45 protein-coding genes and 1 riboswitch (1 of these 46 running past the window's edge) are annotated in these 57,671 nt (G+C 42.9%); of the genes, 35 read left to right on the forward strand and 10 right to left on the reverse strand.

What is annotated here, in order from left to right; all coding sequences use genetic code 11:
- The 7 genes from MKY44_RS14430 to MKY44_RS14460 all read left to right on the forward strand — a co-directional run.
- Window positions 1–1,107: the 3' portion of a sensor histidine kinase gene (locus tag MKY44_RS14430; RefSeq protein WP_341007612.1), read on the forward strand. It extends 606 nt beyond the left edge of the window; only the last 1,107 of its 1,713 coding nucleotides appear in the window; the start codon falls outside the window, past its left edge; its stop codon occupies window positions 1,105–1,107.
- On the forward strand, window positions 1,104–2,510 hold the full coding sequence (locus MKY44_RS14435; RefSeq protein WP_341007613.1) for a response regulator transcription factor: 1,407 nt from the start codon (window positions 1,104–1,106) through the stop codon (window positions 2,508–2,510). The genes MKY44_RS14430 and MKY44_RS14435 overlap by 4 nt, the downstream gene beginning before the upstream one ends.
- 249 nt (window positions 2,511–2,759) lie before the next feature.
- Window positions 2,760–4,496 carry a sugar ABC transporter substrate-binding protein gene (locus MKY44_RS14440; RefSeq protein WP_341007614.1) on the forward strand — a complete coding sequence of 579 codons (1,737 nt, stop codon included), beginning with the start codon at window positions 2,760–2,762 and terminating at the stop codon, window positions 4,494–4,496.
- Window positions 4,497–4,557: 61 nt separating this feature from the next.
- Window positions 4,558–5,472, forward strand: coding sequence for an ABC transporter permease (locus MKY44_RS14445; protein ID WP_036615441.1), 915 nt, complete (start codon window positions 4,558–4,560; stop codon window positions 5,470–5,472).
- A gap of 13 nt (window positions 5,473–5,485) precedes the next feature.
- Complete coding sequence (locus tag MKY44_RS14450; protein ID WP_341007615.1) at window positions 5,486–6,379, forward strand: carbohydrate ABC transporter permease; 894 nt, start codon at window positions 5,486–5,488, stop codon at window positions 6,377–6,379.
- A gap of 22 nt (window positions 6,380–6,401) precedes the next feature.
- The gene (locus tag MKY44_RS14455) at window positions 6,402–8,030 is read left to right on the forward strand and encodes a glycoside hydrolase family 13 protein (protein ID WP_341007616.1); all 1,629 of its coding nucleotides are present in this window, start codon (window positions 6,402–6,404) and stop codon (window positions 8,028–8,030) included.
- 59 nt (window positions 8,031–8,089) lie between these two features.
- Window positions 8,090–9,757 carry a glycoside hydrolase family 13 protein gene (locus MKY44_RS14460; RefSeq protein WP_341007617.1) on the forward strand — a complete coding sequence of 556 codons (1,668 nt, stop codon included), beginning with the start codon at window positions 8,090–8,092 and terminating at the stop codon, window positions 9,755–9,757.
- A 96-nt stretch (window positions 9,758–9,853) separates the two neighbouring features.
- Here MKY44_RS14460 and MKY44_RS14465 read toward each other — a convergent pair whose 3' ends face one another.
- From MKY44_RS14465 to MKY44_RS14480, 4 genes are all read right to left on the reverse strand, one after another.
- Window positions 9,854–10,135, reverse strand: a complete 282-nt coding sequence (locus MKY44_RS14465) for a GNAT family N-acetyltransferase (RefSeq protein WP_036615433.1) — start codon at window positions 10,133–10,135, stop codon at window positions 9,854–9,856.
- The gene (locus tag MKY44_RS14470) at window positions 10,128–10,379 is read right to left on the reverse strand and encodes a (4Fe-4S)-binding protein (RefSeq protein WP_036616061.1); all 252 of its coding nucleotides are present in this window, start codon (window positions 10,377–10,379) and stop codon (window positions 10,128–10,130) included. The genes MKY44_RS14465 and MKY44_RS14470 overlap by 8 nt, the downstream gene beginning before the upstream one ends.
- A 268-nt stretch (window positions 10,380–10,647) precedes the next feature.
- Entirely contained in the window at window positions 10,648–12,402 is a 1,755-nt protein-coding gene (locus MKY44_RS14475) for a methyl-accepting chemotaxis protein (RefSeq protein WP_341007618.1), read from the reverse strand.
- A 267-nt stretch (window positions 12,403–12,669) separates the two neighbouring features.
- Window positions 12,670–13,509 (reverse strand): alpha/beta fold hydrolase, encoded by an 840-nt coding sequence (locus MKY44_RS14480; protein ID WP_341007619.1) that lies wholly within the window; start codon window positions 13,507–13,509, stop codon window positions 12,670–12,672.
- 151 nt (window positions 13,510–13,660) lie between these two features.
- Here MKY44_RS14480 and MKY44_RS14485 point away from each other — a divergent pair, with 151 nt between their 5' ends.
- Window positions 13,661–14,524 (forward strand): LysR family transcriptional regulator, encoded by an 864-nt coding sequence (locus MKY44_RS14485; protein ID WP_341007620.1) that lies wholly within the window; start codon window positions 13,661–13,663, stop codon window positions 14,522–14,524.
- Between the two features lie 149 nt (window positions 14,525–14,673).
- On the opposite strand, the gene MKY44_RS14490 is transcribed toward MKY44_RS14485, so the two are convergent.
- Window positions 14,674–15,078, reverse strand: coding sequence for a VOC family protein (locus MKY44_RS14490; protein ID WP_341007621.1), 405 nt, complete (start codon window positions 15,076–15,078; stop codon window positions 14,674–14,676).
- Between the two features lie 416 nt (window positions 15,079–15,494).
- Between MKY44_RS14490 and MKY44_RS14495 the strand changes: the two genes are divergently transcribed.
- From MKY44_RS14495 to MKY44_RS14510, 4 genes are all read left to right on the forward strand, one after another.
- On the forward strand, window positions 15,495–15,869 hold the full coding sequence (locus MKY44_RS14495) for a GntR family transcriptional regulator (protein WP_062834670.1): 375 nt from the start codon (window positions 15,495–15,497) through the stop codon (window positions 15,867–15,869).
- Between the two features lie 5 nt (window positions 15,870–15,874).
- Window positions 15,875–16,735, forward strand: a complete 861-nt coding sequence (locus MKY44_RS14500; RefSeq protein ID WP_341007622.1) for an ABC transporter ATP-binding protein — start codon at window positions 15,875–15,877, stop codon at window positions 16,733–16,735.
- On the forward strand, window positions 16,732–17,358 hold the full coding sequence (locus MKY44_RS14505) for an ABC-2 transporter permease (protein WP_341007623.1): 627 nt from the start codon (window positions 16,732–16,734) through the stop codon (window positions 17,356–17,358). Before MKY44_RS14500 ends, MKY44_RS14505 begins: the two co-directional genes overlap by 4 nt.
- Window positions 17,359–17,654: 296 nt before the next feature.
- The gene (locus MKY44_RS14510; protein WP_341007624.1) at window positions 17,655–19,394 is read left to right on the forward strand and encodes an ABC-F family ATP-binding cassette domain-containing protein; all 1,740 of its coding nucleotides are present in this window, start codon (window positions 17,655–17,657) and stop codon (window positions 19,392–19,394) included.
- Between the two features lie 70 nt (window positions 19,395–19,464).
- On the opposite strand, the gene MKY44_RS14515 is transcribed toward MKY44_RS14510, so the two are convergent.
- Window positions 19,465–19,857 carry a hypothetical protein gene (locus tag MKY44_RS14515; RefSeq protein ID WP_036671465.1) on the reverse strand — a complete coding sequence of 131 codons (393 nt, stop codon included), beginning with the start codon at window positions 19,855–19,857 and terminating at the stop codon, window positions 19,465–19,467.
- A 335-nt stretch (window positions 19,858–20,192) separates the two neighbouring features.
- Here MKY44_RS14515 and MKY44_RS14520 point away from each other — a divergent pair, with 335 nt between their 5' ends.
- The 10 genes from MKY44_RS14520 (at window position 20,193) to MKY44_RS14565 (ending at window position 36,029) form a co-directional block, all read left to right on the forward strand.
- Window positions 20,193–22,151 (forward strand): beta-glucoside-specific PTS transporter subunit IIABC, encoded by a 1,959-nt coding sequence (locus tag MKY44_RS14520; protein ID WP_341007625.1) that lies wholly within the window; start codon window positions 20,193–20,195, stop codon window positions 22,149–22,151.
- A gap of 60 nt (window positions 22,152–22,211) precedes the next feature.
- The gene (locus MKY44_RS14525; protein WP_341007626.1) at window positions 22,212–23,654 is read left to right on the forward strand and encodes a glycoside hydrolase family 1 protein; all 1,443 of its coding nucleotides are present in this window, start codon (window positions 22,212–22,214) and stop codon (window positions 23,652–23,654) included.
- A 17-nt stretch (window positions 23,655–23,671) separates the two neighbouring features.
- The gene (licT, locus tag MKY44_RS14530) at window positions 23,672–24,523 is read left to right on the forward strand and encodes a BglG family transcription antiterminator LicT (protein WP_341007627.1); all 852 of its coding nucleotides are present in this window, start codon (window positions 23,672–23,674) and stop codon (window positions 24,521–24,523) included.
- Between the two features lie 295 nt (window positions 24,524–24,818).
- Window positions 24,819–27,491, forward strand: a complete 2,673-nt coding sequence (locus MKY44_RS14535) for an endo-1,4-beta-xylanase (protein WP_341007628.1) — start codon at window positions 24,819–24,821, stop codon at window positions 27,489–27,491.
- A gap of 207 nt (window positions 27,492–27,698) precedes the next feature.
- A riboswitch (TPP riboswitch) is annotated at window positions 27,699–27,796 on the forward strand.
- A gap of 113 nt (window positions 27,797–27,909) precedes the next feature.
- Window positions 27,910–28,572 (forward strand): thiaminase II, encoded by a 663-nt coding sequence (gene tenA / locus MKY44_RS14540; protein ID WP_341007629.1) that lies wholly within the window; start codon window positions 27,910–27,912, stop codon window positions 28,570–28,572.
- A 124-nt stretch (window positions 28,573–28,696) separates the two neighbouring features.
- On the forward strand, window positions 28,697–30,382 hold the full coding sequence (locus tag MKY44_RS14545; RefSeq protein ID WP_341007630.1) for a CotH kinase family protein: 1,686 nt from the start codon (window positions 28,697–28,699) through the stop codon (window positions 30,380–30,382).
- A gap of 250 nt (window positions 30,383–30,632) precedes the next feature.
- Window positions 30,633–31,727, forward strand: a complete 1,095-nt coding sequence (locus tag MKY44_RS14550; RefSeq protein WP_341009858.1) for an L-dopachrome tautomerase-related protein — start codon at window positions 30,633–30,635, stop codon at window positions 31,725–31,727.
- Between the two features lie 632 nt (window positions 31,728–32,359).
- Window positions 32,360–33,820, forward strand: a complete 1,461-nt coding sequence (locus MKY44_RS14555) for a spore germination protein (RefSeq protein ID WP_341007631.1) — start codon at window positions 32,360–32,362, stop codon at window positions 33,818–33,820.
- The gene (locus MKY44_RS14560) at window positions 33,817–34,932 is read left to right on the forward strand and encodes a GerAB/ArcD/ProY family transporter (RefSeq protein WP_341007633.1); all 1,116 of its coding nucleotides are present in this window, start codon (window positions 33,817–33,819) and stop codon (window positions 34,930–34,932) included. The genes MKY44_RS14555 and MKY44_RS14560 overlap by 4 nt, the downstream gene beginning before the upstream one ends.
- A gap of 2 nt (window positions 34,933–34,934) precedes the next feature.
- Window positions 34,935–36,029, forward strand: coding sequence for a Ger(x)C family spore germination protein (locus tag MKY44_RS14565; RefSeq protein WP_076327497.1), 1,095 nt, complete (start codon window positions 34,935–34,937; stop codon window positions 36,027–36,029).
- Window positions 36,030–36,146: 117 nt separating this feature from the next.
- On the opposite strand, the gene MKY44_RS14570 is transcribed toward MKY44_RS14565, so the two are convergent.
- Both MKY44_RS14570 and MKY44_RS14575 read right to left on the reverse strand, forming a co-directional pair.
- Window positions 36,147–36,488 carry a nuclear transport factor 2 family protein gene (locus MKY44_RS14570; RefSeq protein ID WP_076327496.1) on the reverse strand — a complete coding sequence of 114 codons (342 nt, stop codon included), beginning with the start codon at window positions 36,486–36,488 and terminating at the stop codon, window positions 36,147–36,149.
- Between the two features lie 28 nt (window positions 36,489–36,516).
- Window positions 36,517–37,311 (reverse strand): SDR family oxidoreductase, encoded by a 795-nt coding sequence (locus MKY44_RS14575; protein WP_076327495.1) that lies wholly within the window; start codon window positions 37,309–37,311, stop codon window positions 36,517–36,519.
- Window positions 37,312–37,487: 176 nt separating this feature from the next.
- Between MKY44_RS14575 and MKY44_RS14580 the strand changes: the two genes are divergently transcribed.
- The 7 genes from MKY44_RS14580 to MKY44_RS14610 all read left to right on the forward strand — a co-directional run bounded on the left by MKY44_RS14580 (window position 37,488) and on the right by MKY44_RS14610 (window position 47,533).
- Window positions 37,488–38,363 carry a LysR family transcriptional regulator gene (locus MKY44_RS14580; RefSeq protein ID WP_341007634.1) on the forward strand — a complete coding sequence of 292 codons (876 nt, stop codon included), beginning with the start codon at window positions 37,488–37,490 and terminating at the stop codon, window positions 38,361–38,363.
- 165 nt (window positions 38,364–38,528) lie between these two features.
- Window positions 38,529–38,678 (forward strand): hypothetical protein, encoded by a 150-nt coding sequence (locus MKY44_RS14585; RefSeq protein WP_341007635.1) that lies wholly within the window; start codon window positions 38,529–38,531, stop codon window positions 38,676–38,678.
- A 396-nt stretch (window positions 38,679–39,074) separates the two neighbouring features.
- Complete coding sequence (locus MKY44_RS14590; protein ID WP_341007636.1) at window positions 39,075–40,667, forward strand: glycoside hydrolase family 32 protein; 1,593 nt, start codon at window positions 39,075–39,077, stop codon at window positions 40,665–40,667.
- A gap of 125 nt (window positions 40,668–40,792) precedes the next feature.
- Entirely contained in the window at window positions 40,793–44,596 is a 3,804-nt protein-coding gene (locus tag MKY44_RS14595; RefSeq protein WP_341007637.1) for a GH32 C-terminal domain-containing protein, read from the forward strand.
- 456 nt (window positions 44,597–45,052) lie between these two features.
- Window positions 45,053–46,180 (forward strand): NtaA/DmoA family FMN-dependent monooxygenase, encoded by a 1,128-nt coding sequence (locus MKY44_RS14600; protein ID WP_341007638.1) that lies wholly within the window; start codon window positions 45,053–45,055, stop codon window positions 46,178–46,180.
- Window positions 46,181–46,218: 38 nt separating this feature from the next.
- The gene (locus tag MKY44_RS14605; protein ID WP_341007639.1) at window positions 46,219–47,178 is read left to right on the forward strand and encodes an NAD(P)H-dependent flavin oxidoreductase; all 960 of its coding nucleotides are present in this window, start codon (window positions 46,219–46,221) and stop codon (window positions 47,176–47,178) included.
- A 208-nt stretch (window positions 47,179–47,386) separates the two neighbouring features.
- The gene (locus tag MKY44_RS14610) at window positions 47,387–47,533 is read left to right on the forward strand and encodes a hypothetical protein (protein WP_165980179.1); all 147 of its coding nucleotides are present in this window, start codon (window positions 47,387–47,389) and stop codon (window positions 47,531–47,533) included.
- A gap of 437 nt (window positions 47,534–47,970) precedes the next feature.
- Here the strand turns inward: MKY44_RS14610 and MKY44_RS14615 are convergent, their stop codons facing one another.
- Window positions 47,971–49,629: a PucR family transcriptional regulator gene (locus MKY44_RS14615; protein WP_341007640.1), complete on the reverse strand. Its 1,659-nt coding sequence runs from the start codon at window positions 49,627–49,629 to the stop codon at window positions 47,971–47,973.
- Between the two features lie 202 nt (window positions 49,630–49,831).
- Between MKY44_RS14615 and MKY44_RS14620 the strand changes: the two genes are divergently transcribed.
- The 6 genes from MKY44_RS14620 to MKY44_RS14645 all read left to right on the forward strand — a co-directional run bounded on the left by MKY44_RS14620 (window position 49,832) and on the right by MKY44_RS14645 (window position 57,028).
- Window positions 49,832–51,064: an amidohydrolase family protein gene (locus MKY44_RS14620; protein ID WP_341007641.1), complete on the forward strand. Its 1,233-nt coding sequence runs from the start codon at window positions 49,832–49,834 to the stop codon at window positions 51,062–51,064.
- 50 nt (window positions 51,065–51,114) lie between these two features.
- Complete coding sequence (locus MKY44_RS14625) at window positions 51,115–52,335, forward strand: amidohydrolase family protein (RefSeq protein ID WP_341007642.1); 1,221 nt, start codon at window positions 51,115–51,117, stop codon at window positions 52,333–52,335.
- A 332-nt stretch (window positions 52,336–52,667) separates the two neighbouring features.
- Window positions 52,668–53,600, forward strand: coding sequence for an ABC transporter permease (locus MKY44_RS14630; protein ID WP_036615375.1), 933 nt, complete (start codon window positions 52,668–52,670; stop codon window positions 53,598–53,600).
- Between the two features lie 17 nt (window positions 53,601–53,617).
- On the forward strand, window positions 53,618–54,499 hold the full coding sequence (locus MKY44_RS14635) for a carbohydrate ABC transporter permease (RefSeq protein WP_338586959.1): 882 nt from the start codon (window positions 53,618–53,620) through the stop codon (window positions 54,497–54,499).
- A gap of 56 nt (window positions 54,500–54,555) precedes the next feature.
- The gene (locus MKY44_RS14640) at window positions 54,556–56,049 is read left to right on the forward strand and encodes an ABC transporter substrate-binding protein (protein ID WP_341007643.1); all 1,494 of its coding nucleotides are present in this window, start codon (window positions 54,556–54,558) and stop codon (window positions 56,047–56,049) included.
- Between the two features lie 16 nt (window positions 56,050–56,065).
- Window positions 56,066–57,028, forward strand: coding sequence for an amidohydrolase family protein (locus tag MKY44_RS14645; protein ID WP_341007644.1), 963 nt, complete (start codon window positions 56,066–56,068; stop codon window positions 57,026–57,028).
- A gap of 19 nt (window positions 57,029–57,047) precedes the next feature.
- Here MKY44_RS14645 and arr read toward each other — a convergent pair whose 3' ends face one another.
- Complete coding sequence (gene arr / locus MKY44_RS14650; protein ID WP_341007645.1) at window positions 57,048–57,464, reverse strand: NAD(+)--rifampin ADP-ribosyltransferase; 417 nt, start codon at window positions 57,462–57,464, stop codon at window positions 57,048–57,050.
- Window positions 57,465–57,671 lie beyond the last annotated feature (207 nt).

Raw genomic sequence — 57,671 nt, forward strand, 5'->3', positions numbered from 1 at the left:
GGCGCATTATCTCATCTCATTCTGGATGGTACAGGAAACATTGTGTACAGTGAAATACCGGAGGCCATGAAGGTCGGGGAGAACTTCTCCAACTTAACGGTCGATCCTGCCAAGGATGGAATATCCCGTGGGTATCACTGGTTCAAGGAGGATTCCTCACAGAAATGGAGCGTCGTATCTGTCATTTCGCAGGCTCAGTATCAACAGGAGAAAAACCAGTGGTTGCTTCAAATATTGCTGGTCGCTTTATTTTTCCTCGGCTTTACCGTTTTTCTTGCTTGGCTTCTGTGGAAGATGGTGTACAAACCACTCGGTTTGTTTCATTCGGAGATCAATGGGATGTCCAAAAATCCACAAACGAAAGGAAGCCGAGCTCGCACTCAGATCCCCGAATTTGATTTTCTGTTGGGTGAATTTTCGAATATGCAGCATCAAATTGGTGACCTCTTCAGGGAAGTGCAGCAGAAAGAGAAGATACGTGCAGACCTGGAAGTGGAAAAGCTGCTCTATCAGATCAACCCGCACTTTCTAATGAATACGCTGGATACAGTGCACTGGCTGGCCGTCATGAACGGACAAGGGGAGATCGACAAGCTGGTGCAATCATTGAACAAGCTACTCTATTACAATCTAGGCAAATTAGGGCAAGTATCCACAATGGAAGAAGAGATTGATGCGCTAAGGCAGTATCTGATTTTGCAGCAAATTCGCTATGATTTTGAATTTGACGTCCGCATTATTGCAGATGAACAAGTACTTCAAATTCCTGTGCCTCGCTTTATTCTGCAACCGCTGGTTGAAAATTCGCTATATCATGGATTGAGTGACGAAGGTTTTATTCAAATTGAAGTGACATGCACTGCAACGCTGAACATTATGATTCAAGATAATGGAGCAGGTATGACCGAGGAAACCATTCATAATCTGCTGAACAATCGTGTAGCTGAGCATCAAAAAGTAGGAATGGGTATCGGACTCAATTACGTTCACCGCATGTTAAAGGCGCAGTACGGGGATCAAGCACAACTGGTGATCGAGAGTGAATTGGGAACAGGGACAAGCATACTGCTTGTATTGCCTATTAAAGGAGAAGATATCTCGTCATGATTAAGGTATTGATTGTAGATGATGATAAGCTGGTACGCAAAGGGATTAGCTCTGCGATGCCATGGAACGAGTTCAACATGGAGGTTGTAGGAGAGGCCAGCAACGGGGCGAAAGCGCTGGATTTCCTACAAACCCAACCGGTCGATCTGATGTTAACGGATCTTGCGATGCCCGTCATGTCAGGAATTGAACTGATGCGAGCTGCGAGGCAGCTCTATCCAGAACTTCATATCGTTGTGTTAACACTGCATCAGGATTTCGATTATATCCAGGAAGCGCTAAGACTCGGAGCCATCGATTATATAGCCAAAGTCCAGCTGGAGAAAGAGCAATTTGAACATGTTCTGCAACGGATACATACCCGAATTAACGGGTTGACAAGCACGATAAGAAAGATGCCTTCGCAGAATGAAGTCAATTTCCATTATCAAAATGTGTATGCCCTTGTTTCACAGGATCGCAAATCAGAGCATAAGTGGCCAATGGAGCTAACTGCGCATGAAGATGAGATAAGATGGGAGGTTGAGCGTAATAGCTGCATGTGGGCTGCACCCCCGTCCGAAGAAGATCAACTATTTTATCAATTGAAGGAAGGCCTGCATCAAGTTCCCCAGAGTACGTTGTTGGTTTTGTCTGATGTACAAGAGCGAACATGGTCGCACATCAAAAACTGGATTAGGAATTATACAGAGACGTCTTTATTCTATGTTTACAACCCCAATAACCAAGTCATTGCCGTTTCGATAAATGAGGAAGACACATGTTCAAAAGAACCGCAGGATGAGGACCTTGACCGGATTAAACATCGTTGGTTCCAAACCCCATGGACCCACCATGACAGTTACTACAATCAACTCATTGACCAGTTTATATCCTTACGATTACATAAAGGTCAGTTGATGGGATTGCTGTACTCGATCGTGATGGAATGGAACCACCTTTTTGGTCAAACTACGCTTGGAAAAATCTCGATGATCCATTCTTTCGAGTCTTGGTACGAGGTTGAAGAATGGATCAAACAGACTGCTGTAAGCATTCGAAAGGCTGATGAACAGACTTCGTATTCGCAGGAAATCATCGATGCCGTGAAAAAAGCAGTGATGATCGTGCAGCATGATTTGGAACAGGCCTATACAGCTTCAGGTCTCTCCCAACAACTCAACATCAGCCGAAGTTATTTCAGTCAATGTTTCAAAGTTCTGATGGGGAAAACCTTTAATGAGTACTCCCGCTTCATCCGGGTAGAGAAATCCAAAGAGTACTTGCTCAATACGAATAATACGATTTTCTGGATTGCGGAGCGAGTGGGTTATACGGATGAGAAATATTTCAGCCGGATTTTCCGCGAACTGACAGGTCTTCTGCCAAGCGAATATCGGCAGCTAGGTAAAGGAAATAAATAGCCGCCAGCTTCCTAATTAGGAGCTGCCGGCTTTTGTTTTTAATCAAAAATAAGAGTGGTTAGACGAATGTAGTTCAGTAGGTAGGGTAAATGTTCACAAACTAAACCGTGCTTTATAATACTGACTGAAACTGTAATCATTTCTCTATCCAAACGGACGTGTAATCCCTATCTCGATGGGTCTTCACTTCATTTTATAATGAAAGCGCAAACAAATATTGAACATCAGAATAAAGGGGAATCGAACTAGATGAGAACAAAATGGTCTATGAAAAGCAACCGGTTGACGAAGCGTCTCGCCGTGCTGTCCATGTCTGCCTTGATGGTTGCAACCCTCGCGGCATGTGGAGACTCTTCCACTCCTCCTACTGCAGAGGAAGCAGGCAAATATGAGGTAACACCGGGAGATCCGTTCAGTGCCTATAAAGACGAAATTACCGTAACCATGGGAAGGGTAACCACAGCCAATCCAAAACTGCCGGCTGGTGATACCTATGAGAACAACGCATATACTCGGCTGGTCAAAGACACGTTTAACGCTCAGATTACAGATCAATTTGAAGCCAATGGCGAAGATTATAGCCGTCAAGTTTCGCTCGCTATCGCATCCGGGGAATTGCCCGACATGATGCGTGTTGATTCCAAAGATGAACTGAAAGAACTGGTGGATAACGATCTGATTGAGGATCTGACCGCCATTTATGATCAATATGCCACGGATAATATCAAGCAGATGTACGATTCCTATGATGGCCGTGCATTAGACAATGCAACGATTGATGGACGTTTGATGGGACTTCCGGCGACTTCTCTGGATTCCGCACCAACGATGGTTTGGGTCCGTCAAGATTGGCTGGATCTGCTGGGGATTCAACTTGATGCAGATGGTGACGGCGCCATTTCACTGGATGAAGTGGAGAAGACCACACAGGAATTCCTGAAAAGAGATCCTGGCCAATCCGGGAACCCGGTAGGTATTCCATTTGTGAACACGATGAATACAACAGATTACAATGGCTCTGCTTATACGATGCTGGGTGTAGCCTCAACCGAGGGAGCCTTCCCGCAATATTGGATGAATGGTGAAGACGGCAAAATCGTGTATGGTTCTACGACAGAAGAAACGAAAAAAATGCTGGGCACCATGGCGGATTGGTTCAAGAATGGCATCATTGACCCGCAATTTGGAACCCGCACGTTTGACGATATTACCGCACTCTACGCCAATGGCCAAAGCGGCATCGCCTTTGGACCGTGGCATATCCCTGACTGGGGACTGATCAGTGCGAAACAGATGGATAAAAATGCGAAATTCTCGGCTTATACGCTAGAGGATGCAAACGGCAAGGTCAACGTGGCGCATGCCAACCCATCCAATCAGTTTATCGTGGTGAGAAAGGGATATGAACACCCTGAACTGGCCGTTAAGATTCTTAACCTGTTCTACGATAAACTGGCTAATGATAAAGATGCCGCAACAACCATGCCGGAAGCTGCCAAATATCAGGAGACCGGGGTAGACGGATCTACGAGACCTTTTAACATCGAAGTTAACTCGGCAACATCGCTGCTGGATGATTACTCTGACGTTGTTCGCGGAATTAAAGGAGAGATCGGCCTCGACGAGGTTCGCACTACAGAATCGAAGAACAATATCGGAAGCATCAAAACCTATTTGAGTGACATGGATACGGATGATGTGACTGCTTGGTCTAAATATCATTCGCGGATCAACGGAGTTGGACTAATCGACAAACTGACACAAGAAAACAAATTTGTATGGATGACACCTGCTTACTCTGGCACTACACCAAGCATGAAACAGACGTGGGCCAATCTGACAAAGTTGGAACAGGAATCGTTTATCAAAATTGTAACGGGTTCAGAACCGCTCGAGTACTTCGATACATTCGTCAGTAACTGGAAGAAACAAGGCGGTGATCAAGTCATTCAGGAAATTGAAGACGAGATCGCATCGAAAAAATAAACATTCATGAACAGTAGCAGGGCTGCGATACGCAGCCTTTCTTCAGAAAAGGGGTTCATCCATGAAACAGGGGAATTGGAAAGCGAGAGGGCGGCTCGGCCCAGGTGCCATGTACCATATGATGATGCTGCCGGGCATTTTGTTTTTGCTTGTATTCAGCTATGTTCCAATGGTCGGCATCATTACGGCGTTCCAGGATTATATACCGGCTAAGGGCATGTTCGGCTCCGAATTTGTAGGCCTGAAGCATTTTATGTATATGTTCAAGCTTCCAGATATCGCGCAGGTCGTCAGCAATACGTTGGTAATTGCGATTGGCAAGATTCTGCTTGGAACGATGATGGCTATCATTTTTTCCGTTTTATTAAATGAAATACGTATCAAATACGTCAAAAAATCCGTGCAAACGATTGTTTATCTGCCACACTTTCTATCCTGGGTTGTACTGGCATCCGTCGTTGTCAACATGTTCAGTTTGGATGGCATTGTGAATCAGATGTTGGCGTTCTTTGGCCTCGAAAATATTAATTTCCTTGGCAGCAACACCTGGTTCCAGCCACTGATTATTGGTACAGACGTATGGAAAGAGTTTGGTTACAGTTCTATCGTCTATCTGGCGGCGATTACGTCGATTGATCCCGGTCTATATGAAGCGGCAGGAATGGATGGAGCCAGTTGGTGGAGAAAAGTATGGCATATTACATTGCCAGGCATGCTGCCTATTATTCTGCTCATGGGCGTAATGAGCCTGACCAACATTTTGAGCGCCGGTTTCGACCAAGTCTATAATCTGTATAACCCGGTGGTCTACGAGTCAGGCGACATTCTGGATACCTATGTTTATCGGATCGGTCTCGTTGGACGACAGTATAGCTTCGGTACAGCTGTTGGTTTGTTCAAGTCCGTAATTGGCATTGTTTTGCTCTTGTCTGCCAACCAGTTGGCCAAAAAATATACGGATCGAAAAATATTCTAAGGAGGCCAAACCTGTGTCCTATTCTGCAAACTTCAAAGATCGAATTGGCCGGTTTGTCATCTATGCCATCGTCATCATGCTGGCATTGGTCTGCCTTCTTCCGTTATGGAATATCGTCGCCATATCATTCAGCAGCAGCGAGGCGGTATCCGCAAATGCAGTAGGTCTCGTTCCAGTTAATTTTACAACAGCGGCCTATACCAAAATTATCGATGATGCACAGTTCTGGCGTTCCTTTGGCATATCTGTTCTACGTGTCGCGCTTACTCTTGTGCTTAACATGATTCTGATTATTTTAATGGCTTATCCGCTATCCAAATCAAAAAGAGATTTTAAAGGCAGAAACATTTATATGAATATCATGATTTTTGCCATGTTGTTCAGTGGAGGCATGATTCCGAGTTACCTGCTGATCAAAAACCTGGACATGCTGAATACGATATGGGCACTCGTTCTGCCAGGCGCTGTCCCCATATTCAGTGTCATCCTTGTGATGAATTTCTTCTCTGCTGTACCTAAAGCGCTTGAAGAAGCAGCGTTCATCGATGGAGCAAATCCCATTCAGGTCTTGTTCAAAGTGTATGTCCCTGTGTCCATTCCTGCGCTGGCGACAGTTGCCTTGTTCAGTATCGTGGGTACATGGAATGACTTCTTCAACGGTTTGATCTATATGACCAAAGTCAGCAATTATCCGCTAATGACCTATATTCAGTCCCTTAACGTGAATATTGCCGATTTGCTTCAAGCTGGCACAAATTCCAGTGAACTCAGCAACCTGACTGAAATTTCGAACAAAAACCTGAATGCAGCCAAAATCGTAGTTGCTGTTATCCCGCTATTGCTGATTTATCCATTGCTGCAAAAATACTTTGTGACTGGCATTGTTGTAGGATCGGTCAAAGAATAACATTAGAAAGGTTGAATGGAACATGGAAAATAAAAAATGGTGGAAAGAAACCGTTGTATATCAAATATATCCACGGAGCTTTCAAGATCGTAACGGAGATGGCATCGGCGACTTGAAGGGCATTGTGTCCCGATTGGATTATTTGCAGGAACTCGGCATTGGTGCGATCTGGTTATCCCCTGTTTGCAAGTCTCCTCAAGATGATTACGGATATGATATTTCAGATTATCAGGATATCGATCCGATGTTTGGGTCTTTGGAAGATATGGAAACGTTAATACTTGAAGCCAAGAAAAGAGACATTCGGATCATCATGGATTTGGTGTTGAACCATACATCGGATGAACACCCCTGGTTTCAAGAAGCCAAAAAAGGCAAAGACAATCCGTACCATGACTACTACGTTTGGAGAGATGGTGTTGAAGGAACACCTCCGAACGACTTGGGTTCCACCTTTGGTGGTTCAGCCTGGGAATGGGTGCCTGAGATCGGGCAATATTATTTGCATCTCTTTTCCATAAAACAGCCCGATCTCAACTGGGAAAACCCCAAAGTCCGGCAGGAAATATACAATATGATCAATTGGTGGATCGACAAGGGTGTGGGTGGTTTTCGCCTCGACGTGATCGACTTAATTGGTAAAGAACCAGATTTGAAGATTACGGGAAATGGGCCTAATTTGCATAAATATATCAGGGAACTGAGCAAGGAGACGTTTCAAAAAGCGGAAGACCTGCTAACGGTTGGAGAAACATGGGGTGCCACTCCGGAAATCGCCAAACTGTACAGCAATCCAGACGGCAGTGAGTTTTCAATGGTCTTCCAATTTGAACACATCAGTTTGGATGAACAAGAAGGCAAAGGAAAGTGGGATCTTAAACCTTTGGATGTGATGGCATTAAAAAAAGTGCTGTCCAAGTGGCAAACGGAACTCAAGGGTGATGCCTGGAACAGTCTGTTCTGGAACAACCACGATTTGCCACGTATCGTATCACGTTGGGGAAATGATGGAGAATTCAGAGTTGAATCGGCTAAAATGTTGGCTACCCTTCTTCATGGCATGCAAGGTACGCCTTACATATATCAGGGCGAAGAGCTGGGTATGACGAATGTTCAATATGCGATCGAGGATTATCGGGATATTGAATTGCTCAACTTTTATAAGGAAAGAATGGGGAAAGGTTATCCTGAACGCAGCGTGATGGAGTCGATCTACGCCAAGGGACGCGATAACGCGCGCACACCTATGCAATGGGATACTTCTGATAACGCAGGTTTTACACAAGGGGAACCTTGGATTAAGGTGAATCCAAATTATAAGCATATCCATGCCGAGGAAAGTTTGAATAACCCTGAATCCATATTCCATTATTACCGGAAGTTAATCCAACTCAGAAAAGATCATGAAGTCATCGTATATGGTGATTATGAGCTGATCTTTCCAGAGAACCCAGACGTGTTTGCTTATACCCGAACGTTGAATGGTACGACAATTCTTGTGGTATGCAATTTCCAAGGATATACGACCGAACTTTCGCTTCAGGAGCAATTGACAGGGGCCCATCAGCTTTTGATATCCAATTATACAAGTGAACTGTCGGAGAGCAAATTACGTCCATATGAAGCAAGAATGTACCTTATCCATGATTAAAGCATAATACGTAATACGTTATATCATGTTCAGTTCTCAAGAAAGAAGGATTATATTCAATGAAAAGAGTATGGTGGAAAGAAGCAGTAGCTTATCAAATCTATCCGAGAAGTTTTATGGATTCCAACGGAGATGGGGTTGGTGACATCAAGGGGATCATATCTAAACTGGATTATATTCAAGATCTCGGTATTGATCTGATATGGATCTGTCCAATGTATAAGTCACCCAACGACGATAATGGGTATGACATCAGCGATTACTGTTCCATTATGGATGAATTCGGCACGATGGCGGACTTTGATCAATTACTGCATGAAGTGCATCACCACGGCATGAAACTCATTATGGACTTGGTGATCAATCATACAAGTGACGAACACCCGTGGTTTATTGAATCGAGAACCTCGCTGGATAACCCCAAACGGGATTGGTACATCTGGAGAGATGGGAAGAATGGAGACGAACCGAATAACTGGGAGAGCATCTTTGGCGGTTCTCCATGGGAATATGATGAAGCCTCCGGACAGTACTATCTCCATCTGTTCTCCAAAAAACAACCGGATTTGAATTGGGCAAATAAAGAAGTTCGGAAATCCATATATGAAATGATGAATTGGTGGCTGGATAAAGGGATTGATGGTTTCCGTGTGGATGCCATCAGCCATATTCACAAAGAAGAGGGTCTCTTAGACATGCCAATAATAGAAGGCGTCAAATACGTCTCTTCATTTGAAAAGCATATGAATGTGAAGGGAATTCAGAGTTATCTGCAAGAAATGAAAGAGAATACATTATCCAGATATGACGTCGTGACTGTTGGGGAAGCGAATGGAGTTAAGGTAGAGGACCAAGAAGATCTGCTGGATTGGATCTGTGAAGTCAGAGGGAAATTTAATATGGTCTTTCAATTCGAACACCTGGACCTTTGGAAAAACAGCACAGACAGGCAACTGGATGTTCCCAAACTGAAAAACGTCTTGACCAAGTGGCAAAAATCACTGGAAGGCGTCGGCTGGAATGCTTTATTTATTGAAAATCATGATCAGCCTCGCAAAGTTTCATCTTGGGGAAATGATACGGAGTATTGGTATGAAAGTGCCACAGCACTTGGAGCCATGTACTTTTTCATGCAAGGCACACCTTTCATATATCAGGGGCAAGAGATAGGCATGACAAACGTGGCTTACCCTTCCATAGAAGATTATAACGACATAGCAGACCGGAATTTATATCAGATCAAACGCGAAGAGGGGATGTCACATGAGGAGATCATGAACATCATCTGGGCTTCAAGTCGTGATAATTCCAGAACGCCGATGCAGTGGTCTTCGACCAAACAGGCCGGGTTTAGCACCGGTACACCATGGTTAAAGGTGAATGACAACTACGTCAAGATTAATGTAGAGAAGCAACTTCAGGAACCACGTTCCATCCTGCAGTTCTACAAACAAATGATTCAGCTGCGAAAAAAACACGATACATTGACTTATGGGATCTATGAGCTTCTTATGCCGGATCATCCGAGTGTATATGCATATACACGTACACTGGCAGATCAACAGGTGCTGGTAGTAATCAATCTTTCTGAACACATCGTGGAGCTTGAAGAAGATGAGCTTGGCCTCAACTTCTCAGAGATCTGGCTTACCAACTATGAAAATGGCTTGCTGCCACTAGTGTTGCGGCCGTTCGAAACCATGGTTGGTTTAAGCGATAAAGTATAAGGTGGATACGTAAAAAGGCGTCTATATCATGGTCTGAATGATATAGACGCCTTTTATTGTTGTGTAACCATATAAAATCAACTGCGAATATTCGTTTTATTGATGGAGAACATCCGCGTATTCAGAGATGCGTTCGAAACGTCCCTTGGCAAATGGGCATAAAGGTAAAATCTTAATACCGTTTTCCCGCGCGTATTCCACCATAGCTTTGATAAGTTCATCGCCAAGCCCTTGTCCTCGGTAAGCATTTTCCACTAAAGTGTGATCAATTATGTATAACTCTGGACTCGAGATTACATAGGTCATCACCGCAGCAATATCACCGTTATCTTGAATAAGAAATCTCTTATTGGCAGGTTCATGTTCTACGTTATGCATGTTCATCCTCTTTCTTTGTTGAATATTCACCGTCCAGAAGCTTATACGTCAATGCTCCACTTGGACATGTGTCAATATGCCGGGCAATGGCCTCCGAAGTGTCACCATCAGGATCAACCCAGGGACGCTTGCTCAAATCAAACACAGCAGGGAGGCCCTTTACGCAAATACCGGAATGAATGCAGACATCTGAATTAAACATGACCTCGATATCTTTACCGTAGTATAACTTCTCTTTAACCATAATGCATTCACATCTTTCACTGTTGAGTTTGAGATTGTTTACAGATCAATATCCCAAGCATCCATGGTAAGCCATGTCTGCCAAGCTCTTAATGTCCGAATTATAAATGAGGAATCGTTAATAAGTCAACGTGATATAGGACAAGAACACGGTCATTCTATGTGCTGATCATAACCCTGGGTCCTCCGAAACATTAAAGCTCCAAAAAAGTTATGTTTCCGGCGATTCTAAGTTGTCATCTAACAACACCCTTAATGAGATTAGGAACTTATTTAGTGACTTCGATCTGAAATTGATCGGAATATGATTTGAGGTTGCCTGCAAGACCAGCGAGTTCCCCGGAGATGTTCGACAGTTCGTTTGCCGATCGCTGCTGTTCCACAGCACTAGCCGTGACTTCTTCGGCCATGGCTGAAGTTTCCTCGGTTGCGGAAGCAATATAACTGAGGTTTTGTTCCAACTCCTGACGAATAGAGTGCATATCCATCGTCCGGCTGTCTAAACTCTGAGCCAACTCATGCACTTCAGTCGATAAGCGACTAACCTGTCCAAATGCCTGGAGACAATCAGCGATCTGTTTCTCCTGTTCCTTAACAGCCACCATATTCGCATCAAAATGACTGCCCATACGATGTATCTCTTGAACAAATGAACTCAGGATCTCATCAATCTCCTGAATCGAACGTTCGGATTGTTGAGCGAGCTGTCCCATTTCCCCAGCAACGACTGCAAAGCCTTTACCCGCTTCTCCAGCTCGGGCTGCTTCAATTGAAGCATTCAGGGATAGTATTTGAGTTTGTTTTAAAATGTTGTGAATTTGACCGCTAATAGAGGAAGCGAGTTCGGATTGAGTCGTCAGAGACCTGGAAATATCCTGTTGATGCTCAACACGCTTGGCATTCTCTCGGCCCTTCTCAAGTAGAACCTCATGTTCACGTGTAACTTGTACTTGAACAGAGGATAGCTGCTCTGAAGTATAAGTAAACTGTTTCACATATGAACCTACTTCATCCATTATTTTGCCGAGATTCTCTGAATGTTGGACGGAGTGTTCTGTCTCTTCAGCCTGTTTCATTGAACCTATGGCAATTTCCTCAATCGCTCTGGAAAGTTCTTCGCTCTGACGCTGGTTCGTCTGAGCGGTTTCCGAAATATCTTTTGATGACTGCTGCAACGTATTTGATCCTTGCTGTATTCCCATCAGAATGTTCGTCAATTGGGCAACCATGATGTTGATCAAATCACTGATGTCACCGAGTTGATCATTGGACATGTGTGTGGATACGACTTTGAGATTCCCATCAGCAACCTGCTCGAGACTTGACTTAATATCGCGTACTTGTCTAAGAATACCTCGTACTACGAATAACATCATGACCAAAGAAAGAATCAGTACAACCACAAAAATCGGGATAATGGTCTGATAAGCATTATTCACGGATGTCGCGGAGACTTGATTCACTGCTCCTGCAGAAATATCAATGCCCAGATAGCCAATGACAGTACCTTGCGAATCCTTGATTGGTGTAAAGGAGGACAATAGCTTGCCCCAGGTTGGATCGTCTACAATGCCTGTTGTGACGACTTCACCACGTAATAAACGTTCCTGAATCTGGGGATTGAATTCCATTACAGTTCCGTAAGGGCTATATTCCGTATCGTCCCAATCCGCTCCATCTACGGTGTAGATCCACCCGTCCGAAGTTTTGTTATACATATAAACATACAAGGCTCCCGATTGAAGCCTAACTTTAACAAGTTCGTCCCTAAGACTTTTATATTCGTTGCTCTCCTCTGAAGCAGTAAAAGATAATGTCTTAATTAATTCCGATTCCTGACCTAGTTGAGAGGCGGTATTCACAGCCAGCTGCTGATTGTTATGCTGCATGGTCATTAATGATGCATTTTCACTGGAGTCGATGGTGGCCCATATGATTAGACCGCCCATGGCCAGTAGCGGAACCAGAATAATCAAATACAGTTTGAACCTTAAATCCATCTTTTTTTTGCGAGTCTGTCTCACGTTCGGTTCCCCCTTGGATGTAATAAAGTAAATATGGTTATTCGTATAACCCCATACTATTTATCGTAAAATTGAAGAGGGAAATGAAGACTAATACTAAATTTGTATATACATATACGTTGGAGAATGTGATCATTTGTGGTGCCAGTGCACTCAAACCGAATGTAGAATTACGTCTTGCATCAAGAAAAAAAAGGCTCCACCAGCTTTATGCCAGTGGAACGCTTAATTTTTCTCTAAGACATTCTGTTCAATATACAAACCTACTTAGGGATGCTCATTGCAGAAACGGTCGATATAATCTGAACATTGCCCAGGTTCATCTTCAATGACGAAATGACCAGCTTTGGGAATGACATGTAGACAAGCATCAGGGATATCCTGGACAAGCCTCTTTGCATAAGCGAGGGGCTGCCATTCATCTTCTTCACCCCATATAATTTGAACGGGGACTTTCAGCTTGGGTAAATCTGTTCCATAGGATTCAGTATATTTTGCATTATAGTGAGCTACCTGATGGGAGAAAAAAGAGGCTTTCCCTAATGAACCTGCATGGGGTTCCAGATACGCATCCAGTGTATCGCCAGTCATAAGCTCTTTATTATACACTGCCATGGGTAATTGTTTCTTTAGCATAGTATCAAAATCAGCACGGGGCATTTGTTCAACCTGTTCAAGCTGTTCTTCGATAATTTTCTTCCAGGTTGGTGAGGGCCACGAATCATAGCTGGGCATGTTGAGTAACGTAAGCGATTGTACACGCTCAGGTTGTTCCTGAGCCAGTTGGAGGCCAACAATTCCACCTAGATCGTGAGCTGCGACATGTAAACGATCCATTCCAAGTTCGTCTAAAAGCTGACTGAAAATCCTATATTGTGCTGCAACAGAAGTATCTGCATCGAGTGGTCTTTCGGATGCTCCATATCCAAGAAGGTCATGAACGTAGACTTTATACCCTTTTTGAACCAGAGAGGGTATTACTTTTCTCCATTCATAGCTATAAGACGGTGTTCCATGAAGGAGCCATACGGGAGAGCCTTCTCCATATTGTTCATAAGCGATTCGATATCCATTGATCAAGATGGATGACGTTGCTGCTGTTTGCATAGTGATTACTCCCTTCCATAAACGATTGAGATTAAAAATGAAATGGGCTCTTATTGAGCTACATTGAATATAAACGATTGCTTTCCATTAGTTAAATTGATAGTTTATATGTAAACGATCAGTTTTAATGATGTTAGAAAGAAGGGAGCGAATGATGGAGATACGTCATTTGGTCACATTTATTACAATTGTGGAACACGAGGGATTTACCAAAGCTGCTGAGCATCTTGGATACGCGCAATCTACAATTACATTGCATATTAAGGCGTTAGAAGAGGAGATTAACTACCCGCTATTTGATCGAATTGGTAAGCGGGTTATTTTAACGGAGACTGGAAAAAAATTGTTGCCACATGCACAAAAAATGCTTGATCTGTATCATATGATTAAGGAAGTGACTGCTGCACAAGGGGAATTAACGGGTAATATCGTGATCAGCATTGGGGAAACGTTATTGATCTATCGTTTTCCACCTATTATTGAGGAATTCAAAAAATTGCATCCTCATGTCAATATCGAGTGGCACCAATTAGATTCCGTATATTATAAAGAGAATTTGATGCAAGGTAAAAGTGATATTTCCTTCATGTTAGGGACAGAGGTACATGACCCCAATCTGTACAGTGAGAAATTGGCTGAGGAGCCCATGATGCTGCTGTACCCCAATTCATTTGAGCTACAACGGGACATTGTACGAAGCAATCTACTTTTTACCGAAAGAGGTTGTGGGTATCGCACATTGTTTGAACAATGCATTGAGGAGTATCAGATTGGGATTACTTCCAATATTGAATTCTGGAGTATTGAAGCTGTGAAACAGTCGATATTGAGCGGTATGGGCATATCCTTGTTACCTCGAATTACGGTAGAGAAGGAGCTGAAGGAAGAAAAACTTTCAGGTCAGCAGTACAAACAAAATCTAGCTACACAGTTGCTATATCCCAAAAACAAGTGGATCTCTCCCCAAGTAGAAGCTTTTATCGAGATCGTTAAAAAGCATGCCTCCCTCTGGTAAGAAAAGAGAAGAGTGTCTTCTGTTAATTTCTCGTTAAAATACTTCTTCCGCTTTAGACAAAAATGAAGAGACTATAGCTCATCGCTATGGTCTCTTTCTGCTGGTCATAAAAATTAATAAAAAATTACCTTACTCATTTCAACTATCCTTTATAACCTACCACTGAACCGTTGGATTGCTTCCTCGGTCACCGGCGTGAAGAGATTAACCAGATTACCGTCAGGATCGCGAAACAGCAAAGCACGATTCCCCCACGGCATTGTGGTAGGTTCCTTTACCCACTCATCGACAAACGGCTTCAAGCGCTCGTATTCGGCATCAACATCGTGGACGTGGAGCTCAATAATGACAGTACGATTGTTGGCCGCCACAGCGGAACCAGCACCAAACAGTTGCACCGTCTGGGAGTGGCCGATCGCTAGAGTGCACGATGGCATAACGAGTTCGGCAAAGACAGGTGCAGGGCGTTCTGCTGAAACACCCGTAATTTTCTCATAGAACTCGACGAGTCGATCCACGTCATCAGTAATGATACGCACAGAAGCAAAATTCACGAGATATCATCCTTCCTATAATAAATATTACGATTACTTACTCGAACTATACAGAAACACTACTGACAACGGTATGTCAGTAGTGTTTTATGAAGTAACCATAGAATAAGAGTGATCGAATTCAACTAACGAGAAACGATAACGCGGGGAGGGATCTCGCAGTGACCGGTTATAACGTTGATGGGAAAGCACTAAAGACTTTATAAGAATAATTGACAATTGTACTCCTGTGTACTATATTGTACTTATTGAGTAAGTACAATATAGTACACAGACAACGCTGAATTTTTAACAGAAAGACGGTGTTTAAATGAAAAGTAAGGAGGAGAATGATGAAAAAAGAAACCAGATTTGGAGTGCAACCTATTTCAAAAGGGAAAACCTTTACTAAAAAATAATCTAATTGGGGTACCTATATGGAGATTATCATAAGCAGCAATACAAGTAAGCCCATCTATGAACAAATAACATCACAGATCAAAGCGATGATTATGAGTGGAGAATTAAAGACTGGCGACCCCATTCCATCGATGCGATCTATGGCAAAATCTATTCATGTCAGTGTGATTACTGTTCAAAAGGCCTATGAGGATTTGCAGAGGGACGGTTTTATAGAGACTACCGTAGGACGGGGAAGTTTTGTTTCCGCACAGAACAAAAATTTCTATCAAGAAGAAATCCAACGTAAAGCTGAGGGACTTTTGCAGGAAGCCGCAGATATCGGGCGTACAAATGGGATCCCTGTCGAAAAACTCATTGAGTTATTAAAGCTGTTCTATGAGGAGGAGTAATGATCATGAATCATGCTTTGACTGTAAATGGACTGACAAAGGCGTATCACGACTTTGTGCTGGACAATATATCGTTTCATGTGCCTCGCGGGTCGATTGTAGGGTTGATTGGCCAGAACGGGGCAGGGAAAAGTACAACGATCAATTCGATTCTTGGATTGAAAAATAAGGATTCCGGCACGGTGACGATTTTGGGCAAGCAGGATCAGGAAATTGATAATGCCGTTCGCAATCAGATTGGTGTTGTGTTTGACGGCAGTAATTTCCCGGAAGGATTATCACCTAAAAAGCTAAACCGTGTCTTCCAAAATATCTTTGCAGCTTGGGACGAAGAGAAATACTATTCTTTGCTAAATGAACTATCCTTACCTGCAAACAAAAAGATCAAAGAGTTTTCTAAAGGGATGAAAATGAAGCTGTCTATCGCAGTTGCACTTTCTCACGGTTCCAAGCTTCTGATCCTGGATGAAGCGACGAGTGGACTTGATCCTGTTGTTCGTGATGATATCCTGGATCTATTTTTGGAATTTGTGCAGGACGAAAGCAACTCTATCCTGGTATCCTCACATATCACAAGTGATTTGGAAAAAGTTGCTGATTATATCGTATTCATTCATAACGGCAAGGTAATTTTCAACAAACCAAAGGATGAATTGCGATATAAGTACGGGATCATTAAATGTGGTACGGCACAGTATGATGCCCTTGATAAACAAGATATAATCGCTTACCGGAAGCAGGATTATGCTTGGGAAGTATTAGTTGCCGATAAAGAATTGGCGCAAAAGAAATACCCGAATGCAGTGATTGATCCTGCCACAATTGATGATATTATGCTGTTGTATATCAAGGGGGAGAGAACATGAGAGGGCTTATGCTTAAAGATTTCTATGCTATTAAGGATGCGTTGCTTATCCCCCTAATATTAATGGTCGTCATTGGAATCGTTTTGTCCGTCGTAAGCTCTCCTTGGCTTTTGATTGTGATCGCGGGAACCTCATTTGGAATGATGGCGGTAATGAGCATTCAAACTGACAAAACAGCGCAGTGGGATAAATTTTGCGCTACACTTCCCGTCTCAAGGATTCAAAGCGCTTCAAGCAAATATGGTTTGTATGTGCTCCTTAGTCTATTTGGAATTTTGGTTGCCACGATAATTTGTGTTATTGCTTCTATGATATTATCGAGCTTTGAGTTATCTGCTGTATATGTGAATGTATCCTTTGCGCTTATTCTTGCATTTCTTCCAGCCAGTGTGAATATCCCTAGTTCTTTTTTACTCGATGGAGAAAAAAGTATTGCCGGAATAATCCTTTCTTATGTAGTCACTGCCCTTGCCATTGCGGGATTAAGAACATTGCTAGGTTACTATATGAACATAGAAGAAAATCTACTTTTATTGTACGGAGTAGTAGCTGCGTTTAGTGTTGTCGTATATATACTCTCATGGATCATATGCCCAAGATGGCTAAGCCGTAAAGAATTATGAGGAAAAAAACAGGAAACATTAATAAATCTAGTACAACAGAATGTATCCATAATCTCAGAGCCAGACGTTAAAGCGCAGAGCCGATGACCGCGAGCAGAATCGCAGTTGTCGGCTCTCTTTGCATTCATTCATAACGTTCGATACTCATTTTTACACTGGAGGGCTAATAGACACGAAGTGAGGGTAAGGGCTAAAAATCGATTGTACTTGGTGGTAAACAGTGTTACTCTAAAAGTCTGTGTTCGACAATATATTCAATGCTAGCCACCAATTTAGTTATAAAGAAAGGTAACACTATGATAAAAGTTGAAAACTTATCCTTCTCATTTCCACAAAAGGAACTATATAAAAACATTTCATTTACGTTTGAAGAGGCACAACATTGTGCTTTTATCGGAACAAGCGGCAGTGGAAAAAGTACATTGATCGATATCCTGATGGATCCAGAACGATATTTGTTCGAGGGCAAGTTAGAGATAGACCCCGATTGCAGAATCGGGTATGTGAGTCAGTTTTTGCAAGTAGACAAAACAAAAGAAACGACCGTTTTTGAATATATCGCGGAAGAATTCATCAAGATACAAGATGAAATTACAGCGATTTATGCTGAGATGGCCACCACATCGGATATGGATTCCCTGATGGAAAAGCTTCAATTGGCTTTGGATGCCTTCGAGGCGATGGATGGGAATAATTTCGAAAAAAACATCAATAAACAGTTAAACCTTGCCAACCTCATGAAGCTCAAAGATCTTAGTATATCCGCCGTAAGCGGCGGGGAATTCAAACTTATTCAAGTGATGAAGGAAATGCTGAATCGTCCAGACTTCATGATTATGGACGAACCCGATGTATTTCTAGACTTTGAAAACCTGAACGCGCTTAAAAAATTGATTAACTCTCACAAGGGAATGCTGCTGGTCGTTACGCACAACCGGTATCTGTTGAATCATTGTTTCAACAAAATCATACACCTAGAAAACACAGAGCTCCAAGAGTTTGACGGGCGATATATCGATTATAACTTCTCACTGCTTCAGTCTAAGATCGAACTGCAAGAAATCGCAGTTGCTGAGGCTGAAGAAATTGAGAGATATGATCACATCATCGACAATCTTAGAGAGATCGCCACGTATAATTCGGAAGCCTCCAGAGGAAGAGCGTTAAAAGCCAGAGTCAAGTTTCAAGAGAGATTGGAAGCACGTCGAATAAAAGAGCCATTTGTCGATATCAAACAGCCGAATATCCGTTTTGGGATCGATAAGGAAATGGAAGATACCGTTGTGGTTAACGTCAATAACTATAGCGTTTCCTTTGACGAGTTGCTTTTGGAAAATGTGAACTTTGAGATCAAATCGACAGATAAAGTAGCCCTGATCGGTCCTAACGGTACCGGGAAAACGACTTTACTCCGAGAAATCTTTAAAAACAATCAGGATTCCATTGAAATCAATGCTGATGTTAAAGTGGCTTATTTATCTCAGGTTCAAGGCGAAATGCTAAAAGATTCGAATACCATCCTAAATGAATTCATTGATTCCGGGTTTCAAACGTATGATGAGATTAGATCGTATCTTCCAAACTATGGCTTTGAAGGAGAAATCCTTGATCAAAAGATTGAATCGTTATCTGGCGGAGAAAAAAACATGCTTCAATTGGCTAAAGTTTCTGCCAGTCAAGCCAACGTATTGCTTCTTGATGAACCGACAAGCCATTTAGACATCTATACTCAAATCGCATTGGAGAAAGCCATTGAAGACTACAAAGGTGCGATTATCATGATTTCTCATGATTTCTATTCTGTTGTAAATGGTATGGATTATGTTTTGATTATCGAGGACAAAACGATTAGTAAAATGAGTATAGAAGAATTCAGACAGATGATTTATGCGAGTCATTTTGATGAAAACTATCTAGAAAATGAACAAAAGAAAAAGTCTGTTGAAATGAAAATCGAATTGGCTTTAAAAGATACTAATTTTGAACTTGCAAAGAGTTTGGTTGATGAGCTGGAAAAGCTGATTAAGTTGCTTTAGACAAGGTAAATATTCCATAAATCTAAATCCCCCTGTATGTGGATTAATCCGCATACAGGGGGATTTACTTCTAGAAACAGCTAAACGAGCTGATTCGCTGCAGATCAATGCCGGTGTATAGCCAGAAGAAGCCATTCCAACGGAAGCCAGCTACCGAATTTCTACCTACAAATACCGGATACATCCAGAAGCCGGGACCACGATCCGGCCAAATATATGTGTAGCGAAACAGACAGCCGGATATGGCTCTTGGATCTACCGCATATAACGAAGCGGGTTGCTGTGGAATGAATGATGGTGGCGGCCCTGTAGGTGCCTGCACGCCTTGTGGTCCGCCGCCTCCACCCCCGGGGAACGATGGAGGACCAGGAAATCCTCCGGGTCCACCGGGTCCTCCTGGTCCTCCGGGACCCCCAGGTCCGCCAAACCCTCCACCAGGTCCAAAAGGAGGTAAAAATGTCATATCACATCACTCCTGTTCATTAGTCTAATGTATTGTATGTAGGCAATTGAGAAGGGGAATGGGTGGAAGCCTATAGAAGGCCGCTAATAATCAAGTCGAATCAAGCAAATTAAAATGCAGAAAAATGTCGAATAAAGTGATTGCTAACTAATTTATTGTGTGATATTATGATCCAGTAAACGTTTACATCGATAACGAATTGAATATTGCAGTGTTTGGCTGTTACTGGTAAAGCAGGCATGACCAAAATGATTTTGCATTTTCCTTATGTGAGTAGGGGAAGGCATATCGTTTTGGTCTTTTTTTATATCCAAATTCAGAAATGAGGCAAAGGTATGGATTATCGCAAGTTGGGACAAGAGATTACGGAATTGGTTGGAAAGAAGGATAACATCGCTCGGCTTACGCACTGCGCAACCCGACTTCGGTTCGAACTGCACGACATCTCCAAAGCGGAGACAGAAAAACTTAAAGCACTTCCAGGTGTCATCACCGTTGTGAATAATGGCGGGCAATATCAGGTTGTCGTGGGCAATGAGGTGCAGCAGGTCTATCGAGTTATCACTCAACAGATGGGTTCGGCAGCTCGAAGTGCAGACTCCAAATCGGCTTCTGGCAAAAATAACGGACCAAAACAAAAACAGAGCTGGATCTCCAGATTCATCAGCGTGATCTCAACGACATTTACTCCAGTCATTCCGGCAATCATTGGCGCGGGTATGATCAAAGCGATATTAGCCGTACTTGTACTGACAGGCCTCGTAACGACGGAAAGCCAAAACTACTATATCCTTAACACCATTGCGGACGCGGCGTTTTATTTCATGCCCATTCTACTGGCTTATGGAGCTTCCATTAAGTTTGAAACAAGTCCAATTCTGGCGATGACGGTTGCCGGCGTGTTGTTACACCCGGGATGGAGCGCCCTGATGGCGGAAGGAAAAGACGTGTTTTTCATCGGTGTTCCGGTTCGACTAACCGACTATGCAGGCTCCGTCCTGCCAATTATTATTGTCGTTTGGCTCATGTCTTACATTGAACGTTTCGCGGATCGAGTATCGCCTTCCATGATCAAATTTTTCACGAAACCGATGATTGTGCTGTTGATTACAGCACCACTTGCATTGGTGGCCATCGGCCCTTTCGGAACATACCTGAATGATCTGGTGGCGATGGGTGCAGAAGCAATTAATGCCAGAGCCAGTTGGCTGATTCCTTTGTTAATGGGCACTTTGCAACCGTTCCTGATTGTGACAGGCACTGCATGGGCGATGACGCCGATTGCAACTAGCCAACTGACCAAAAATGGATATGAAATGATCAACGGTCCGGGAATGCTCGCGTCCAATATTGCTCAAGGTGGGGCCACGCTTGCTGTAGCATTAAAAACAAAAAACAAAAAACTGAAACAGCTCGCTGCTTCATCCGGTTTCACCGCTGTGCTGGGCATCACGGAACCATCCCTGTACGGCGTAACGCTGAAACTGAAGAAACCTTTAATTGCCGCAATGATCGGTGGTGGTGTAGCAGGGATATATGCTGGTCTGACTGGATTAGTACGTTATGCCTTCGTTTCTCCGGGTCTTGCCGCGTTACCTGCCTTCATTGGAAGCAATCCGATGAACATCGTTCATGCCATTGTGACTTGTCTGATCGCTTTTATCGTTACCTTTGCTCTGACATGGATCATTGGTTTTGAAGATCCAGTGGACGATGAAGAAGAAGGTAACACCAACGTCAACGATGACAAGACACTTTCCGGGCAGTCTGTTAAAGACAACACCCCAGACACTAAGTCTGCTGCAACAACAAATGCAAATGGACCGAGCCCAAATGAATTACGCCCACTTACAATCGCCAGCCCGATGCAAGGGGAATTAGTCCATCTAGACCGTGTACCAGACGATGTCTTCTCTTTGGGATTACTGGGTAAAGGCGCTGCAATCATTCCTGCCAAAGGAGAACTGTATGCACCAATCGCAGGTGAAGTTACGGCTTTCATGGACTCCAAACATGCGGTCAAATTAAATGGTTATGATGGAGAAGAGGTGCTCATTCATATTGGAGTGGATACCGTCAACCTGAAGGGGCGACATTTCGACTCTTCCATTAAAGTAGGGGATCGCGTACAACGGGGGGACTTGTTGATCCGCTTTGATATCGATGCCATCAAGGCAGAAGGGTATGAAGTCATAACCCCGATCATTATCGCCAATTCGGATCGTTTCCCGGACATTAAGCTGGAGAAACAGAGCCCTGTGGAGGTTGGAGCGACGATTATCCACCTTTCGTAACAACCGTAATATGGTCCGTCACATATCTTGATCAACATTTAAAATGAAGGAGTGTTTGAGATGTTATATCAACACATCAAACCATTCCCCAATGAATTTCTGTGGGGAGGCTCTACCTCGGCCTATCAAGTGGAGGGAGCCTGGAACGAAGATGGCAAAGGCCTGTCCGTCATCGATATGTGTGATCATCCGGCTGGAACCGCCGATTTCACAGTTGCGAGCGATCACTATCACCGATTCAGAGAAGACGTGAAGCTTTTTGCAGAGCTGGGCCTCAAAGCATATCGTTTTTCAATTGCATGGACTCGAATCTTGCCTTCAGGCACAGGGGCTGTTAATGAGAAGGGACTCGATTTTTATCACCAATTGATTGACGAATTGCTGCTCCATGGTATCGAACCCATTGTGACGATGTACCATTTCGACTTACCCTACGAGCTTGAGAAAACCGGAGGATGGAACAACCGGGAAACAATCGATGCCTTCGTCGAGTACGGGCGTATCTTGTTTGAGCATTACGGGCATAAAGTGAAATATTGGTTGACCATAAATGAGCAAAATACGATGATTCTCCATCCCGGTGCTATTGGTACACCAAAAGGCGGGCGTTTGCCATCCAATAAGGAACTGTATCAGCAAAATCATCACATGTTTGTAGCTCAAGGCAGAACGATGCGACTATTTCATGATATGCTCCCGCAAGGCAAGATCGGTCCTGCATTAAACATGACTTCCATGTACCAGGCAACTTCCAAACCAGCAGATGCAATCGCTGCACATAACTGGGAGACGATTCGAGGATGGGGTTTTCTCGACTTATCGGTGTGGGGACGGTATAATCCATTATTCTGGAGTTATTTACAGGAACGCGGCATCGAGCCGGTTATTGAGCAGGGTGACATGGAAGATATCCAGTCTGCCCGCCCCGATCTAGTAGCAATCAACTACTACTCGACGGCAACCATTGCCGCCAGTATGGGCGATGCGTCGGATGTTACAGCTCGTGCGGGTGATCAGCAAATTATGCTTGGCGAGCAGGGAGTATACCGGGCCGCGGAGAATCCTTATACGGAAAAAACGAAATATGGTTGGGTCATTGACCCGGTTGGCCTAAGGCTAACATTGCGTAAGGTATGTGAACGATATGGTCTCCCGATTCTAATTACGGAAAATGGTATAGGAGCTCCGGATGTACTGGAGGCAGATTACACCATTAACGATACGTACCGGATAGATTTTATCGAGAAACATCTGGAACAGATCAGACTGGCTCTAACGGATGGAGTAGATGTGATTGGTTATTGCCCTTGGTCCGTTATTGACGTGGTAAGCACACATCAGGGGTATGGGAAACGTTATGGAATGATCTATGTAAACCGCGGTGAACAGGATCTGAAAGACTTGAAGCGTTTGAAGAAGAGAAGCTTCTCGTGGTATCAAGAGGTCATTAAACAGAATGGCAGATGTATCGGAAATTCGGATCAGGCGGTCACGAAAGAATAAAGGATCGTGATGAATGCATGAAAGTAATCAAAATATTGAATAACAGCTTGCTTCTGACCAAAGATGAACAGGGGCAAGAGATGATTGTCATGGGAAAAGGATTGGCATTCAAAGGCAAAGTCGGCGAGCGACTGGATGAAGAGCACATCCAGAAACGATTCATTCTGCAAAATAATCCGTCTGCCCAGGCTTACGTACGAACCATCGAAAACATGCCAGAAAAACATGTGAATGTCATAAACAAACTGATTACCAATGCAAAAGAAAAGCTGTCTCTTGACGATCAAATCTTCTTTACGCTTATGGATCACTTGTCGTTTGCCATTGAACGATGGAAAAAAGGTGTAGCATTACAGAATCGCATGTTATGGGAGATCCAGAGGTTTCATCCTGTCGAATTCGAACTGGGCCTTGAAGCCGTTCAGATGCTGAATCTAGAACTGGGTATTGAACTGCCGGAAGAAGAAGCAGGGAATATCGCTTTTCATTTCGTGAATGCCCAAACGCATGAACAGAATATGGAGCGCACGATGCAATCCGTTAAGATGTTAAAAGATATTTTTAACCTGATACAATACACCTTTGATATGCAAATGAACAAAAATTCCATCCATTATGTGAGACTCGTCACACATCTGCAATTCTTCATCCAGCGTTTACAAGAAGGGCGTCTGGGCAATTCGGCGAAAGATTTTATATTTCAACACATGGTGAAAGAACACCCGCTTGAATATAAGTGTGCGGAGATGATCAAAACCTACGTGCAAAATATGCTGGATATCTCCATATCAAACGAGGAATTGTTATATTTGATGATTCACATTGCTCGAATTGTGCAGGAGGAACAGGGTCACGAGGGACGATTATAAAACAAAGTTTATATGCCTGTTAGTGAACAGAAAAAAGATACTATCTAATTATGACCGTTTTCTCGTATTTTATCGGGAAACGGTCTTTTATTTTTGCACATATGTAGCGGCTTTTTGATATTTCATGCGAACGAACTCCAGCTTCCCAAACTCAGATGAGATTACCAAATGATAACTTTTTATTATAATTATTGGAAAATTGTTATATGTAAGCGCTATCCAAAGAACTATAATCTATTTATCTGGATGTTAATCCGTTCAGAAATACTTAGACCAAATCAAGAGGAGGAATTGTATGAAACGGTTAGGTCCATGGAATATAACAGCCTTGGTTCTTGTGCTCGTACTCGCCATGTCTTCATTTTCGAATGTCTCACATGCAGCTGAGGCAGTTACGGAAGTAGAGGGAAGTCATTTGAGTACAAACTTTGAAGACGGTACACTTCAGGGATGGACTCCACGTGTCGGTAGTGAAAATCTGACAGTGACACAACTGGAAGCACACGAAGGTCAGTCCAGTATGCTGGTTGCCAACCGTGAGCGTTCCTATCATGGACCGATGTTATCCATGAAAGATCTGCTTGAGCGTAACCAAGAGTACGAAATTACGGCATATGTCAGACTTACCCAGGAGCCCACCACGGATCAAACGCTACAGCTCACCACATATAAGAAAACAACTGCCGAAAGCTGGAACCCGATCGGCAGCGTGAAGATTGCCAAAACAGAATGGAATACATGGCACAAGATCACCGGAAAATTTCAGTATAGCGATGATCCCACTGAATTGAATTTGTTCATCGAAACACCCTACATCTCTGAAGATAGCGTAGATACGTTATCGTTCTATGTGGATGATGTATCATTTACTCTGGCCGAGCAACTGGAGATTGAAGAAGGTATTCGGTCTCTGGAGGACCTGTATCAAGATGATTTCCCCATTGGTGCAGCGGTGTATCGCTGGCAGTTGGAAGGCGCATATGGACAACTGCTCACAAAACACTTTAACAGCTTGACCGCAACCTATGAGATGAAACCGAAGTACATGTCTCCTTCCGAAGGTGTTTATGAGTTCGAGGCAGCTGATCAATATGTTCAGTTCGCCGAGGAGCATGGTATGGGTGTACGCGCACATGCGTTGTTGTGGCATATTGATGCAGCAGAGTGGATGTTCAAGGATCCTCAGGGTAACCCTGCGAGTCGAGAATTACTACTTGCCCGGATTCAGGATTACGTTGAAACCGTCATGACCCGATACAAAGGTAAGATCTATGCCTGGGATGTGGTAAACGAGGCGATTGCGGATAGCAATGGTGATGTCAACGGTTTACGTAAAAGTCCCTTTTATGAACTAATCGGTCCTGATTACATTGAAAAGACCTATGAATTCGCTCGTGCAGCCGATCCGAATGCCAAATTATATTACAACGAATACTTCACGGAAATCCCTGAGAAAAGAGAGCATATGTATCAGTTGGTCAAACGACTGAAAGAGAAAGGGCTCATCGATGGTGTGGGTTTGCAATCCCACTATAATTTGGAATCCCCGCCCATCAAGGAAATTGAAAAAACGATCAACATGTTCGCCGAACTTGGATTGGATATTCAGATCACGGAACTGGATGTGGATAGCGGAATTCCATTTGGTGAAGAGATGTCGGATGAAGTTGCGGTAAAGCAGGCGTATCGATATAAGGAACTGTTGGATTTGTACAAAAAACACAAAGATCATATTTCTTCAGTTACCTTATGGGGACTCCAAGATGAGAAGTCTTACAACAACCAGGCTATGCTGTTTGATTCAGCCCTGAAGGCCAAAAAAGCATACTGGGGGCTCGTGGATGAATCCAGCTTGCCTGTGTTGACACAGAGGGCCGTCTCACTTTCGGGTAAACCGGATATCAAAAAACAGTCACAAGATCCGCTCTGGAACAAAGCGGTGTCTACTCCACTGAAGGGTGACTCTTCGGGAACAGCCAGTTTCCGCACCTTATGGGATCATAGTAACCTGCATATCCTTGTGGATGTTCAGGATGCAAAGGCAGATGTGAATGACAGAGTAGATATCTTTGTTGATCTCAACAATGGCAAGACCACTTCATATGAAGCAGATGACCGACACGTAATCATTAAGCGGTCGGGCAAAGCTGAGGGAGCGGAGCAGCGTTCATATCGTGTACGCGAGACCAAAGCCGGATATCAGGTTGAATTGTCCATTCCATGGGGTGGTATCCAAGCCGGTTCAGAATATGAAGTTGGCTTGGATATCCGTGTGACTGATGGCGGTGCAAATGGGACACAACCTTATAATCCACTATACTGGAATGATCGAACACAATCTCAGGAACAAGATACAAGCAAATACGGCGTGATTCAACTCGCCCCTATGCCCCAATCTGCACAAGCTGTGCAAGGGATTGTTCAGATTGATGGGAAGAAAGACGCCCTATGGAATAAGGCTGTACCATTTGAAGTAAAAAGGTTGAATGAGACCGAAGGTGCAGAGGCAGTGGCTCGCGCAATGTGGTCGGGTGAGTATCTATACCTGCTGATCGACGTCACTGATCCAAACATCATCACAGATAGTATCAACCCATGGGATCAGGATTCGGTTGAGATTTTCCTGGACGAGAATCACCAGCGCACACCGTATTCTCAATATGATGATGCCCAGTTCAGAATCAGTGCAGACAATATGGCAACCTTTGCAGGGGGTGCCTCGCCTGGACGCCTTGTAAGTGCTGTGAAGAAAACAAATAAAGGATATCTCGTAGAAGCCCGAATCCAGTTACATTCACTGACGCCTAAAGCAGGAAATGTTCTCGGTTTCGAGCTTCAAGTTAACGACAACCAGGGCGGAGGTAAGCAGAGCGTAGCCAAGTGGAATGATACAACCAATGAGAGCTGGAGAAACACTTCCCAGTACGGAATACTCACTTTTGCGGGAAAGGACAAACTCGGGCATTAAACCATCGGCAGTAATTGTAAGAATAGAAACCATCATAACAGTGGCTAAAACTCAACCATTGTTGTGATGGTTTTTTGTCGTTTACATACGTCACTCAAGCTGATGAGGGCGATACAATCTGCCTTGACTATATTTAACAGCCCTTGATATACTAAATGAATGTTATTTTTTCTTTTATGTGGATAAGAAAGTAATTAACTACATACTAACCGTTTGCGAGGGAGCCTTAACCGGCTGAGAGGGTGTTAAACCGACCTTACCTGATTTGGATAATGCCAACGTAGGGATGCAACGATGAAACACTGTACTTGGGTAGCTCATGCGAACCCCCTTGTTTTAGTGTATTTGTCTGCGAAACATCCTATGGATGTTTCGTTTTTTTGTTTTTAAATACGTACATTATGAATTGGAGGAACACATGTTGACTATTTCAGAGAGACTATATCAGGCAGCACAGCCCGTGTGGAAGGAATGTCTCGAGCATCCCTTTGTTAAAGGAATCGGAGATGGTACCTTACCAGTTGAACAATTTCGTTATTATTTGCTGCAAGACTACTTGTACCTGTTCGAATATGCCCGTGTATTTGCACTAGGTATCGTCAAGTCGCACGACCCCAAATTGATGCAGTTTTTTAGTAAAAACGTAGATAACATCCTGAATGGTGAAATGAAAATTCATCGTTCTTATATGGAGCGATTAGGAATTACAGAGGATCATGTTTTCCAGGTAAAACCTGCACTGAAAAATGCAGCATATACTAACTATATGCTCTCTGTTTCCCATGCAGGTGGCATAGCAGAAGTACTTGTATCCATTCTGGCCTGCTCATGGAGCTATGCAGAGATTGGTCAAGTCCTTGCCCAAAAGCCAGGCGCAGCTGATCATCCTTTTTACGGAGAGTGGATCACAGGATATGCTTCCTCTGAATACAACAGCAGCAATCAATCCCTTGTGACGTTTACGGATAAGCTATTAGAAGGCTGTAGCGAGGAAACATACCAACGGATGGAGGATATTTTCGTGATGTGTAGTCGCTTTGAGCTTGATTTTTGGGAGATGTCATGGAGGCTGGAGCCTTAAGTTCACTGGTAGTTAATTCAATTAGAGAGTACCATATGACGCCACTCATTCAGATTCATTTAAGAATTGCCATCTATGATGATTACATATAAAAAGATTCAACAACAATCATGAGGTGATGGCAATGAGCATATACAAATGGCCTAAATTTATCGGTGTAGCGGTGTTATGTACTGCAATGCTGACGGCATGCAGCTCGACTAATCAAGAGAATGGAGACTCGGACAACAATCCGACTGAAAAGGAACAAACGAATACGGATAATCAGAGTAAAACGGAGAATACTGCGCAGACAGTAGGGTATGCCGATCAAATCAACAAAACTGAGGTTATGTCCATTTCGATTGATGTGGATGAAACGGCATGGAAAGAAATGCTGGATAATGCAAATGAGGAGCAGTACATCTCAGCTAATATTACGATTAACGGAACAACGATTGAAAACGTCGGAATTCGTCCAAAGGGTAACTCCAGCCTTCGGCAAGTCGCTAGCGATGATACAACGGATCGATATAGTTTCAAAATCAAGTTTGATGAGTATGTTAAGGATCAAACTTGGATGGGGTTGGACAAGCTCGTTGTGAACAACATGATTAGCGACAATAGTTATATGAAGGAATACTTGAGTTATGACATCATGAGTTATATTGGCGTAGACGCACCCTTATTCGCGTTCTCCAATATTAGTGTAAATGGAGAGACTTGGGGTTTGTACCTGGCTGTTGAAGACATTGACAGCGGATATCTCGCCCGAGCCAAGAATGATGAGGGTGAACTTTACAAACCGAACAATGATGACAACATGGGGGCAGGAGGAATGGGAGGCCCAGATGGCAATCCTTTTGCACAAGGGTATGGAAATATGCAGCCACCTACTGAAGGTATGGCGCCACCGGATGGTGCAAGTCCACCGAATATGAACAGCGGGACAGGGGAAGATGGAGCGAATACACTACCGGAAGCAGGTATGAAGGGTAACCGTGGTCCAGGTGGTATGGATGGAAGCGGCAATGGTGTTTCATTGGTGTATACCGATGACAAATCATCCAGTTACTCCGCCATCTTCGACAATGCTGAGACCAAAACAACAGAGGAAGATTATCAGCGTGTCATTGAATCGCTCAAAAACTTGAGCACAGGTACCGAACTGGAGAAATATGTGGATGTGGACGAAGCTCTGAGATATTTTGCAGCCCACACGGTCGTTGTCAATATGGACAGTTACACGTCCAACATGGGACATAACTATTATCTGTATGAAAACGATGGACAGATCAGCATGTTGCCCTGGGACTACAACATGGCCTTCGGTGGATTTCAAGCTGGTTCTGCCTCCGATGTCGTGAATCTGGCGATTGATACGCCGGTATCAGGGGTCAGCCTGGACGAACGTCCAATTTTAGGAAAGCTCCTTGAGGTGCCGGAGTATAAGGCCAAGTATCATGAATATTTGCAGGAGATCGTAGATGGATACTTCGCAGACGGAAAATATGAAGAAAAAGTGCAAAGCCTGAACAACATGATCTCAGAATATGTGAAGCAAGACCCTACAGCGTTTATTACGTATGATAAGTACGAGGAAGCTGTTACAGAATTGACCAAACTTGGCACGCTGCGTGCAGAAAGTATACAAGGGCAACTGGACGGAGATATCCCTTCCACGACCGAGAAACAAAAAGAGGACTCGGATTCACTGATTGATGCTTCTTCGGTTGACCTGTCCAAACTGGGTGAAAATAATACTCGAGGAGGCATGGGAGGTCGCGGTCGTGAAGCTGCAGAGAGTAATCAGTCTCAGGATGGAAAATAAGTGAATTACGTAAAGCGAACAGATAATCAAGATGAGTTCAGCGATCAGCAAAAGATCGGACATTGAAGCAGACGGATAGCCTGACATTTAATAAAACCAATGCGTACCGACATTTTGTCGTTCGCATTGGTTTTTTGTTCCTTGGACATTTTCAAAAACACGTAGAAAAAGACGATTAAGGGCCAGGTATTAGAAAAAGTCTGGAACATATTATAGGTAATATCTATTCAAATATGTTAAGGAGGATATCATAAAACCTATGTTACCTATGGAAAAGTATTTCGGTAAGTTAGAACTCGTTCATTCCTTTTACGGGGCTATGCCTACAGGCGTTAGTGTATCCGAAACCGGGCGTATCTTTATTTGTTTTCCAAAATGGGGAGATGACGTCAGATTTACGGTAGCGGAAATTGTTGAGGGTCAGATGCAACCTTATCCTAATGTAGAAACGAATTTGATCAACCCATTGAATATCGTTATGTCCTTCATCAGTGTCCAAAGTGTTGTTGCAGATGGAAGGGCAACCTTGTGGGTACTGGACACGGCTGCACCAAATTTTTCTGAGCCAATTAAAGGAGGGGCAAAATTAGTCGCTGTAGATTTAAAAACAAATACAATAAGAAAAGTATATACATTTGCTGATGATGTAGTCTTGCCGACAACGTATCTGAATGATGTCCGATTTGACTTTCGTGTAGGAAAAGCAGGTTTCGCATATATAACGGACTCTTCTTCCAGAGGGCCAGGCGCTATTATCGTTGTAAATTTAGAAAATGGAAATGCGTATAGACGGTTAAATGGAGCAAATTCAACTTCACCTGATCCATATTTTTTACCGAAAGTGGAAGGTGAAATTTTGATAAATCGAAACACCGATGGTTCAACATCTCCCTTTCAATTGGCCTCTGATGGTATAGCGATCTCCCCAGATGGAAAAATGTTATTTTTTTGTCCACTATCCAGTCGTTATCTATACTCAATCTCAACAGAAGCTCTGCGAGACAGAACGATACCGGATCTCAATTTAAGTTATCTTGTGCAGTATTGGGGAGAAAAGGGGGCTTCTGATGGAATGATAACGGATGCAAAAGGAAACGTTTATGCTGGAGACTATGAAAACGATAGCATTCGAAAAATATCCCCGAATGGAATCATGGAAACCATCGCCCATGATCCGAGAATTTTATGGCCGGATACTTTTTCTATTGGTCCAGATCAATATTTATATGTAATTGTGAACCAATTACATAGGCAGGCCAGATTTCATTACGGAAAAGACCTGCGACAAAAACCCTATAGTCTACTACGTATGAAAATAGATGAATTACCTGCTCCTACCTTTTGATATATTGCGTAAGTCGAATCTGCTCTAAGACATCATTAAACAATTGAACAACAAGCTCTGATATAAAAGAGAAGTTCCTTGAAGTGATGGACGAATATCTAGACGAGTATGATAAGGTCGGCAGAGAGGTCGAACGTTTTACAACCTTCGAGCAACTATATGCCCATTATATGAATCACTGACCTTACATTCATTTATAAGTCCGCGGAGACGGGACTGTAATTGAAGGTAAAACAACGGTAGAGGTTGCGAAGTCAGCAGGGGATAAAAAGGTTGAAGTTATTAAATGAAGAAGTTAGGTGCAACTCTAGTAGTCCCAATCAGGGGTACTCGAAGCACCTGATGCGAAAGCCAACGGAATCAAAACCAACAGTGGTTGCAACTAAAAAAACATTAATCGTTAATTTATTGACCTCAGCTCGCTTAACCGGCTGAGGTTTTTTCATATGCATTGAAAAAAATGCAGATTACCACATGCATTCTCACCGAATAAAAGAATCCTGATCCCGATTTACCCTCATTCTCGAACATGATGAGGCTTAGTATACAAATTGCCGGTCGTATGATTTTTCGATTACAGGACAAGATATTAACCTTATCACCATTTTATTACTTTGATAAAGGAGAAGACCATGGTTGAAAAACACGAGCCTCAAATGAAAAATCATCAAAAGTCTACATGGCTTGATGATTTAAAACAGATATTAAACCATATGGAAGATGCCGAAATCATTGAGCACAAAATAGGTACGAGTGCTTCAGTCCATCTTTTATTTATAAAAACATTAATAGATCAAGAGCGTTTAAACGAGGCGATTATTCAGCCACTTCATCAATCAGTCGGAAATTCGCTTTCTTCATGCATAATCAATTCTGATGTTTCAGAAGTTGTATCGATCGAAGATGCTGGGCAAAAAATAATGCAAGGATATATTCTTCTATACGATTCAGTCAACGATCAATGGCTAGGCATACAGTTGGAAAATCCTCTTGGCCGGGCAATTGAACCTTCCCAAACGGAAACTGTTATATATGGAGCGAAAGATAGCTTCAGCGAACAAATCGATAATAACATTACAATGTTGCGCAGACGTTTGCCTATAACGACATTAAAAACGGAAAGCTTCACTATCGGATCACTAAGTAAAACAAAAGTTGTGTTAATGTACATAGACGGAATAATTAATCCGGAATTTGTTTCCATTGCAAGAGAGAAAATTGAAAGTGTGGATTTCGATCAGTTTTTAGACTCCGCACAGCTTGCAGCTTTTATTGAAGATCATAACCATACGGTCTTTCCCCAGTTTCTACAAACGGATCGGCCGGATGCCTGCGCCTTCGCTTTAGGTGAGGGTAAGCTGACTTTATTAGTCTCCAATTCACCGTTTGCTTTAATTTGTCCCATTACATTATTCCATCTATTCCAATCGCCAGAAGATTACTTTCTTCGTTGGCCGGTAGCTAGTTTTTTACGTTTAATGAGGTATGGAAGTTTTATTATTTCTTTGACGATGATTCCTTTTTATGTTGCGTTAACGACATTTCATTACCAAATGGTTCCGCTGCCGATTCTCTTCGTATTATTGGAATCGAGAAGCAAATTGCCCTTTACTCCGTTTGTGGAAGGAATTTTCATGATCGTAACGCTGGAAATTATCAAAGAAGCAAGTTTGCGAATGCCGACCAAAACCAGTCAAACTTTAGGGGTTATTGGTGGTATTGTCATTGGACAAGCAGCTGTAGAAGCAGGCTTTGCAAGTAAAGTATTAATTGTTTTGATGGGTATATCCGCTATTGCTTTCTTTTTAGTTCCGAATTATCAAATGACAAAATCCATGGTTCTGTTGCAATTGCTTCTTCTTATCCTTGCATCGTTTCTTGGGTTGCCGGGAATCGTGATCGGGCTGATCGGGATTCTTGCACATATCCATGCATTAACGTCATTAGGTCAACCTTATTTAGCGCCTCTTTCTCCTTTTTATGGGAAGGATTGGATTGACCTCTTTATTCGCGGGCCTTTGATTTGGATGAAAACGCGTCCGAATAATCTAAAACCACTACAGAAATGGCGACAGGAGAAGATGAAAAAATGAAGACTTTATTCTTATTCAATCAAACTTCCACCCTTGGCGGCATCCATTTCCTTTTATTGGTTAATCGTACGCAAATGCATTACTTTATTTTAATCATGCCCGTTTATTTGGTTCATTCGTATATGGTTTGGGGAATTGTCGCCTTGGGGCTACTGTCCCAACTTAATTTGATGATGCTGTCCAAATGGTTTACTTCCAGTTATGCAAGGAGAGGCTATCAAGGAATTGTACAGCTATTTGGGAAACGGACAGTTCAAGTTTTCGCAATACTTGGTTTTTTGATCATATTGTTAAAAATCTCAATCATAACACTGGGTTACGTTGAAATGCTCCATAATTTTATTTATCCATCAATGAATAAAAAGTGGCTGATCCTATTTATTCTTTCGATCAGCTTATTTGTGGCTTCACATGGAATGGAGAAAACATTGCGTTTTGTCGTTATCGCCTTTCTTTGTGGGGCGTGGATCTTAATCATGTTTATTCCTTTTTTCTTTCCACCGATTGCAAATTACCGCGATCTGTATCCTCTATTACCCACCGAATGGTCAGGACATTCATGGCAGGGTTTGTTGTTTATTTGGTCGGCATTTTCTGGTCCAGTATATTTGGCCTTTATGGTTCCATGGTTGAGCTCCAATAAAAAAATATCAAAATATCTTGTCATCGGAAACATGCTGACGATCTTGGAATATTCATTATTGTTCATTGCTTCGGTATTGTTTTACGGTTCAAACTTTTTAAGCAAGATCAACTTTCCGGTAGTATATATGGGAAGCTACATTCAAATGAGTGGTTTAGAACGGATCAATTACATCCTTATCTCTTTCCATATGTTTAATTATGTATTTGACATTTCAATTCTTCTGTTGTGTTTTTATGGAGCAGGAAGAGTCTTTATGAAAAAAATGAACGAAGGCACAACTCGGATCGGATTATTGTCGAGTTGGGTCATCATTTTGATAAGTATCATCATAATGGATCAATGGTTATGGCAAACGGTTCCGGGTCAAAAGATGTTACTGAACGTTCAAATCTGGCTCGGTGCATTCATTTATTTACTTGTTCCTACGATCCTTTTCACTATGGTTAAACGAAAGGAGAGTATGTAGGCATGATACCATACAAGCATTATGGTTTATTGGCGATTGTAAGCCTTATGTGGATGGCCGGTTGCTCTTCTCCATATGCCGAGAACAATATGATCGAAGAGATCGCTCCGGTAGTTTTCTGGTCGGTTGACAAGGGGACGGAGGGAAAGTTTAAAATCAGCACTTTAGTACCACCACTCATCAAAGAAAAAAAACGATTTCTCTCCAAGGAAGTTGATCTGTTAAAGCAGGGAGGCAAGGAATTTAATTTAATTTATTATCGGGAATTAAAACAGGGGCAGCTGCGAATGTTATTAATCAATGAGGAACTGGCCAAAAAAGAAGGCATTGAAAAGCTGATCAATACGATATTGGTTGATCCCGATATTTCAATGCGTGTCTATTTATTGATTGTCAGAGGTGATTTTGATGAATACATAAAAAATCAATTGACGAAGCAAGAAAACCAAGATTATTTTCTTTATCGGATGTTAAAGCATTACGAGGAACATAACCAAGGTGAAATGAGCATTGTCAATATTCATCAATTCATGAAGATGTTATATTCCCCTCTTAAGGATCCGATCCTGCCGGTTTTTCGTGCGGATAAAAACAACTTCAATTACGTAGGAACGGCCTTCTTCCAAAATGATAAAGAAGTAATGGTCACTCAAGACGTAAGCGATGAAATTTTTCAACTTCTGGATAACGATCATTTCTTAAAAGTATTGGCCATTCCAAAGTTATCTATCAGTTTAGGACGTGTTCGATCCAATATTCGCATGAAATTATCGAGTGACTATTCATCCTTGTCTTTACATGTAGGATTGAACGGAAGAATTGAGGAATACCAGGGAGAACAGAATATACAAAGTGAGGAACAATTGGAACATTTAATTCATGAGATTGAGGTATACCTTGAGGAACAAACGTCAGAATTATTAAAAAGTATGCAACGGTTGAAAGTGAATCCCTTAGAGGTCGGAACACATTCACTTAAGCCTTTTTCTAAACCAATAACGGAAGAGCAATGGTCGAAATATTGGGAAAATATGAAGATTAATGTTGACTTCGACATCAAAATACAGCCTCTGATTAATGTTGAACGGCTGTCGTGATTCAAAAGATGCCCCCACATGATCAAATACATCATTGTGGGGGCATCTTTTTGTTCAAATCATGTACAAAGAGAGCTTATTGCTGCAGCTCGTGGCGGACAAGCCATTTGGATATCTTTAGAAAATGGAAAGTCTAATGATCTTATCGTCAACAATAACAAAATGATAATTCAATAATAGTGGATCGGGTAGACCAGTCTTGTCGTAGGTACCATCCAGCTCGCATGTTAGCACAATTTCATCACCTATTTTTTTTGCTAATGTTGGCTTTAACGTTACATTCGCCGCGAAATGGTTTTGATCACTCCATTCCCGAATCGCCTGTTTGCCATTTCGCTTTCTTCCTTCATCCAACACGATGGCATTTTCTGAGAAACAATCTACAAACACTATCGGTTCTGGCTTGTTAGATGCAGTAATGTATTTGCCAATTACAGACGGTAAATGATTGAGATCCATATTGTTCTCTCCCTTTATTAATTAATTTTTAGACGGTAGGGATCGTTCCCCCATCTATGACATATTCACTACCTGTAATAGATGCTGCTCGGTCTGAGACCAGAAATGCGACCAGTTCAGCGACTTCTTCAGGAAATCCTGGCCGACCAATTGGAATACCTCCGAGTGAAGTCATAAGTTGTTCGAGCGCACTTTCTCGACTTCCGGTTTCCGTTGCGATCCGATCAATTAATGCGTCAGCTGCTTCTGTCTGAATAAATCCGGGAGACAATGTATTGATGCGAATTCCTTGAGGGGAAAATTCATTCGATAATCCCTTGCTATAATTAGTCAGCGCGGCTTTGGCAGATGCATAAGCCAGTGTAGTTTCATATAAAGGCAAACGTCTCTGGATGGAAGTGAAATGAAGAATAACACCTGAATTATTTTCTAACATAAGTGGAATTAGGCCACGATCAAGTCGAACTGCTGCGAGTAAATTCCAATTTAATGTATGAAGCCAATCCTCATCACTCAATACAAGTGCGCCTCCTGGTGGTGTCGTTGATCCACCTACGCAATGGACAATAATATCGATACCTCCGAGTTGTTCTTTTACTGCAGTAATTATTTGCTCTACACCTTCAGGTGTGGCGAGATCTGCTTGAACAAATTTGACCGAATTTGGCAAGTCAGCAGATAGGGAACGGGCAGTAGTAAGAACTGTAGCTCCGCCGTTTGCAAGTCTTTTCACAACTGCTTGCCCCATTCCCTTTGTTCCTCCGGTTACAAGCACCCTTTTACCTTTAAATTCTGATACAGAGAACTCAAATTCTTTATGCATAACTATTCCTCCTAGTGATGGTATTCCATGATTAATTTGCAGTTGCTCTGTCTCTAAACCTTAATGTGTTGTTCGAGAGGAGCTAGAACTAATACTACACTTGCTACTTTCATAACGTCCAATTTATTATAATAATAGAAATGATGAATATTATTAATATATGGAGGGTTGTTTTAATGGAACTTACACAATTGGAATACTTTATGACCGTTGCACAGCTTGAACATATGACCTTAGCCTCCAAAAAACTCGGTATTACTCAGCCAGCGTTAAGTCATGCAATTGCCAAGCTTGAAAACGAAATAGGAGCTCCTTTATTTGAGCGAAATGGACGAAATATAAAACTGAACCGAAACGGTACTATGTTCTCTAAATGGATTGGTAGGGCCCTACATAATATTGAAAATGGTCTAAGAGAAATCGAAGAGTGGTCCAATCCGGATACTGGTGTGATTACGTTGTCTTATCTAAACATTCTTGGTGTTGAATTGATCCCAAGTCTAATCCGGAGTTATCAATTGAAGTATCCCAAAGTTCGGTTCGAATTGACACAAGGGAACTTAGGAGATATTGATGAACATCTGGAGCAAGGGTTTTCGGATGTTATGATTACATCGAGGGAGTCTACTATGGATAATCATCACTGGAAGACTATTCAGAATGTTCCTTTATACATTGTTGTTCCCTCCCAACATCGTTATGCAGATTGTAGCGCTCTTAGTTTGGCAGAGCTGTCTGGCGAGCCATTTATTGGATTGAAAAACAACTGTGGATTAAAAGCAACGATTATATCCCGGTTCCAACATACCGGATTTTTTCTTGCTTCAGCCTATGAAGCGGAGGACCTGATCACTGTAGCCGGTTTTATAAAGTCGGGTCTAGGTGTATCAGTGCTGCCTAAGACGCTGGGGTTGATGTTAGATGAATTGGTCTGGATCCCTATCATTGATGAAGGATGGTACTGGGAAATAGGATTAAAGTGGAGAGATGATCATAATATTTCCCCAGCAGCGAAAAGGTTTATTGAATATGTAGATACTTTACATCTTTGAACACAAGGAAAAAACCCTTTTACAATGATTGGCAGTACGTTATAATACAATCACCAGGTAGATTCCCCAACAAAAAAGTGAAATATTGTAATATCTTGTTACACTCGGCTCTTCATAGTTCTTTGAGCCGCTTATTACAACAAAATAGATATCGGAGGTATGATTATGGTTAAGAAGAAAATTTCCACAGCCCTCAGCGCAGCTTTAATCGTTTCTATGCTGGCTACTGGCGTAATAGTCACTATCGAAGGTAACACAACGTTAGAAGTAGCGAAGTCAGCAGGAGAGAAAAAGGTTGAAGTTGTTAAAGCATAAGTGAGACGTTAATTTATTTAGAACATGTCAAGAGACAAGATCATATTCCTATTGAAGTCGCTATTTTAGCGGCTTTTTTTGTTTTATCAGTAAAATTGGGTTTAATACTAACGATATTTTGTTGAACAAGTAAAGAGAAGTTTAGATGTAACCTTTTTACATTTGTAAACCATTAGGTTTAAAGTAATAAAAAAATGATTAGATCAACTTAAATAAAAAATTGTTATTTTCTATAATCAATCATAAATTGTGCAAATGTAAACTAAAACAGATATATACATAAAAAATAGTGTTCATTTATACAAAAAATACTTTGACAAATGAAAACAGGTGGCTTATTTTGTTAATAAGGAATGCATATTACTTCTTTGAGATTTTAAATAGCCTTAAGGGAGCGTGAATAAAATCAAAAAAATACATCTATCAGGTGAAAATAGTATCAGCAAAGGTCCTGAAAACTTTATTTATAAAAATGAATACAGACCGCAATTACATTATTCACCTAAGGGAAATTGGATGAACGATCCTAACGGAATGGTTTATTACGAAGGAGAATATCACCTTTTCTACCAATATACTCCTCATGATACGCAGCCTGACTTCGGCAGAATGCATTGGGGGCACGCAGTAAGTAATGATTTAGTACATTGGGATGAACTTCCACCAGCCATCTCGCCTGGGGAAGATGGAGCGATCTTTTCGGGAAGTGCGGTAGTTGATAAGAACAATACAAGCGGATTCTTCAACGAAGCAGGATCAGGATTGGTTGCAATTTATACTAATGATGGCAACAGCGCTCAGCCCGGTAAACCGCAGGTTCAAAGCATCGCCTACAGCAAGGACAAAGGTCGAACCTGGACAAAATATGAAGGTAACCCTGTTTTATTCCCCACTGAAACGCTAGACTTTCGAGACCCAAAGGTATTCTGGCATGAAGAATCTTCAAACTGGGTAATGGTTCTTGCCGTAAGCGACCGTGTAGAATTTTACACATCTTCGAATCTTAAGGATTGGTCTTTTGCAAGCGGTTTCGGTTCTGATATTAAGGGCATCCATCGTGGAATATTTGAATGTCCTGATGTTTTTAAAATCCAAGTGGATGAGGACCCTAATACCACTAAATGGATTCTGACACTAAGTGTCGGAGATAGAAATGGCGTAAATCCAAACGATTCAGAACCACCCGCAGGCGGTTCTGGCATGATGTATTTTATAGGTCAATTTGATGGTAAGGTTTTTACACTAGATGAAACATTGGAATCATTAGATACAATCCAATGGATAGATTACGGATCTGACTTTTACGCGGCCGTGACCTGGGATGGTATCCCGAATGAGGATGGACGAAAGATTTGGGTCGGCTGGATGAATAATTGGCGTTATGCTTCCACTCTTCCTTCTAAAGAATGGCGTGGCCATATGTCAATCCCACGAGAGATTCAGCTTAGGACGTACTCGGAAGGACTTCGCTTAATTCAAGCACCCATAACTGAGTTAAATCAACTTAGAAGATCAATTCTGTCTCTACAAGACATTACGATTAAACCAGATATGAACGTTTTGTCTGCTGTTTCTGCTGCAAAAATGGAAATTATTGCGGAATTCGAAATTGGTGACGCAATAGAATTTGGGTTCAAGGTGCGAAAATCTTCCTCTTCCAACCAGGAGACAGTCATCGGATATAATGTTTTGAATGAAGAGTTGTTTGTCGATCGGACGAAGTCGAACACTGTTGATTTTCATCCCGATTTTGCCGCGAAACATATGGCCCCCATGAAACCTGAGCATAAACGGATACAGTTGAGTATCTATGTTGATTGGTCAAGTGTAGAGATCTTTGGCAACAATGGGACAACTATCATTTCAGACACAATTTTCCCCGACTTGGGAAGTAGAGGACTGGAACTCTATGCCATTGGCGGAGAACTAAAGGTCATATCGCTTCAAATCAATGATCTCGTAAGCATTTGGGAAAATCAGAGTGTTTAAAATATAGCAATGGCTTGATTCGCCATAATGGTACTGCTGGTTTTGGGCAACCGAACTGAACTCGGTGTCCAAAACCAATTAAATTTGAACAGACTTTACGATTCCAATAGAAAAGAGGGTAAGGAATGAAAGATAAATCTAAATTCGCAATATGTCTTCTGATGGCAACGGGATTGGCTCTGACTTCAAACGGTATTTTTACATCTAAATCATTTGCGGCTAATGCTGTGCTCGCTGATCAGGAAACAAATAAACAAGCAAAGGAGGAGCTTGATATTTTTGAAAGCGCATCCAAATTAAACACCAATCTGATAGGCTGGCAAGTGAAAGGAAAAGGTGAATTAGAGGATACTTCAGAAGGAATCTTGCTGACTTCGCAGCCTAAAGAAAATGTAATGGCCATCTCAGAGACTGTGTCCGATGATTTTATCTATGAAGCTGATGTCATGATCAGGGATACGAAGGCAGACGCCACATTGTTGTTTCGTTCTAATGAGGATGGCTTTAGCTCGTACATGCTGCAAATCGTTCCGGACGCAGGTCTGATTCGGTTAAGAGATGCAAGAAATGGAGATGGGAAATTAAAGGAGGAGCGTAAAGTTTCTGTTGAAATGGGGCAAATCTATCATCTCAAAGTGAAGGCAGTGGGTTCCTCACTAAAAGTATATTGGGGCAATCAATATAAACCATTAATTGATGTTCAAGACATTTCGTATCAAAGCGGAAAGCTTGGACTCCATGTATGGGATGGATCCGCCTTGTTTTCGAACATCGTGGTGAGCGATCTGAAAGGTAATTTGGGTACGGCGCTTTCTAACAAGGGAAAATGGCAGCCTGATATCAACGGAAAAAGAGGGACGGTAGAACAGGAGAACAAAGCACAGCAAATCTATAATAAAAATGCGACGGATATGGTCTATGAAGGGAATATTACCCTTCGTCCTGATTCTATTGCAGCTCTCGCATTTCGATCTTCAACCGATGGAGCTGAAGGATATGAAGCTACTCTTACGAAGGAAGGAGATCAGGTCCGTGTAAGTTTGACGAATACAAAAGGAACCGTAATTGCAAGTTCGCAACGCACTTATCCGAGTCAGATGGGAGCCAAACATCATGTGGAAATCAAGGCAAAGGGAGATCGAATTCAGGTCTTCCTGGACGGATACGCTACGGCCGCGATTAACGTGAAAGATTCAACCTACAGGAGTGGAAGTACCGGAATCGTCGTAAAAAAGGGGACGGCTTACTTCCAGGATACTTATGTGACGGAACTGAGCCAATATTACAATGAGATATATCGTCCACAATATCATTACACGCCAATACGTGGTTCAGCGAGTGATCCGAATGGACTTGTCTACTTCGAAGGAGAATATCATCTCTTTCATCAGGATGGAGGAACATGGGCGCATGCTGTAAGTAAAGATATGCTGAACTGGAAACGGCTTCCGATTGCACTTCCCTGGAATGATCACGGACATGTCTGGTCTGGGTCGGCTGTTGCGGATATGACAAATGCATCTGGTTTATTCGGAGATTCAGGAGGCAAGGGCCTTATTGCATATTATACTTCCTTTAATCCGGATAGCCCGAATGGAAACCAGCGTATAGGTCTGGCTTACAGTAAAGACCAAGGTCGTACTTGGGAGTATTCGAAGGAACACCCGATTGTGATCGAGAACCCAGGTAAGAGCGGAAATGAAGTTGGGAATTGGGATTTCCGCGATCCGAAAGTGATCCGTGATGATGAGAATAACCGATGGGTTATGGTTGTGTCCGGAGGTGATCATATTCGTTTCTATACGTCAACGAATTTACTTGACTGGAAATTGACAGATAATTGGGGATATGGGGATTACGTCCGCGGTGGAGTATGGGAATGTCCTGATTTGTTCCAGCTTCCGGTAGACGGAACGTCACAGAAGAAGTGGGTTATGATGATCAGTACAGGAGCGAATCCCAAAACAGGCGGATCAGATGCTGAGTATTTTATCGGTCATTTAACAGCTGATGGTAAATTCGTGAACGATAATCCGGCGGGTAAGGTGTTAAGAACAGATTTTGGTAAAGAATTTTACGCTTCGATGTCTTTCGCTAACATGCCTGATCATCGCACAGTGATGATGGCGTGGATGACGAATTGGGACTATCCGTTCGCTTTCCCAACGTCCAATTGGAAAGGTGAACTAACCATTCCGAGAGAAGTATCATTGGTAACAACCAAAGATGGAATTCGGATGGCGCAAAGTCCAATCAAAGAATTGGAATCACTGCGTAAACCTTTGTATTCTGCTTCCAACAAGTCGGTTAGTCCTTCTTCCGGGAATCTGCTAAAAGGTATTATTTCAGGTGCCTACGAAATTGAAGCTGAAATTGAAATCCCTGAAGCCAGCACAGTGACCGAGTTTGGCTTTAACATTCGTGAGGGTGCAGATCAGAAGACGGTCGTGGGTTATAAGGCAAGCGATAGTCATATGTTTGTGGACCGAACTGCATCCGGTGAAACGGATTTTTCTAACCTTTTCAGTAAGAAACATGAAGCGCCTACGCACATGGAGAATAATCGGATTAAGATGCGTATTCTTGTGGATGAGTCTTCTGTTGAGGCCTTTGGTAACGACGGCAAAGTCGTCTTTTCAGATGTTATATTTCCGGATCCCGCCAGTAGAGCGATGAGTTTTTACGTGAAAGGTGGGAATGTGAACGTTGTTTCCTTGAAAGTGCATCAACTTCAATCTGTCTGGAATGAGGACACTCCTTCAAAAGCCCAAATAAAGATGGATACGAGGGTTCGGGAACTGGGGGTAGGAGAGTCGGATACACTGCAGGCGATGGTCGAGTATGGCCAAGGTCTAGGCGTTCAACCGCTTAAGTGGAATTCCAGTAATCACGACGTAATAACCATAGACTTGGTAGACAACTCACACGCAGTTATTAAGGCAAAAAAAGAAGGGGATTCCACGATCACTGTATCTACTCCGAATGGTAAAACTTCCACTAGTGTGCTCGTTAAAGTCACAGGCGGCGAGTTCCGGACAAACCTGAGTGGATGGACTAAAGATCTGTCTGCTGCTTCATGGTTAGTTAGTGAACATGGAATTCGTGGTAAATATTTTAGCGATGCGAATTATATTGCCAAAGAGAAAGCTGGGAATTTTACGTATGAAGCAGACATGATACTTGGTGAAACAGGAGGGGCAGGTTCTATTTTGTTCAGGGCTAGCGAGGATGGTCGCAGTGGTTATTATCTGAATCTGGACCCTAACATGAAAGCAATCCGTCTGTTCTACAAAATCAATGGAGGATTTGAAGAACGGCAGGTACTTGCAAAAGTACCAACTTTCATTCAGCCAGGTCATACGTATAAGGTGAAAATAGAAGCGAATGGTCCGCATATTGTCGTTCATGTGAACAGTCAAAAAGTCATAGATATCATGGATGGTACTTTTGCAGAAGGGCACTTTGGACTCCATGTATTTGGCGGCTCCGCATCTTATCAGAACGTCAATGTGAGCAACAGCGAACCCGCAAACATCACCAAGTCCAGCCTTATAAATGCCGCAACACAGAAATCCATTTACACAGCTAACCTTGTCAACGGGGAGCCGGTTACCTTGCAAGATGCAAGTGCAGCTTCCGTCCAGAAGTGGGTATTTGTTCCGACAGGCGACAAAGCAGGTTCGTATTCAATTCGTACTACGGCCGGTCAGACGCTTGATCTGGATATAGGGCAAAACAAACTTCAGCTATATCATTACTTAGGGTATAACAACCAGCGTTGGCTCCTTCACGAGAACAAAGACGGATCAGTTCATATTACTTCAGCTCATCATCAAAAAGCATTAGAAGTATCGGCAGAAGGGACCGAACTCTTCCTAAGTGAACTGAATCCATCACTTGATCGACAAAAGTGGATATTAGCAAAATAATCAAAATTTATTCCATGATGACTTATCTCATAGATATTCCAATTATATTGGTTAGGATAGACTCAAAGGGGACGACAACTGGAGGTTTGTATCAAAGCACACACACGGCCATCCAAAAAAGGATGGTCTTTTGGGTTTGAAAGACAGACTCATTATTAGAAATAGGGTGTAATCTTCAAACCACTCCCAATCTATACGTACAAAAAGATGTACTATGTTCATTTAAATTGCCCTCTTTGCAAACGAAACGATTACGCTTAAGATTGGCTCACAACCAAATATTTTCACTCCTATAGTTAGCAAGCTAAATAATAAACTTAAGAGGGCAAGGAGTAACAGATTGCTGACTTCTATCCAAATCAAGAGAGTCGGAAGAAAGGGCATAAATTATTGGCTAAGGAATTAGGTGTTCTACAAGGAAAGTAAGTGAACTCGTGAAAAGGAGATCATTCAATTATGGAAGAAAGAAAGCTTAAACTAGGAGGAATTATTGATGGCGTGGGATGGAATTACACGGGTTGGAGACATCCACATATTCCAGCAGATGCCAGTGAAAATATTGAGTATTACGTACAGAAAGCTATACAACTTGAACAGGGGAAGTTCGATCTCATCTTTTTAGCAGACGTAAGTCATATCGGACCTGGCATGATCCCGCACTATCTAAGCATGTTTGAGGGTGTATCCATTTTATCTGCATTGAGTATGGTAACTCATTCTATTGGTTTAACCGCTACGATAGCGACTTCATATGCTGATCCCTTTACGGTTGCTAGGCAAATTGCTTCCCTTGATAAGATTAGCAAGGGCAGAGCAGGGTGGAATGCAATCACCTCCAATCCTGGAGGGTTAGCCAATTACAGTCGGTCCCATCTGAAGAAAGCAGATCTTTATCCCATGAAAAAAGAGTTTTTGGAGATTGTTGAAGGACTTTGGGACTCGTATGAAGATGATGCCTTTATACGTGATAAGGAACGTGGAGTATTTTATGACCCGCGTAAAATGCATCCACTAGATTATACCGGGAATTACTTTTCCGTGGAGGGACCCTTAAACATCAGTCGATCGAGGCAAGGAAGACCAGTGGTCTTTCAAGCGGGCACTTCACCGGAGTTCATGGATATTGCTGCACAGCATGCCGAAGTCATCATGGCACCTGGACATGATTTGGAATATCTCAAGGCATTTACTAATGAACTTAAACGTAAAGTTCAAAATCAAGGGCGTTCACCATATGACCTGTTGATGATGCCTTCTCATAACCCGATCGTTGGTAGAACGGAAAAAGAAGCCCTTGAAAAGCTAAGGGAAATTGAATCATGGATGCCTAAAGGTTATCGAATGCCGAAACCTGGATTGATAGGATCGGCAGAGCAGGTTGCCGAACAAATTGAACATTGGTATCGAGAAGGCGTCATGGATATCTTGCTGATTAGACAAGATCATCCTGCAGGATTTAAGGACTTTATCCAATTGGTTGTTCCTATCTTGCAAGATAGAGGCATATTCCGTAAGGAATATGAGGACGACACACTTCGGGGAAATTTAAGTTTACCTTACCCAGAAAATAATTATACGAAGTAATAATGTAAAATTCATTTAACAAGGGGAAAACAAATAAAATGACTAACAGAGTATGTGAAATATTAGATATTAAAAAGCCAATTATACAAGGACCAATGTCTTGGGTTACTAATGCCGAATTTGTTGCAGCAATAAGCAATGCGGGTGGATTAGGATTTCTAGGTCCAAATGCCGGTCAGGTTGATATAACTCGCTCACCCGAAATAAGTACGGAAAGAATGAGAACTGAAATACAAAAAACAAAATCTTTAACGAATAAGCCATTTGGAATTCCAGTGATCGTGAATCGTGATTTAGCTTACACATGGCCACTTATAGAAACAGTTATTGACGAGAAAGTTCCTGTTGTTCTGGTGAATGATACACTGGATGAAAGGATCTTTAAACCATTAAAAGAAAACAATATTAAAATTGTTTATAGACCCCTTACGCCTACTATTGAAAATGCAAAAGCTGCAGAAAAATTTGGAATAGATGTTTATGTAGCGACTGGATTTGATGAAGGTGGTACGGTTCCAGAACGAGTTATTGGAACATTTTCGATTGTTCCAATGATTGTTGATGCTATAAATATTCCTGTAATGGCAGCTGGTGGTATTGGAGACGTTAGAGGAGTGCGTGCCGCATTTGCTTTAGGTGCTGAAGGTGTGTTTGCTGGCAGTGTCTTTATTCCGACAAAAGAAAATCCGGCAGCTCAAAATGTAAAGCAAATGATTGTTGATGCCACAGCAGAAGACCTACAAATGTTTCGTACTTTACCAGCATACTATCGTTCTTTACCTACTAAATTGGCGAATAAACTAGTCGAAATGGATAAACAAGGTGCCAGTCGTGAAGAAACAGCAAAATTGATGCGTGGATCAATTGGAATGCGTATCGGAATGCTAGAAGGTAATACGGACGATGGCTATGTCACTGTTGGCACAGGAATCACACCAATTAAAGAGATTAGAACTGTAAAAACAGTCATCGATGATTTAATGCAAGATTTTAAATAATTGCCTTGGTAGACTTACCCTCATATCGAATGGTCAAAAAGCTAAACACTGCGCAAATTCCAAGCCGCTAACTTAGCTGCACAAGGAAAAACCTTTTACAATCATTGTCAGTACGTTATAATACAATCACCAGGTGGATTACCCATCAAAAAAGTTAAATATTTTAATTTATCAGTAAGTCTAAGCAAACGATATCGGAGGTATGGTTATGGTGAAGAAGAAAACTTCCACAGCCCTCAGCGCAGCTTTAATCGTTTCTATGCTGGCTACTGGCGTGATAGTCGCTATCCAAGGTAACACAACGTTAGAGGTAGCGAAATCAGCAGGGGATAAAAAGGTTGAAGTTATTAAATGAAGATGCTAGATGCGACTCAAGTATTCAACAGAATCAAATAAAGAAAACACAAAATATTTAATTTTTTAACCTCAGCTCGGATAACTCAGCTGAGGTTTTTTATATTATCATGATGTATTGAAAAAATGCAGCTAAAGTTCCGAACTCAAGAAGAATTTGATGAGTCGCTAAAACAAATAGGTTTTTCGAAAATTGAAATATACGGCGAATATTGGATTTACAATGTCAGCCTGCTTATGATGCGTCGAGTATGCTGATGGCCTGTCGCTCGCGATTATACTCCCCATGTTCCTGCAGAACGGACAAGGCCGCTCTACTGAGTACCGTGCTCATATTGCTGATAACATTACTTTTGTTCCGGTGATGTAAGGTAGATTAAACGCTCGGAATAACTTTGTGTGGGAATAGAGCCTTACTAGACGATTTCTCACTTCGTCTTATTGAAGTAGCAAAGGTTCGATGGCTATCGCGATGCGGATTCGTAAGCTTTCAGTTGGATCTTTGAGTTTCACACCCAAGAGTTTTTCACACTTTTCCAGTCGATACACTACCGTATTTCGATGAACGAAAAGTTGCTTGGATGTTTCGACAAGCTGGCATTGTGTATCGTAAAAAGCGTTCAAGGTGCGCAGCAACTCTTTTCTTTCATGTTCGTCTGCAATGTGCAGCAGGCCGTTTAAGGTCGCGTCGTAAAATTGTTTCAGTTCGTTGTGGGGAAGCATGTGGAATAAATATCCGATGTCCTTGGCTTGGTAAGATTGGACGAATCGCTTGCGTTTTAACCAGTAGCCGAATTGCAATGCATTAACCGCTTCTGTATAAGAATGACGAACGCCGAGTACATTTGTTGCAGGTTTGCCAATGCCGATAGACAGACTCAGTCCAGTCTCATGATGAAGTTCTTTAAGCATTCCTGACAGTTGCTCGGTGATTTTCGCCTCATCCCACCCCGACTCAGGGATAGATAACAGAAGACAGTAGGTATCATGTTTGGTAAACATGACGAAGGAATGATCTAACCCACCAAAAAGACGTTTGATGTGCTCGTATTGCTCCTCTTGCTCCGTGACATTATCTCCTTTTGGAGGCACCGAACCTTCGTAATTAGGAAATCTTTGATACATGTGATTCACCTCGTCATTACGCATGGTCAGCACGACGCTTGCACGCCCCTTGATAAGCCCACATCTTTTGCCGCGGTTCAGCGCCTCCTGCTCAGAAGTGATATATCCCTCAATCAGATCGGAAAAGAATTCGTTTTTGTGCCTGCGGGAGCGCTCTTTGACAGCCTGTGATTTGGTCAGCTCCATCCCAATGACGTTGGAGGCCTGCTCTAGCGTCAGACCAAAAAGGCCAGTCCATTGATCCGGCGAATGAAAGGATAACAAATAGCCTTCGTGGCGGTAAGTTTTTACTGGATATACTAGCATGCAGCAACGCTCTCGGACTGATGTGTTGATGAAGCACAACGAAGTGGGACTGGAAATATCGGACAAGTCTTGAAGTGTATTTACAGCGGCTGCAGTGAGTTCAGCAATACTTGTATTCTGGCTGGAAGCGGAGATGGTTTGCCATTTGTAGTTTAACAGGATGACTGGGGATGAGAACAGTTTGGACAGGGAATCGATAATGCTGGAAATTCCTTTGCCACGCATGATCATCTCGGAGAATTTTTTGTGGATGCTGAGTGCATATTGCAGTTCGTCGCTCTTGTTATTCAGAATCACACTGGTCGATCGCTGCAAAATTTCGCCGAGGGATAGACGGACATCGGAAATTTCGATGATGGGAAATTCGTTCTGATCCGCTTCCCAAAGTATTTCATCAGGGATCGGCAATTCAAAGCGCTTGGTTTTGATGGCCAAACCCGAGCAATGAAGCCGTTGCATGTCCCTGATTAGATGAATAAACATCTCTGGTTGCTGCTTCATGAAAAAGCCGTTGGTCAACAAGAGCTCGTTTGGCCTTAGAAACCGAATGATATCCGGACAGTCCATAATGTTGACCGTTTGAACCTCACGTATTAGACCCTTATGCCCCGTAATCACTCTGGCATCATCGTAAATGCCGTTTTTCAGCAAATCTGTCAGCAGCACATCGACCCATCCCTTTCTGGAACAAGTTATTTTATTGTTAAGTAATATAACACTACGATCATGTGGAGTAAATATCTTTGGTTTGATCATCCAAGATTGCTAATTATTTTTATCCTTTTCATCCAATGATTTCTCAGAAGGAGTGAATTATGCTTAAAGTGTTTCTTGCGTGTAATAAAAGCGTACATGAACGGAGGATGTAATGATTGATCTACTTATCACGGATACGGTTATTTCCGGGGATGAAAGGCGAATGGATGTCGGGATATCCTCAGGCAAGATTGCATTTGTCACGCCATGCGGGGAAAGGAAAACCGAAGCGTCTCGTGTAGTGCAAGGCAAAGGGGGCTTATTGCTGCCCGGATTCGTCGAGCCGCATATTCATTTGGAAAAAGCATATTTGCTGAATTCCATGGATCGGGAGGCGGAGTCTCTCCAGGACGCAATTCGGATAACATCCAAACTGAAAAGTTCGTTCACGAGGGAGGACATGTACCGGCGCTCGCTGGTTGTCATTCGAGAAGCCGTCAGGAATGGTGTAACCCATATGCGTTGCCATGCAGAGGTTGATCCGGTTCTTGGACTCAGAGCTGTCGAATCTGCTCTTCGTCTCAAACAATCCTTAAAACATCAACTGGATTTACAGGTAGTTGCCTTTCCGCAAGAAGGGGTGTATAAGAGTCCGGGGACTGCTGAGCTGATGGAAGAGGCCATTCGTATGGGAGCCGATGTGATTGGAGGAATCACGTATCAGGATGCAGACCTGGGGGAGCACTTGGATTTTGCATTTGGTCTGGCAGGGAAGTACGGAAAACCGCTGGATTTTCACGCGGATTTTTCGGTCGATTCCAACGACCGTGCCGTTGTGGAAATTGCAAAAAGGACAATTGCTGCAGGAATGCAGGGGCATGTAGCGGCCGGACATGTAACCTCGCTCGGTTCCCTCCCTGAACACGAAGCTTTGGTTATCGGAGAACTTCTGTGTCATGCCGGGATAAGCGTCATTACGTTGCCGATGACGGACCTCTTTTTGAATGGAAGAGAAGGCCCAGAAGGACATCATAGAGGTCTCACTCCCGTGAAACTGCTGCAGGATTGTGGAGTGAATGTGGCAATTGGCGTCAATAATGTGCGCAACCCATTCACGCCGTTTGGCAAGGCAGACCCGATTGAGGCTGCCTGGCTATTGGCGATTACTTCGTACATGGGTAGCAAACGGGATGCGCTCATCTTGACCAACATGCTGACGCATAACGCGGCACAGGCGTTAGGCATTGATAATTATGGCATTAGGGTCGGCGCTCCGGCTGATATGGTATTGTTCCGAGAGCGGTCGGAAAGGGAAGTTCTGCTTAATAAACCCGAGGCCCGCACGGTTTGGAAATCGGGATTACAGGTAGCTTATACTGACTCAAAACCTTTGGAATTACCGTAGTCGTCGGAAGATATCGAAACAATTTGATTATGATGTAAGGGGATGGAGTCATGGAGAAAGGGTTAACACTAGTAAAAAATGTCAAATGGTCGGAAAACCTGTTTGATCTAACGATTAATCAAGCAACTGGACTTATTGTCAGCATTGAGTCTGCCGGAACGGATGCGGATCTCACATCTGTAAATATTGCCGGTAGGGCGACAACCGTCATTGACGCGGACGGGCTCCACTATGTACCACCAATGGCAGATATGCATACCCATCTGGACAAGCATTTTATTGGGGAGCCGTGGAAGTCTTTGCAGCCTTTTGTCACACTGCCCGGCCAGTTGGAATTTGAGAAAAGCATGTTGGGAGAACTACCGACCGGGGCGGGAGAACGTGCGAAACGATTGTTGGATTTAATGCTTGCCCAAGGTACAACGGCAATCCGCACACACGTTGACGTGGATCCGCAAATTGGCCTCTCTCATCTGGAGGAGATCTTGGAAGTACGTGAGATGTACCAGGGACGCATCGATATGGAAATTGTGGCGTTCCCCCAGCAAGGCCTGCTTCGATCTGACTCCGTTTCCGTCATGCGGCAAGCGCTTCGTGCTGGATCTGACTATGTTGGTGGTGTGGATCCGGCCGGACTGGACCGCCGGGTGGATGCCAGTCTGGAAACCATGTTTGAACTTGCGACAGAATTCTCTGCGGGCATCGACTTGCATCTGCATGACCCGAGTCATCTCGGAATATACACGATCAGCCGCTTCGCCGAACTGACAGAAGAAGCCGGTATGTCCGGCCGTACCGCGGTAAGCCATGCCTATTGTTTGGGCCAGGTTGGGGAAACGGAGGTGCGCTCACTCGCAGAAAGGTTGTGTGCGACCGGCGTAGCCATCATGACGAGTGTGCCCATTGACAGGCCTATGCCCCCCATCAAACTGTTGATGGAAACGGGCGTGTCCGTGCATATCGGTTCCGATAACATTTTGGATTCGTGGAGCCCATTCGGAAATGGCGATATGCTCTCCCGTGGGTCACGTCTCGCTGAAGCATCCGGTTGGGTGGAAGACTTCTGGCTGTTAGAAACGTACAAGCTTATTTCCAATGCGCCATTAACTCCAAAAGTAGGTGAAAGAGGCACTTTCTCGTTGGTAAATGCCATAAATGCGATGCATGCGTTGGCTGCAGCACCTCCACGCGAAGCTGTATTTTCGGGTGGTGTGCTTGTTGGTGGTCGAATGTTTCCGAACAGCAGACAGATGGCAGCCATCCATTCGTAACAATCTTTAATATACATGAAGCAGCGCATCCTTTTTCAGGTGCGTTGCTTTTTGGCATGAAAAGGCTGATCACATGACGTATAAAACGTTGCTTAATGCAGTGCATGTCATAAAACATTACATTTAAATTGAGATAGGCTTTTCTTTTGGTGTAACAATCCAAATGAAATCATTTTTTTTAGTGAATCACACCAATGACTGAGGCTTATTTACATCGTATTATTCATATAAGAACAATTTTAAGTCACATAAACTGACATTAATAGAATAGGAGGGATATTGGAGGAGTTACACAAAACAAACATCATTGTTACGAACAGGGGGAGAGAGACATGCGTCGAGGTTTCCATGCAAACCGCATCCAAAACATTAGAAAGCATGGGCTGTTATTGGTCATGATTTTACCAGGCATCGTCTATCTGTTCATCAACAATTACTTGCCCATGTTCGGCATTGTAATTGCGTTCAAAGATATCAATTTTGCAAAAGGAATCTGGGGAAGTGACTGGGTAGGCTTCGATAATTTCGCCTACCTGTTCCAAACGCAGGATGCTTGGGTGATTACCCGTAACACGTTACTCTACAACGGCGCATTTATCGTGCTTGGAACAGTGCTCTCCATAGCTGTGGCTGTATTGTTAAACGAGGTAAAGAAGCGATTCGCCTCCCGACTGTACCAAAGCATCATTTTGCTGCCCTATCTGATCTCAATGGTCATTGTCGCTTACTTGGTTCTGGCATTGCTCAACGAGGAAAACGGATTCGTCAACCATTACGTGCTTCCTTTGCTGGGGATTGACCCCGTGTCGTGGTATGCGGATTCCGGTAAATGGCCCTTTATATTAAGTGTCGTATATCTGTGGAAAAACGTCGGTTATACATGCATTGTTTATCTGGCCTCAATCGTAGGCATCAGCCAAGAATATTATGAATCCGCTACGCTGGACGGAGCATCCAAGTGGAGGCAAGTCTGGAGCATTACCCTTCCTCTGCTTAAACCCACGATGGTCATTATGGTGCTTCTTGCAGTGGGACGCATCTTCAATTCCGATTTCGGATTGTTCTATCAGGTTCCGCTGAATTCGGGTGCACTGCAAACGACTACCGATGTCATTGACACATACGTTTATCGTGGATTGATGACTTTTGGGGATTTTGGAATGTCATCCGCTGCCGGACTATACCAGTCCATTGTCGGTTTTCTGTTAGTATTAACGACCAATGCGATCGTTCGTCGCAAAAACCGGGATTTGGCGCTGTTTTAGCTAAGGGGGAGGACAACATGTATTCAAATAGGATATATCAAATGGCTGTTCACCTCGTGCTCATCATGATGGGAATCGCTGCAGTGTTTCCGTTTATACTTCTGATATCCGCTTCTCTAACCGAGGAACAAGCCATTATCAGGGATGGTTATCGTTTGTTACCAGCTCAATTCAGCTTCGATGCTTATGTGTATCTGTTTAATCAATATTCGTTGATTCTGCGGTCGTATGGAATTACGACGTTCATCACGGTCGTGGGCACGATCGTTGGATTGCTGATCACAACCCTGGTCGCTTATCCGCTATCCAGAAATGTGCTTCCATTTCGTTCGTTCCTGTCATTCTTCGTATTTTTCACCCTGCTTTTCAATGGGGGGCTGGTGCCCATGTACCTGGTTTATACGGACCTCTTCCATTTGAAAGATACCATCTGGTCGCTAATCATCCCGAATTTACTGACCAACGGGTTCTACATTTTGTTGATGCGCAGTTTCTTTTCCACATCAATTCCCGGCGAAGTCGTGGAGTCAGCCTATGTGGACGGAGCCAACGAATGGGTTATTTATTGCAAAATCGTTCTCCCGCTTGCTCTCCCAAGCCTGGCAACCATTGGTCTGATGCTCATGATCTCGTATTGGAACGATTGGTTTAACGGTCTGATCTTCATCAATGACGGAAGCCTCTACAGCATTCAAAACCTGCTTAATCGAATGTTGTCTGATGTCCAGTACTTGCAGCAAAACAGTTTGTCTGGCCAGACGGCGGTTGTCTCTTCCGTACCTCTCGGCAGTGTGAGAATGGCTATTGCCGTAATCGGCGTGTTGCCGCTGATCGCAGCGTATCCGTTTTTCCAGAAGTTCTTCGTCAAGGGATTGACCATTGGTGCCGTAAAAGGTTAGTCATGCTTCGTATCCAAGAGGTCTCATCCAAAAGCAAACATGGGGAGTGAATGAAGATGTTCAGAAAAAGATTGCCTGCGGGTTTCTTGAGGGTAATGTCCTTAATTTGTGCGGCCCCTCTATTGTTGACGGCATGCGGAAATCCAGATAGTAAGGAGGGAGCTGAACCTGGGAAAGCTTCAGCAACAGACATGTATGAAGTGGTCATGACGTATCCGGCTTTTGGGGATGTAACAGATGTTAAGGAAATTCAGGAAGCCATCAGTGATATTACAGCGGAAAAGGTAGGCGCCACCGTGAAGCTCTTGCCTGTTAATGGATCGAACTATGCCAATCAAATGAACTTGATGCTGGCGGGCAGCGAGAAACTGGATCTGGTGTATACCAGCGTTTGGTTCGGCCTTGAATCCCAAATCGGCAGGGGGCAGTTACTGCCCATGGACGAATCGTTGATTGAATTTGGCAAAAAGATACTGGAGGCTGTTCCGGAGGAAGCCGCAGAAGCCGGGAAGATGAATGGCGAAACATATGGCGTTCCCAGTATTAAAGCTTGGGCACTTTCTCCCAGTTTTGTGATGGATAAAGAGCTTGCCGATAAGCATGATATTGACCTTAACTCCATAAAAACCTGGAATGATATCTCTGCTGTATTGCAACTTATCAAGGACAATGAGCCGGGTGTCACGCCGATTGTCAGCTATACCTCTCAGGAAACACCCGGACAAGCCATGCTGAATTTTGATCCATTGGGAACAGCACCTGGCGTACTGGATTTTGGCGGGGAGGACTTCACCGTGCAGAATCTTTTTGCGACTTCGCGGTTCTCCACAATGGCTGACCTGATGCGTGATTGGTATCAAAAAGGTTATTTCAGCAAAGACGTCGCAACGTCACAGGAAACGGGGTCCAATCTGATCAAGGCAGGCAAAGCCTTCTCGTATATCCGGAATATCAATGAGTGTTACTCGGAATCACTTGCGGCTGGGACTGAACTTGTATGCGTCCCCCTTGAGGATTCGTATATGACGCGAAATAGCGTAGCTTCGAACATGATGTCTTTGGCAAGGAACAGTGAGCAGCCGAATAAGGCGATTCAAGTATTGGAACTGTTTTACTCGGACGAAGCAGTCATTAATCTGTTTACCAATGGAATTGAGGGCAAGCATTATGTTAAGCAGGATAATGACCTGATCGGCAAGCCGGAAGGTGTCACTGCAACAGGATACGATTCGAACCAATATGCCGTGGGGAACAATTTCCTGTCCTATATATGGGAAGGGAACGATCCTGACATGTGGGAGCAGTTGAGGGGCGAAAACGAGAGTGCCGTAAAATCAAGGGCGATGGGTTTCAGCTTCGACATCAATCCGGTTAAAACACAAATTACCTCGGTGGCCAACGTCCAAAATCAGTATGATGCAGGCTTTCAGACAGGAACTTTTGATCCGTCAGAACTAGGCGCTTATCTCGACAAACTAAAGAATGCAGGCGTAGAGAAAATATTGACTGAAAAGCAAAACCAGTTAAACCAATGGCTTGAAAATAAATAGAAGGAGCTGATCACGCATGTTTAATCCTGTCATTGATGTTCACCACCATATCATCTCTAAAGAAATGCAACGAAAGCAGCGGGAGCTGGGAATGGAGATTCCAAGTTTTATGCCGAAGTGGACGCCCGAGATCGGGATGCAAAAAATGGATGTAGGTGACATCTCGTTTTCATTCCTTTCAGCCCCGTCAGACCTGACGTTCATCGACCAATCTTCTGCCAACACATTGGCACGTAAAATGAATGAAGAGCTCGCATCGTATGCTCAACTTCATCCTGAGCGGTATGGTGCGTTTGCAACGCTTCCACTCCCGGATCCCGCAGCAGCCATGGAAGAAACCTTGTATGCACTTGATGTTCTCGGGATGGATGGTGTTGCAATGCTGACAAGTTATCAGGGGAAATATTTAAGCCATCCGGATTACACCGAATTGTTAACCGAATTGGATCGACGCAGTGCTGTTGTGTTTCTGCATCCCATCCTCATACCGCAAAAAATCGCTGGACTTAGTCCTGCGCTGCTTGAGGGCACCTTCGATACAACGCGGGCCGTCACTACGATGGCTGTTCATCGCATTTTCGACCAATATCCATCCATTACGTTCATTCTTCCTCATACAGGGGGCATGGTGCCGTTTATCAAATGGAGAATTGCGCTTGCCGCCATCGGGCAAGATTCAATTCAGGTTGAAACAACACCGGAACAATTTCAAGCTGAAATAGCCAAACTGGACCACCTTTATTATGATTCCACGTTGAACCTCGGCTCGATCCAAAAGTTGATTGCGCCTGATCGGATTCTGTTCGGAGCGGACATACCTTGGCCAGCGGACAGCGTCCTTCGGATACAGCGGGAGTCGGTATTCCATGAAGCACAGCAGATCAGCGAAGAAAACGCGAAGGCGATCGCTTATGGCAATGCTTTTCGTCTATTTCCCCGCATTTCTAAGCTTTTTGATATAGAGAAAAAGTTAATTTAAAGTGACAGGAAACGATAAATCAATCATATATTATATTTTTTCCTTCTTCACTTAGTTTTCTCAAAGATGTAATCATGTGATTAATCTCTTCTTCGGAGTGTCTTTCCCATGAAGCTAATTCAGCTATTATTTTAAGTGGAGATTTAGATCGATATGAACGTGTTGGATTTCCAGGAAACTTTTTATCAGTTACGTTTGGATCACTTTCAAAATCTCCTAATGGTTCTACAATGTAGATTCTTTCTTTTGCATTAGATCTTGCCAATTCAGCACCCCATTTGGCAGCATTTAATGTTGCAGTAAAGTATATATGGTTAGAATTTTTCTCTTGGTAATTTGATAAAAATTGTGGTTCTAATAAATCACCAATTTGCAGTTCTGTTTTTGTACCATGAAAAAAAGGACCTTGGTCTATGATCACTTTTTTGTCATCCATACTGATCCACCTCTTTTTTAGTTTTGTATTTAGCAGTATAGTGTAGGAATTTCAAAAAAAACAGTCTATAAAAACATAAAAAATAACGGTATAATTTAAGTAGAGAGAACGATACTGAGTCCAATAACCCAAGTTAAGAAAGCAGCCGATCAGCGTGATCGGCTGCTTTTGTTTAACTAACGAGCAGGTTAAAAGATAATCCGTTCA

It is taken from the genome of Paenibacillus sp. FSL R7-0026 (assembly GCF_038004485.1).
In the GTDB taxonomy this organism is placed as follows: domain Bacteria; phylum Bacillota; class Bacilli; order Paenibacillales; family Paenibacillaceae; genus Paenibacillus; species Paenibacillus xylanexedens_A.

Excerpts from the sequence above, each read along its gene's own strand:
- MKY44_RS14520 (WP_341007625.1), top strand. The coding sequence starts at position 20,193 with ATGGATTATCGCAAGTTGGGACAAGAGATTACGGAATTGGTTGGAAAG.
- MKY44_RS14505 (WP_341007623.1), top strand. The coding sequence starts at position 16,732 with ATGAGAGGGCTTATGCTTAAAGATTTCTATGCTATTAAGGATGCGTTG.
- MKY44_RS14445 (WP_036615441.1), top strand. The coding sequence starts at position 4,558 with ATGAAACAGGGGAATTGGAAAGCGAGAGGGCGGCTCGGCCCAGGTGCC.
- MKY44_RS14605 (WP_341007639.1), top strand. The coding sequence starts at position 46,219 with ATGACTAACAGAGTATGTGAAATATTAGATATTAAAAAGCCAATTATA.
- MKY44_RS14535 (WP_341007628.1), top strand. The coding sequence starts at position 24,819 with ATGAAACGGTTAGGTCCATGGAATATAACAGCCTTGGTTCTTGTGCTC.
- MKY44_RS14580 (WP_341007634.1), top strand. The coding sequence starts at position 37,488 with ATGGAACTTACACAATTGGAATACTTTATGACCGTTGCACAGCTTGAA.
- MKY44_RS14625 (WP_341007642.1), top strand. The coding sequence starts at position 51,115 with ATGGAGAAAGGGTTAACACTAGTAAAAAATGTCAAATGGTCGGAAAAC.
- MKY44_RS14465 (WP_036615433.1), bottom strand. The coding sequence starts at position 10,135 with ATGCATAACGTAGAACATGAACCTGCCAATAAGAGATTTCTTATTCAA.
- MKY44_RS14570 (WP_076327496.1), bottom strand. The coding sequence starts at position 36,488 with ATGGATCTCAATCATTTACCGTCTGTAATTGGCAAATACATTACTGCA.
- MKY44_RS14585 (WP_341007635.1), top strand. The coding sequence starts at position 38,529 with ATGGTTAAGAAGAAAATTTCCACAGCCCTCAGCGCAGCTTTAATCGTT.
- tenA (WP_341007629.1), top strand. The coding sequence starts at position 27,910 with ATGTTGACTATTTCAGAGAGACTATATCAGGCAGCACAGCCCGTGTGG.
- MKY44_RS14545 (WP_341007630.1), top strand. The coding sequence starts at position 28,697 with ATGAGCATATACAAATGGCCTAAATTTATCGGTGTAGCGGTGTTATGT.
- MKY44_RS14495 (WP_062834670.1), top strand. The coding sequence starts at position 15,495 with ATGGAGATTATCATAAGCAGCAATACAAGTAAGCCCATCTATGAACAA.
- MKY44_RS14640 (WP_341007643.1), top strand. The coding sequence starts at position 54,556 with ATGTTCAGAAAAAGATTGCCTGCGGGTTTCTTGAGGGTAATGTCCTTA.
- licT (WP_341007627.1), top strand. The coding sequence starts at position 23,672 with ATGAAAGTAATCAAAATATTGAATAACAGCTTGCTTCTGACCAAAGAT.
- MKY44_RS14470 (WP_036616061.1), bottom strand. The coding sequence starts at position 10,379 with ATGGTTAAAGAGAAGTTATACTACGGTAAAGATATCGAGGTCATGTTT.
- MKY44_RS14600 (WP_341007638.1), top strand. The coding sequence starts at position 45,053 with ATGGAAGAAAGAAAGCTTAAACTAGGAGGAATTATTGATGGCGTGGGA.
- MKY44_RS14460 (WP_341007617.1), top strand. The coding sequence starts at position 8,090 with ATGAAAAGAGTATGGTGGAAAGAAGCAGTAGCTTATCAAATCTATCCG.
- MKY44_RS14620 (WP_341007641.1), top strand. The coding sequence starts at position 49,832 with ATGATTGATCTACTTATCACGGATACGGTTATTTCCGGGGATGAAAGG.
- MKY44_RS14645 (WP_341007644.1), top strand. The coding sequence starts at position 56,066 with ATGTTTAATCCTGTCATTGATGTTCACCACCATATCATCTCTAAAGAA.
- MKY44_RS14630 (WP_036615375.1), top strand. The coding sequence starts at position 52,668 with ATGCGTCGAGGTTTCCATGCAAACCGCATCCAAAACATTAGAAAGCAT.
- MKY44_RS14565 (WP_076327497.1), top strand. The coding sequence starts at position 34,935 with ATGATACCATACAAGCATTATGGTTTATTGGCGATTGTAAGCCTTATG.
- arr (WP_341007645.1), bottom strand. The coding sequence starts at position 57,464 with ATGGATGACAAAAAAGTGATCATAGACCAAGGTCCTTTTTTTCATGGT.
- MKY44_RS14500 (WP_341007622.1), top strand. The coding sequence starts at position 15,875 with ATGAATCATGCTTTGACTGTAAATGGACTGACAAAGGCGTATCACGAC.
- MKY44_RS14515 (WP_036671465.1), bottom strand. The coding sequence starts at position 19,857 with ATGACATTTTTACCTCCTTTTGGACCTGGTGGAGGGTTTGGCGGACCT.
- MKY44_RS14635 (WP_338586959.1), top strand. The coding sequence starts at position 53,618 with ATGTATTCAAATAGGATATATCAAATGGCTGTTCACCTCGTGCTCATC.
- MKY44_RS14575 (WP_076327495.1), bottom strand. The coding sequence starts at position 37,311 with ATGCATAAAGAATTTGAGTTCTCTGTATCAGAATTTAAAGGTAAAAGG.
- MKY44_RS14595 (WP_341007637.1), top strand. The coding sequence starts at position 40,793 with ATGAAAGATAAATCTAAATTCGCAATATGTCTTCTGATGGCAACGGGA.
- MKY44_RS14485 (WP_341007620.1), top strand. The coding sequence starts at position 13,661 with ATGATGGAGATACGTCATTTGGTCACATTTATTACAATTGTGGAACAC.
- MKY44_RS14555 (WP_341007631.1), top strand. The coding sequence starts at position 32,360 with ATGGTTGAAAAACACGAGCCTCAAATGAAAAATCATCAAAAGTCTACA.
- MKY44_RS14435 (WP_341007613.1), top strand. The coding sequence starts at position 1,104 with ATGATTAAGGTATTGATTGTAGATGATGATAAGCTGGTACGCAAAGGG.
- MKY44_RS14525 (WP_341007626.1), top strand. The coding sequence starts at position 22,212 with ATGTTATATCAACACATCAAACCATTCCCCAATGAATTTCTGTGGGGA.
- MKY44_RS14480 (WP_341007619.1), bottom strand. The coding sequence starts at position 13,509 with ATGCAAACAGCAGCAACGTCATCCATCTTGATCAATGGATATCGAATC.
- MKY44_RS14440 (WP_341007614.1), top strand. The coding sequence starts at position 2,760 with ATGAGAACAAAATGGTCTATGAAAAGCAACCGGTTGACGAAGCGTCTC.
- MKY44_RS14610 (WP_165980179.1), top strand. The coding sequence starts at position 47,387 with ATGGTGAAGAAGAAAACTTCCACAGCCCTCAGCGCAGCTTTAATCGTT.
- MKY44_RS14455 (WP_341007616.1), top strand. The coding sequence starts at position 6,402 with ATGGAAAATAAAAAATGGTGGAAAGAAACCGTTGTATATCAAATATAT.
- MKY44_RS14560 (WP_341007633.1), top strand. The coding sequence starts at position 33,817 with ATGAAGACTTTATTCTTATTCAATCAAACTTCCACCCTTGGCGGCATC.
- MKY44_RS14510 (WP_341007624.1), top strand. The coding sequence starts at position 17,655 with ATGATAAAAGTTGAAAACTTATCCTTCTCATTTCCACAAAAGGAACTA.